Genomic DNA, 57671 nt, shown 5'->3' on the forward strand with positions numbered 1-57671 from the left:
TTTTTTATACTTATAAATTAAATGTTTACGAATGGCATAAGCCATTCGTACTGGTTTAATTATAAGCTTTCTATTTTAACTTTTTGCTCTAGTAGCTTAGTTTTAGCATCGGTAAATTCAGCTAGCTTAGCATTTTCTTTAGCGAGTACCGCTTCAGGTGCATTGTTAACAAACTTTTCGTTAGCCAGTTTGTTTTGCACTTGCGCTAGGCCTTTCTCTGCTTTTTCAAGTTGCTTGTTAATACGTGCAAGCTCAGCTTCGACATCAATTAAGCCCGCCATTGGGATCATAATTTCAAGGTTGCCAACATAAGAGGTTGCACACGCTGGGGCATCGTCTTTGTTTTCAAGCAGAGTAAATGCTTCAAGCTTAGCGAGTGACGCTAAAAACGATTCATTTTCGTTAATACGGCGCACATCGTCGCTCGATGCATTGGCTAGTAACACTGATAACGGCTTGCTTGGGCTGATATCCATTTCACCACGAATATTACGAATCGCTAAAATGAATTGCTTAACCCACTCTAAGTCATCCATCGCTTTAGCATCAACACTTGCTGCGTTATAAACAGGGAAACCTTGAACCATAATACTGGTACCCGCTGTTTCAAGGCCAGCAAGTGGTGCTACACGCTGCCAAATTGTTTCTGTAATGTAAGGCATCATTGGGTGCATTAAACGCAGTAAGCTTTCAAGTACCGTAATAAGTGTATGGCGTGTACCGCGTTGCTGTGCTTCATTGCCTTTAAATAGTACCGGCTTAGTTAGTTCTAAGTACCAATCACAGAACTGGTTCCAAGTGAATTCATATAATGTATTCGCTGCTAAATCAAAACGGTAGTTATCAAGGTGCTCGGTGTAGGTTTTAACCGTGGCTTCATATTGACCTAAAATCCAACGATCAGCTAACGAGTACTGCTTTTCGCTCTCGTTAAAGCCACAGTCTTGCTCTTCTGTGTTCATTAATACGTAACGGCTTGCGTTCCATAATTTGTTACAGAAGTTACGGTAACCTTCAAGGCGGTTCATATCCCAGTTGATATCACGACCGGTTGATGCCATTGCTGCTAAGGTAAAGCGTAGTGCATCGGTACCGTGTGCTTCAATACCGTTTGCAAATACTTTGCGGGTATCTTTTTCAATTTTAGCGGCAAGTTTAGGCTGCATCATGTTACCAGTACGCTTTTGTACTAAGTCTTCAAGGCCGATGCCGTCAATCATGTCTAGTGGGTCAAGTACGTTACCTTTTGACTTCGACATTTTATCGCCGTTATCGTCACGTATTAAGCCAGTTACATACACGGTTTTAAATGGAACTTGTGGTTTGCCGTTTTCATCTTTTATAAAGTGCAGCGTCATCATGATCATACGTGCAACCCAGAAGAAAATGATATCAAAACCAGTTACCAACACGTCAGATGGGTGAAAGGTTTTTAAATCATCGGTATTTTCTGGCCAACCTTGGGTTGAGAACGTCCACAGTGCTGATGAGAACCACGTATCAAGAACGTCTTCGTCTTGGCTTAGTGTTACGCTATCTGCAATATTATTATCGCGACGTACTTCAGCTTCATCACGACCAACGTATACGTTGCCTTCGCTGTCGTACCAAGCTGGAATACGGTGACCCCACCAAAGCTGGCGTGAAATACACCAATCTTGTACGTCATTCATCCACGAAAAGTACATGTTTTCGTATTGCTTAGGTACAAACTGAATGTCGCCGTTTTTAACTGCGTCTTTTGCAGGTTCAGCAAGTGGTGCAACACGCACATACCATTGGTCAGTAAGTAGTGGTTCAATTACCACACCAGAGCGATCTCCGTAAGGAACAGTTAGGCCATGGTCTTCAATTTTTTCAAGTAGGCCTAGCTCTTCAAATTCAGCAACAATCGCTTTACGTGCGTCAAAACGGTCAAGGCCATGTAACCGCTCAGGAATAGGCGCGTCAAATTCAAGTTCTTTGCCGTCAAAGGTGTAGGTTTCACCTTGAGTTAAAATCGCCGCGTCTTTATCGAAGATATTAATCATCGGCATCTGGTGGCGCTTGCCTACTTCGTTATCGTTAAAGTCGTGCGCAGGGGTTATTTTTACACAACCCGTCCCTTTGTCTTTATCGGCATGTTCATCGGCAACAATTTTAATACGACGATTAACGATTGGTAGTAAAATCTCTTTACCAATTAGGTCTTGGTAGCGCTCGTCATCGGGGTTTACGGCCACACCTGAGTCACCTAACATGGTTTCTGGGCGCGTAGTGGCTACAACAATGTAGTCTTTACCGTCTTGTGTTTTTACGCCATCAGCAAGTGGATAACGTAAGTTCCACATGTGGCCTTGTTTGTCTTTGTTTTCAACTTCAAGATCAGAAATCGCAGTGTGTAATTTTGGATCCCAGTTTACTAGGCGTTTACCACGGTAAATTAGGTTTTCTTTATGAAGGCGTACAAATACTTCTTTAACAGCTTCTGATAGGCTATCGTCCATAGTAAAACGTTCACGATCCCAATCAACAGAAGCACCAAGACGACGAAGTTGTTTAGTGATTGTGCCACCAGACTCGTTTTTCCATTCCCAAATTTTATCGATGAAAGCTTCACGGCCTAAATCGTGGCGTGTTTTCCCTTCTTCTGCCGCAAGCTTTCGCTCTACAAGCATTTGCGTGGCAATACCTGCGTGGTCAGTACCTACTTGCCATAATGTATTGTTACCTTGCATACGTTTAAAGCGCGTTAAGGTATCCATGATGGTATCTTGGAAAGCGTGGCCCATGTGTAAGCTACCCGTGACATTTGGCGGTGGGATCATAATTGAATATGGGGTGCCTTGGCCAGATGGCTTAAAGTAGCCTTTTTGTTCCCAGTCTTGATAGAGAGACTGTTCAATATCTTGCGGATTGTAGGTTTTATCCATTACACAGAACCTTAAATAAGTACTTAAATGAGTTAGTTAGCTTTGTACGCAGTGAGCGTTAGCGATTAATATCTTGCGTGGTGATATTGGCACCGAGTTGGCGTAGTTTTTTAAAACGCTCGCGAGCGGCTTGTTTGGCTACGGGCTCTACGGGTACAAAATCAAAAACTTGGTTAAACCGACGAATAAAATCCGGTAAGTGATTGGCCAAGTTAATTAATACTTTACGATTACCAACGGGTGGTGTTGTGCCAATTTCTACAGGTGCGCCGCCCTTAGGGCCTTCACCTTGTAAATTATGGGGCACAAAACTGTCGGCATCAAATGTCCAAATCGTTTCGTCAATGCTGTTGGCGGTTACTTCGCTATCTACAAAAATAAATACGCGTTGACCAAGCCGATACTGTTGCCCAGCTATTTGAGCTGCTAAAGCAAAGTGATCATCGGCTTTAGCTAATGACTCATCTTGTTGCTTTAAAATGAAAAACTGGGCATTCATGTTCATTGTATCGGGATTTCCCATGACATTGATTGTGCTGTTATTAAATACACACAAATTAAGAAGGGGATTTTGCCATATAACGGTGTTTGCTTCAATTAATACCCAATAAATAAGGCGCTTTAAAAGCGCCTTATTTTATACTCTACATTGGGCTGTAAAGCCTTTTACAGGTTTGTTAGTCTTGGCTTGCTTCGCTAATGCCAGCTCGGTTTAATAAATATTGCGTTAGCATAGGTACAGGGCGACCCGTGGCACCTTTTTTAGCACCACTTCGCCATGCTGTGCCGGCAATATCTAAATGAGCCCAGTTATACTTTTTAGTAAATTTAGATAAGAAGCAGGCCGCGGTAATAGTACCTGCAGCACGGCCACCTAAGTTAGTAAAGTCGGCAAATGGGCTCTCAAGTTGATCTTGATAATCATCCCATAATGGCAGTTGCCATGCACGGTCGCCGCTTTGCTCAGACGCTTTTAATAAATCATGCGCCAGTGGATTATGATTAGCTAATAACCCCGTAGCATGGGCACCTAAGGCAACAATACACGCACCGGTTAATGTTGCCACATCAATCACGGTTTCTGGTTCAAAACGCTCTACATAGGTCAGCGCATCACATAACACTAAACGGCCTTCGGCATCGGTGTTAAGTACTTCAACCGTTTGCCCTGACATAGTGGTTAAAATATCACCAGGGCGATAGGCATTTGAGCTTGGCATGTTTTCACAGCCGGCTAAAACGCCAATTACGTTTATAGGTAGCTGCATTTGTGCAAGCGAGCGCATAGCACCAATAACACCAGCAGCGCCACCCATGTCGTATTTCATTTCATCCATGCCTTCGCCTGGTTTTAATGAAATACCGCCTGAGTCAAAGGTTAAACCTTTACCAACTAACACAATAGGCGCTTGGTCATCGCCTGCGCCTTTGTAATTAATTATAGACATAACCGATTCGTTATCACTACCACGACCAACTGCTAGGTATGAGTTCATACCAAGTTCTGCCATTTTATCTTCGCCAATCAGCTCAACAGTGATGTTGTCAAAATTAGTCTCAAGTTCTTTGGCTTGCTCGCCGAGATACGCTGGATTACAAATATTAGGCGGCATATTGGCAACGTCTTTGCACAATTTGCTACCAGCAGCAATCGCTAGGCCATGCTCAATGGCACTTTCGCCTATAGTCAGTTCACGGCGAGTAGGGACGTTAAATACCATTTTACGCAGTGGGCGACGTGGGTCTACTTTCTTACTTTTTAGCTGATTAAAAGTGTATAAACAGTCTTGGGTTGTTTCCACCGCTTGACGTACTTTCCAATAGGTATCACGGCCTTTAACATGTTGCTCAGTTAAAAAGCATACCGCTTCCATCGAGCCTGTTTCGTTTAAGGTATTGATGGTTTTAGAAATAATTTGTTTATATTGTTTATCGTCTAGTTCGCGTTCTTTACCGCAGCCAACGAGTAAAATACGTTCGCTTAAAATATTAGGTACATGGTGTAATAGTAATACTTGCCCTGGCTTACCTTCTAAGTCGCCACGGCGTAATAAATTTGAGATATAACCATCGCTGATTTTATCAAGTTGTTCACCAATGGGGGATAACCTTCGTGGTTCGTATACACCAACAACAATACATGCACTGCGTTGTTTTTCTGGGCTACCACTTTTTACGTTGAATTCCATTGTCACTCCTGATTTTGAGTCATCTATAGAAGCTAAGTTGGGACTAAAAATGTGTTTTCTAGTCTTTTTACCTAAATTTTTAGGTCTAGCGCTAATATTAGTAGATTTTACTCGACTCTTACTGTGTATTTGAACTTTATATGCTTAAGGGTTACTAATGCAACATTATATCGTGATGTTAGGTAGGATAATTAATATTGATGGCTTATAATATGTGCTTAATACTCATTTAAAATGAGTGAATTAACTAGTTCACTCATTGTTTTTTATTACTATATTGAAATTCCATGTTTAACAGGGGCGAATGTTGCTAATTTTCCGTTATTTGACCACTGAGGTTTTAAAATCGCAGGTCGCCGTATTTTTAACTTTAATGACCATATTTTTGTCGCAAAAGTTTGTTGTTATTCTTGGTGATGCCTCAGAGGGGAGTATCCCAGCTAAACTCGTGTTTGCCATGATTGCGCTTAAGTTGCCGCAGTTAGCATCGTTAATTTTGCCACTGAGTTTATTTTTAGGAATTATTTTAGCTTATAGCCGTATTTACGCTGACAGTGAAATGACAGTACTTAAAGCCTGTGGCGTGAGTGAGTGGTATGTAGTGCGTATTACGCTAATCTCAAGTGTCATCTTAGCGTTACTGGCTGCCGTACTTACTTTATATATTGCTCCGTGGGCAAGCGAACAAGAGTACCAACTTAAAGAGCAAGCCAAGGCTGATGCTGGTTTATCTGCACTTCGAGCTGGACGTTTTCAACAAACCGGTAACGAAAAAGCCGTGGTGTTTATTCATAATATTGAAAATGGCGGCAAAGAGCTCAACAAAGTTTTTGTGGCACAACTACCCGATAGTGAAAAAAGTGACCTAGCGCGTTTAGTTTATGCAGAGCAGGGCGTTGTTATTGAAGCGCAAAATGGTGAACAGCAGTTAGTGCTCACTGATGGTAAACGTTACGAAACCGATGGCGAAGCGCCTTCACTTAATTTAACTGAGTTTGATGGCTACAGCGTACAAATTCGCGAGCAAGAAATAGAACACCAACGTCGTAAGTTAGAAGCCGTGCCAACTCGTGAGTTAATGTCTATTAACACTCCAGAAGCAATTGCACAGTGGCAATGGCGTTTGGCAATTCCGCTATCTATTCCATTATTAACTTTACTAGCAGTACCCCTGAGCGTTGTTAATCCACGCCAAGGTAAATTTGCTAAATTAGTGCCTGCTTTGAGCTTATATTTAGGGTATTTCATTTTACTTAACGCGGCTAAGTTTGCGGTAGAAGATGGGAAAATTCCGCCCTCTATTGGCCTATGGTGGATTCACTTAAGTGCATTATTTATAGGTAGTTTATTAATTATTAAAGGCCGCCCATTAGGTGTTTGGCTGAAGGCTGTCGTGACTAAACGGGAGCAACACATATGATGAAAACGCTTGATTGGTATTTAGGCCGTAGCATTATGCAAACGACTGGATTTGCACTAATGGTGTTGGTGGGGATCAGTACTTTAATAAAATTTATAGAGCAACTTAAATCGGTTGGCCGTGGTAGTTACGATATTATGACCGCCTTGCTATATACCATTTATAGTATGCCCGGCGATTTAGTGGTGTTTTTCCCAATGGCAGCACTTATTGGTGGCTTAACTGGGTTAGGCGCTTTAGCTTCTAATAGTGAGTTGGTAGTAATGCAAGCCGCGGGTATGTCGCGTTTACAAATCATTGGCTCGGTAATGAAAACCGCAATTTTTATGGCGCTGTGCGTAATGGCGCTAGGTGAGTGGGGGGCGCCCGCTGCTCAGCTGCACGCCAAAGAAATGCGTAACCAAGCTATTCATGGCGGGGATGTATTTAATGCACAAAAAGGCGTGTGGGCTAAAGATGGCAGTAACTTTATTAATATTGAAGATGTTGACCAAAATGGCATGCTGCGCGGCGTAAATATGTACCACTTTGATAAGTCGTTGCAACTTACACAAATTACTAAAGCAAAAGAAGCAGTAGGGCGTGATAATGGCTGGCTACTGCGCGATGTGAACAAAGTATTGATCAGTGAAGAGCTAATTACCACGGAGCAAGTTACTGAAGAGTTTTACTCATCTCAGCTGACCGGTGAAAAACTTGGCGTGGTTTCAGTAAAACCAGAGTCACTGTCATTTTCAGGGTTGTGGTCATATTTAGCTTATTTACAGCAAAATGAGCAAGATACAAGTACCTATGATTTAGCACTATGGCGTAAATTAATGCAGCCAGTGTCTATTGCTGTGATGTTGTTGGTTGCCTTATCGTTTATATTTGGTCCGCTACGAACCGTAACTATGGGGGCACGAATTATCATGGGAGTGGTAACGGGGATAGTGTTTCACTTAACTAATGAGATATTTGGCCCTGTGGTAATGGTATATCAAATCCCAGCCATTGTAGGCGCCGTTCTACCGAGCATTTTATTTACTGGGTTTGCAGCTTATTTGATGAATAAGCGGGTGTAGCTAGACTTAAAGCTTAAATAAAAAACGCGGCCTTTTTTAAAAGTGCCGCGTTTTTTATGCTTTAGCTTGAGGTTATACCAATTCAATAGATTAAGTATTAATCTAGTTCGCGATACACGCGTTTATTTTCTTCTTTGGTGAGCGTAACCACTTCGGTTTTTGATAAGTAATCTTGTAGTGATTTTTTATTTTTAAAATCAACTAAAACAACTAAATTTCCTAAACCAAGTAATGCGCTGATACTGCGGATAATAGCTTGTGGCCAGCTAATTAAACTTCCTTGGTTGGTTTGTACTTTTAATCGCCATGCTCGCATACCAATTGTTTGCCCACTTTTCGTCCAAAAATAACCAAAAAATACCAAGCCAACAAGCACCAGCAGCGAGCTACGAATACCAGAAAGTAATAGTGAATCTTGAATACGTGCAGATACATCTTCAGCGCCATTGAGGGCAATAACATCAAGGGAAATAAGTCCTTGGATAGCAAATAAATACAATACCACCGTTAGCATCGCAAAAGCGATAATAGCTAATGTGTCGTACACCAATGACGCAAAACGACGCCAAAACCCTGCTCGTGGAAACTCAGCCGACATAAATATACTCTCACTGTTAATGTGCGCGATAGTTTAGCAAATAAGCCGCTAAATACTACCTATTACGCTACGTGCTTAACCAGCTATTGGTTCAAATGTTAATGGTTGCCTAAATGTTAAGCGGTCGATCACGCTTAATACATAAAACGCTTGCCGCTTTGCTCATTGTTTGTATAATGCTAGGCAATGAGATGGAAGAGGGTACATAATCTTTCACTCTTAAGTGGTTTTTCTTTATCTTCTCGTGTTTAGAAGGTTAAAGAAAAATGATGCCAGCGTGATGAAATTGGTATACATGGGGGATTCAAAATCCCCTGCCGCAAGGCGTGCCGGTTCAAGTCCGGCCGCTGGTACCACTTTTTATAGCCCCTGCTAGATTTAGCAGGGGTTTTTTTATGCCTAAGATTTGAGTTGCCGGACTCGAGCGGCACGTGAGGTGCTGCTGTTATAAGTAAAAGTCCGGCAACTTAGTACCATTTTTTATAGCCCCGACTAAATTGGTTGGTTTTTTTTATGCCTTAAATTTGAATAGCATAAAGCCGCCAGAAATGAGAACACTTATTCCTTATGCTGTTCTTTGCTTCCATTAAGAATGTAATTAACCTAAGCTCAACTATAAAGTTTATTAAGAAGTGCCATTGTTAATGTTTGCAAGTTACCGTAGTCCAAACAGTTTATCTAAAAAAATGATGCGCGTTATTTTCTCTATCTACTTGTTTGTAACCTGCCTCATAACAAGCATGCAGTTTTTAACTGAATACTTAAAAACACAAGACTCAATCTCCGATGAATTAAAACAGTTGCAAGAAACAGTTCAAGGTCCCGTGTCGACGAGTTTGTGGCAATATGACCAAACTCAGTTGGATGTACTGGTTGATGGGCTTATTAAAATGCCGGTTATTGAGGGTGTTGATGTTTTTGACAAACATGGCAAAAGCATGATTTCTAAACGTTCTTACACTCAAGCCTCACTTCCCTTATCAATTTTTGAAACTAAATCTAAGTTGTATTGGACGCTTAATAGTACACGGGTGTTTCTTGGCACGTTGGTGCTCTATTCATCGTCTGAGGTGGTTTTAGATCGTGTTTTATTTGGTTTTTTCTTAATTGCCATTACGGCAATGATAAAATTATCGATTTTGTTTGGGTTATTTATTTGGGCTTTCGATCGTTACCTAGCCAGGCCTTTAAAAGAATTGATGCAACAAGTTAATGAGGTCCAATCAAGTAAAAATACACGTAAACGGATCAACCTTTCACATATTGAAAACAACGAGCTCAGCCAGCTCCAAGATCATATGAATACGATGCTCTTTAGTATGGAAAGGGATCGGGAGCGATTACTCGAGGATGAAAAATCTAAACGAGATTGGCTGGAAGAGGCCGTTACAAAACGTACAAAAGATCTACAAGTATTAAATGAAAAACTTAAAACGCTTGCAACAAGAGACTCTTTAACGGGTACTTTAAATCGGGGGAGTTTTTTTGATACAGCAAATCATTTGCTAGAACTTTCTCAGCGACAGAAATTACCCGCATCTTTTATTTTAATCGACTTAGATTACTTTAAAAACATTAACGATACGTATGGGCATTTTGTTGGTGATAAGGTGCTTATTCATTTTACTGACACAGTTCAAAGCATGATAAGAGAGTCTGACCTTATTGGTAGAGTGGGTGGAGAGGAGTTTGCACTATTTCTTCCAAACACAGGGCTTGATAACGCATTCAAACTCGCTAATAAAATAAGAAAGGCTGTTGTTGATTCAACCTTAGAAGTTGATGGTGAAACTGTAATGTATACTGTAAGCCTTGGCGTTGCCTCATCCGAGCTAAAAGACTGCTCAGTTATTGAGTTATTCAAAGTCGCTGATTTGAAGCTTTACTGCGCTAAAGACAAAGGACGTGATCGTGTTGAAAAATAAAATGTTTAAAGGTAAAAAAAGATCTCTCAAGTGCTGCTTATATCTTTATTGTTAGCATTGAGTATAGTTAACTTTAGTCATGCCAACACATTAAAAGTTTGCTACGACCAATGGCCTCCTATGACTATATTTCCGTCAGAGGACTTTCCTGCCCGCGGCTTTGTGATTGATATACTAGAGCAAATATATACATCAAAAGGCTATCAATTAGAGTATTACGAAGTGCCTTTGGCAAGGGGGCTCGATATGGTTGCGGATGGTCTTTGCGATATGTTGCCAGAATATTTATTTTCGCAAGACACCGAAGTGGGTTTCGAGTACGCCACAGAGGCAACATTTGCATATCCAACTGCTTTTGTTGTTAGGCAAGATGAATCCTGGCGCTATGATGGGATTCAATCTATACAAGGAAAGCGTGTTGCAACAGGGCCTGGGTGGGATTACAGCTCGGTAAGTGTTGATTATCAAAATTATATTGATGATCCAAATAATTCTGATTTAGTGGAAGTAATCGCGGGCTCTAGCGATGTGGTAGAACGGATTTTTCAGATGATTAAAGCGGGCAGAATCGATCTATATGCAGATAATATGCTGGTTTTACAGTACATGCTGAATCGATTTGATTGGAACAATGGATTAAAAATAGTGCGTCCAGGCTTAGAAAATAAATTGGTTGAAATACCTATTTTTTCAAATAAAATGCCCGCAGAAAGAAGGCAAACGCTAATAAATATATGGAACAGTGGCCGTTTATCTATCAAGGGAGATAAACAAAAAATGCTTCTTAAAAAGTATAATGTGGCTTTATAAGTGCATTTAAAATGCCCCAATAGCACGTGCTAAGAAAGTGAGATATTTAATTTGATTATGATCTTATACTTTTTTTCCCCGTAAATTAATTAGTATTAAATTACTTTGTACTGAGTTTTTTACTCGGATATTATATACCTCAACCTCTTGTTGCGAATAAAACATCATGACTCAACTAACCGCAAAACAGAATATTCAAGCCATTGTAAAAGCGATTAAGGCTGAAGAAGCATTACTGCGTAAAAAACACCCGCTATTAATGCATCAAAATACCTTAGGGATGGCTATTTTACTACTCTCTTTAAGTGCGTTAATCGGTGTTGGCGCGTTGTATTACTTTGCTATCATCCCCGCGTGGCTGTGTATTATTTTAGCGGCGATTGCCACCTCTATTTCCCATGAACTTGAGCACGACCTAATTCACAAACAGTATTTTAGTAACCAGCCATTTTTACATAATTTTATGATGCTAACCGTGTGGTTGATGCGTCCTAATACTATTAGCCCGTGGTACCGCCGCAAGATGCATTTACATCATCATAAAACCTCGGGGACTGAGCAAGATTTAGAAGAGCGATTGGTGGGTAATGGTATTAAAAATCATTTTTTACGCGCCTTGGTGATTGTTGATGGATTACTAGGTTTATTAATTAATGCAAAGCGCTTTAGTAAAGAAATTAAAGGTTTTAGCTTTTTTAAAGTATTTAACGCAGGTTTTCCGATTACTACCGCGTATTTCGCCATTTTATATAGCGTAATTGCGTTTCACTTAGTTAATTTGTTCACTCCATTGGCAGCTAATTCACCGGTATTATTGCTTGATGTAATGCATGTATTTGAATTTCTAATGGTGGTGCTGATTGTGCCTAATATTGTACGTTCGAGCTCCCTTAATTTTGTTACTTCAAGTATGCATTATTATGGCGGTGTGAATAATATGCTTGAACAAACTCACGTAATTACTAGCCGTTTGTTTATGCCATTTAATTTATTTTGTTTTAACTTTGGGCATACTCATACTATTCATCACTTTGTACCAAATCAGCCGTTTTACTTACGACAAATGATCAGTAAAAAAGTCCTTGAAGTGATGCGTCAACACGGCGTACGTTTTAATGATTTTGCCAGTATAAAACAAGCTAATTTGTATCAATCATAACGTTAATTTTTATCCAATTATTAATTGAGATATTGTTAATATTGCCTAGTTTTATGCTAGGCAATGCCTCTAGTAATATCAGGCAAAGTCCATGAAGCCGTCTCAAATATCTTGGGTCTACTGACCTTTGCGGGTTGAGATTCGTTCAAGCTAGGGCGATTCAATCGCGACACGAGGTTTGTAACCTAGTGGGCTCGATAACTGCTCCTGCGTTATTCTACTGGCTTACACCCCTGTAAAAATGAGTAAAAACCGAGCAAGGCTTCCGCGTCTTGCTCATGTCCCTTACCTATATCCATTTAGGCAATAAAGAGTAAATCGCCTCTTAGCATAGTCTTTGGAGCAGCTGAAAATTCAACCTTGAAAGATCATCAGACCTTAGTTAATTCATTGCTTAAATATATTTTAATTTAGTGTTCAATTGCTCCTACTCAGTGCTTCGCTATGTAATTTAATATCAATTTTTTAATTACTTATTTTTAAAGTTATGGCTTGCCTTATACTCGATTTTTTAACCTTATATTTTTAAGTTATGAATAAAGAAGCACGTTAATCGAATTGAAATATTTCTGTAATATTCAGGTGTTCTAATGCGTTCTGAAACAAAAACGTCATCAAAATGCCATATTTGGTAAGACAAAAACTGAGATTTAAACATGAGTGAATCAAAGCGCAATACGCTATTAATAAAAACGCTTAACTGGGCTGCTATCGCCTTTTTAGTTTATTTAGTCCTAGTAGCCGTTGGCACTGTCAGTGGTGGTTTTAAATTAGCGTCGGGCGGTACCGAGGGAGCGAAAGAAATTTTTGCATTCGCAACCAACCCGTTTATCGCATTATTATTAGGTGCTTTGGCAACGGCTTTAGTGCAATCGTCATCAACGGTTACCTCAGTAATAGTGGGCCTTGTTGCTGGCGGCTTACCGTTAAGTATTGCGATTCCAATGGTAATGGGCGCAAATATTGGTACGACTATTACTAACACCTTAGTGTCTATTGGTCATATTCGCTCTAAAGAAGAGTTCCAACGTGCATTTGCGGCATCAATGGTTCATGATTTCTTTAATTTATTTGCCGTTATTATATTTTTACCACTTGAGATAATGTTTGGTTTACTGCAAAAAATGTCTGCTGCGCTGTCGCACCTATTTATTGGTGATGCTGATTTATCATTAAAGAGCTACAACTTTATTAAACCACTTGTTAAACCAGCTGTGGGTGTAATAAAAGACGCATTTAGCTTCCTAGACACAAAAATTCTAGGTGCAGCGATGGTTATAGCAGGTATTTGTTTGATTTTATTTGCCGTAACTACACTAGGTAAACTACTTAAAAAAGCGTTAGTTGGCACTGCAAAAGATATACTGCATGGTGCAATTGGGCGCGGGCCTATCGCAGGTATCACATCAGGTGCGGCGGTAACTGTTATGGTTCAGTCGTCATCTACTACAACGAGTTTAATGATCCCACTTGCGGGAAGTGGTGTGTTTACTACACGTCAAATCTATCCATTTACGCTAGGCGCTAATATTGGTACAACCATTACTGCTCTATTAGCTGCCACATCAATTACAGGGCCTATGGCTGAAGTGGCGCTAACGATTGCGTTAGTACACGTTATGTTTAATGTATTTGCGGTTGCACTAATTTACGGAATTCCTGTACTACGTGAAATACCGATTAAGTTGGCTGAAAAGTTAGCCGAAATTGGTACAAATAATAAATCGGCTGCATTAGGCTATGTGTTAGGGTCGTTCTTTGTGGTGCCAGGTTTAATTGTACTGGCCGTTAGATAAACAAATAAATGAATAAAAAGAATGCGCTATATAGTTTATATAGCGCATTTTTTGTTTTACCACTGGTAACTTACAGACAACATGGCATTACGCGGTTTTCCTGGGAAGTAACGATCGCCAGTAAAGCTGGTGTAATCGGCGCGCTGTGCGTAAGCCGTGTTGGTTAGATTTATTATTCGCGCACTGAGTAATAATTGTGGGCTTATTTGCCATTGGCCGCGCAAGCTTAAAATATCGTGACCTTGATATTCATGTAAGTTTTCAGGGTCGGTAAAATAGCGACTCACATAGTGCCATTGCAGAGCAAGGTTAACACGCTCGTTGGCTTGCCAGTTAAAGTCGATATTAGCGACCTTTCGAGGTGCGGTATCAATATCGTTACCTTTAATATTAATACTGCCGATGATTTGCTCATTCGAGTATGTATGTTTGGCATAAGTGCCTGCAAAATTAACCGATAAGTGCTGATTAAAGCTGTGTGCTAACTCAAGTTCAATGCCACGATGTCGAGTTTGGCCGTCATTAACAGTAAAAAAGTCACTGTCGCGGTAGATGGTGTTGTGCTTGCTCATCGCATAAGCCGACAAACCGTATCGAGTATTGTTATACACCCCTTTAATACCTAACTCAGCATTATTTGCTATTTCTGCGTCTAAGTCGGCAGTACTTTGCTCGCGTTGTAATTGATAAAGCTCAGCTGCTTGGGGGGCTCTATAGCCTCTTGAAAAGTTAGCGTATAGTGTATTGTTTATATTAAGCTGATAGCTCACACCTAGTTTTGGCGAAAGATTACTAAAGCTATTTTTAGTGCTTTCGGGGCGGCTATAACGACAGCCGCCAAAACCACATTCACTGCCATCCTCTTTTGTACGCCCTGTAAGCATATTGTTTTGATAGTCATATTGCATATGCTCATAACGTACACCTGCGGTTATAAGCCAATTATTTAGCTGCCAATCAATAGCGGCAAATGGGGCATATAAGGTGGCATCAACTTGGTAATCGTAATGCTTACCTTGCGGTACTGTGGCCACTAAAAATGCAGAACCTTGAGTGGGGTTATCTTGGGTTTGTAAAAAATCGGCTTGTGTAAACTCACCATCAAAACCAAGCTTTAGGTTGGTATTGTCGTTCACATAATGCTGATAAAGCGATTGCAGACCAAACCCTGTTTGGCTATTCTTTTCAAGTGGCGTGCCGGGTAAAAAGTGTTTAAAAAAGTCCATGCTTTGGTCACGAATATAAGGGGTAACAACCAGTGTGTTCTCTCCTAATTGCCAGCTTGCTTTACTCCAAGCTCTAAGCGAGCGAGCTTTTCTAAAGGCGTCGGGATCAAAGTTTTGCTGTGCTATATCTTCATCTTTATAGCTTTGAAAACCGCTAATATAACCAGCAGTTTGTTGATCTAAATTAGTATACGTAAGCCCAGACACTAAGCTTAAGTTGCTGTTATTGTAGCGATGACGTACATTTATTTTTTGTTGCTTTACGCTTTCGTCATCTCGATAACCGCTATCATCTGTAAAACTGGCATTAATACCTACGCCTGAATTATCCATGGCATGGCCTGAACGTAATTTATAGCGAGCATAACCATAAGAGCCGTAATCAAAGCCTAGTAAACCACTATCTTGGGTAGTATCAGGGGTGATAACGTTAATTACACCATGCACTGCATTAGAACCATAAAGTGCAGAACCTGGGCCTTTTAATACTTCAATACGCTCTGCCATTTCGCTATGCGCTTCAAATAGTTCATTAATATTACAAAAGCCCGCTGCACGAAGAGCTATGCCATCTTCTGCGGTTAAAACACCACCACAAGCGCCCGTTCCAGAAAGTACTTGCGAGCGCAGAGCCGGTAAATACTCTTGGCCATTTCCACGTTGCACATTGGCACCTGCAACGCGTTGCAGCGCTTCTTCTACGTGGGTAGGAGCTATAAGCTCAAGCTGTGATTCACTTAATACACTTATCACCAGTGGTAATGGCGTGGAAAGCGCTTCACTACGTGATGCTGTGGTGGTGATACGTTCAATTGATTGCGCGGTATCTTCAGCACACGCACTATTAATTAAACCTAACTGACTGCATAACAATAACGGGGGTAAATAGTAATATTTCATAAATTCCAGCACATCGGCAATTTGATAAGTTTAGGGTAGGGGATTTTGTGAATTGGTTAAAGCACACTCAACCTATAAACCCGATAAGTAATCGATAAAACAATACAAAAAATGCCGGGAAAAACTAAAGTGAGCACTGAGTAATGTTTAAATAGTAATACACCTACCACTCCGCCGGCTAAAAACCCGACAATAATTAAGACAAAGACCAAGCATTTTCTATTGTCAAAAGCTTCTCCTTTTAGGGCTTTACCAAACATCAAACCCAGATCGGTAAAAATACCGGTTAAGTGAGTAGTTCGCACAACTGCGCCGCTGTAGTTAGTGGCTAAAGCATTTTGTAAGCCGCAGGCCGCAGAAGCAAGTGTAAGTGCGTAAGGGTAAGAATATTGAAGTAGCTGTGCGCTTAACAGCAGTAAAATACCCTCAATAAATAAGAGCGTATCGTAATGGCGGCCTAGCTTAAGTGAACCGCCTGAAAGCATTAAGCCTGTTAATGCCGAGCCAAATATAAAACTCAGTACAATCGCAATTAAAAACAACGCCGCCTGGATGTTGGTAGTAAGTTCAATAGCTAATGAAGTCACCGACCCCGAAACGTGAGAGATTGCTTGTTGTTCGAACCCTAATAAACCTACTGCATTTACCATACCGGCAATAAAAGCGAGGGTAAACGCACCATATTCGACCCACTTAGGTAGTTTTGTAAACATCCTTTTAGCTCCGGTTTCAGTGTATAGATTAATCATACACTTAATTAAACCCAACAAATAAAAAAGAGGTTATATTTTTAACATAACAACCAAGTGATGATCGCTAAATTTAACTTTTGCGTATTAACCGAATTTGGAATGAATATGTTTAATCGAGAACAGCAATCGCGGATTATCGAAATGGCATGGGAAGATAGAACGCCATTTGAAGCCATTGAAAACCTTTATGGGCTAAATTACTCTCAGTTAGTTAATTTTATGCGGGAGCATATCTCTAGCGGCTCATTTAAAGTATGGCGTAAGCGCCATGCTGGGCGTAAAACTAAACACCTGAAGCTGCGCGATCCCGCGATTATGCGCAGTCATTGTAAAACTCAGTACAAGCAACGCTAATTTGTCTCGTTTCATGTAATGTTCAGGCTTAGCCGTCAATACTCTTCAGTAATGATCACACTGGAGAATTGCCATGAAAACACTAATCAGTATTTTATTAATGGTTTTTACGCTAACGGCAACAAACGCATTTGCTGTACCACACAAAGACAAACATACAGACAAGCATGCGAATAAACATGCAAACAAGCATCACTGGAAAAAGCATAAATATAATCAATACCATGATAGAAAATGGATTTCTAAAAAACAGGCCAAGCAATTAATTCGCCAAGGATGGACTCCACCAGGGTGGCATAGGCCTTATTATCAAGGTGATATCCTTGGGCATGACATTTATAAGCGTGCTAGAGTAATAGATAGAGAAAGAGGCACAGTGCGAATTGAAGTTGATCGCACTATTATACATTTAGTGCACGACACTCGTGAAATACTCTCTATTTTACAGCGCTATTAGGATTTATAAATGCTCATTGTATTGGTCATAATTACTGGCTTGTTGTTATTAATAACGTTATTACCTCTGTCATACAGTCAGCATTATTTGGTACGTAGCTGTGACTTTGTGCGCTTGCAGGTGTGCTACCTAGCAAGCGCTATCGTTATAGCGGCTCTGATAGGTATGTGGCAAAGCGACTATATTACATACCCGTTATTAGCCACTGTCGCTTTAGTTATTTTAGCGCTTCAAGCTAAGTGGATTTATCCCTACACCTGGTTCGCTAAAAAAGAAGTATTAACCGCACCAAAAAGCAGTGATCACAGTATCAGAATTTTATCCGCTAATGTGCTTATGTCGAATCGACACAGTGAGCAGTTAATTAACTTAGTCGATAAATATCAGCCAGACTTACTTATCACCTTAGAAAGCGATAGTTGGTGGCAAGATAAGTTGTCTGTGCTTAAAAAGCACTACCCTCATCAAGTACATTGCCCTAAAGATAATCGCTACGGCATGCATGTATTTAGTAAATTTAACATACTCGATGCACAAATTTGTGCACTTATAGAAGATGATATTCCTTCTATACATATTTTGTTTGAAAACCACCAAGGGTTAAAAATGCAGGGGCACTTTATTCATCCCGCCCCACCGAGCCCTACAGAAAAAGACTCATCACGACCGCGCGACAGTGAGCTAATAATGGTAGCAAAAGCAATTAAAGACTCAACTCGCCCGACCATAGTCGCAGGCGATTTAAATGATGTTGCTTGGTCGCGCAGTACTCGTTTATTTATGCAAATTAGTGGCTTTTTAGACCCACGTAAAGGCCGTGGTTTTTTTAATACTTTTCATGCTAATTACTTTTTTATGCGTTGGCCGCTTGATCATTTATTTCACTCAAAAGGCTTTAGTGTAAAACGAATAAAGCGCCTTGCTAAATATGGCTCTGATCATTTTGCCTTACTTACCGAATTGGTATTTGAAGATGCTAATCAGCAATCCCTAGAAACAAAACCAAGCGAGCAAAAGCAGCAAGATATACAAGAACTGGCAATGAGCAAAGCAGATAAACGCAAAGTACCAATGTTTGAGAATAGCTAGGTATAGTAAAGGTGTTAGGTTAAAGGTTTTAGGCTAAAGAAAGTAAAATATGAGTTGTTGCTTAGGTTTTTTATCTTATTTATATTAAGAAAAATATGTTAAATAATTTATTATTTTATTCGTTTAAATTTCTAATAATCTAAATTAAACACCTGAGTAGTTATGAATAATATTTTTTCGACAAATATCCCTAATAGAGAAATTATGGGTAAGGCAATAGAGTTTAATGATGCTGCTCATGCTTTATATGTTAGAAAGCATCCAGGCTCTCCATTTATTACATGCGCATCTTTTTCTGTAGAGTTGTATATTAAAAGTCTAAGTGCAAAAACTTATTATGATGGTAGAGATAGTTTTGGTAATTACAAAGATCTTTATTCAAAATCTGATATTAATGGCCATAGGCTAACAAAACTCTTTGAGAAAGTTCCAGAAAATTTACAAAATGGTTTACGACTTTGTTATTTGGACTCTGACTATCCTAGTGATTTTAAGTCACTAGATTTAGTTTTAGAGCATATTGATTCAAGTTTTGTTGACTTTAGGTACTCTTTTGAAAAGAAAAAATATTCATTGAACATGACAGCATTATTAAAAGTATCGGATATTTTTCATAGGTATGTATATCAGCTATATGAAAAATTAGATTAATACTCTCTTAAATAAACTCATTTAATACATTTTGGTAGTGCTTTTAAGTTTGCGGCATTTTCTACAGCGAGCCATTCAGTTGAGTGTTAAAAATTCATCAGACAAAAAACACCGCGCTTGCTACAAGCGCGGTGTTTAATTTTACTAACCTGATACCTGATACCTGATACCTGATACCTGATACCTGATACCTGATACCTGATACCTGATACCTGATACCTGATACTAGCTGTGAATCATAATGCTTTTAACATTCACAAATTCGCGAATCCCAAAGCCACCATGCTCTCGGCCATAACCACTGTCTTTAACACCGCCAAATGGTAGGTTTGGTTGTGCCAAACCATAGCCATTAATATTAATCATGCCGGTATCAAAATACTTTTTGGCCAGTTCAATGGCTTTCTTCTCATCTTTTGAAAATATACCACCGCCTAGTCCATAGCGTGAATCATTAGCAATACGCATAGCGTCGTCGTTATCTTTGGCTTTCATCAAAGATGCGACAGGGCCAAATAGCTCGTCGTCATAAGCAGGCATACCCGGTGTAAGGTTTTCGAGCACAGTTGGTGGATAGTAATAACCCGTTTGTTGCGGTATTTCGCCGCCTACAATTACTTTTGCACCCGCATTGACAGAGTCTTGCACTTGCTGGTGAATTTTGTCGCGTAAATCTTCGCGTGCCATAGGGCCCAGTTCTGTATCTTCATCCATTGGGTTGCCCATTTTTATGGCCTTAAACTGCTGACTTAGTGCTTCCTTAAAGTCATTGTAGAGTGAATCGACCACCACAAAGCGCTTGGCTGCAACACAGGTTTGGCCGTTGTTGATAATGCGTCCTTGTAAACATGCTTTGACTGCAAGGGCTAAGTCCGCGTCATCAAGTACAACAAAAGCATCGTTGCTACCCAGCTCTAGCACGGTTTTTTTAACATGCTTGGCAGCTTGCTCTGCCACTTTTTTACCAGTGCCATCACTTCCAGTAAAGGTTACGCCACTAATAGCTGAGTGTGAAATAAGGGCGCTGGCAGTTTTACCATCAACTAGTAAGTTGCTAAAGCAGTGTTCAGGAAAGCCTGCTTGTAGAAATAGTGTTTCAATTTTCTCAGCCATACCAAATACATTACCAGCATGTTTTAATACCGTGGTATTACCTGCCATAATGTTTGCGGCACTGTATCTAATAACTTGATAAAGTGGGAAGTTCCACGGCTGAATACCCAACAGCACGCCGATAGGGCGATAGCTTATTATTGCACGACCGCCTTGCATGTCGCGCTCCTCGTCACTAAGCATGTCTGCGCCATGTTCCGCGGTATAACGACAAATGTCAGCACAAAGCTGTACTTCTTGGAAACCCTGCTCATAGACTTTACCCATTTCTTCGGTCATCAGTTTTGCTAAGGCTTCTTTTTGACTTTCAAACAAAGAGGCTAATTTATTTAGATATTGTGCGCGCTCGGTAAACGAGGTTAATCGCCATGTTAAGTATGTTTCATGAGATTTTTCGATCACTTGTTCTGCTTGAGCTTGAGAAAGCAGCGTATAGCTATTAATGACTTGCTCGGTTGCGGGATTGATCGTATCAACTGTGTTACTCATTTTACCTCCTAACAAATTATGTAATAGGGTAGCTGCAAAACCAAAGCCAGTTAGTTTTTTGATATTAAAAAAGTTATAACTATTTGTTAGTAATAGTTTTTACATTAAATATGACTAAAATCTAGATGTTGTTTGCTTGCTGTTTTTGCTATGGTTCTGTAAATACTGCAAGTTGTTGAAAAAGTTACAGGGAGAGTTCAGATGAAGCCATCATTGTTTAATACCGCTTTACCGATAATTCAGGCACCTATGGCCGGTGTTCAAAACGAGCAGCTTGCTCTTGCTGTAAGTGAGGCTGGAGGGTTAGGCTCTTTGCCTTGCGCTATGTTATCGCCAGCACAATTAGTTGAGCAGCTAGAAATACTTAGCCACAAAACAACGAAGCCGTTTAATCTTAACTTTTTTTGTCATACAGTTGCTGACTACACATCCGCGCAACAACAGTGCTGGCATGCATTACTTGCCGCTTACTTTACAGAGTATAAAATTGACCCGCAAAGCTTAACTGCAGGGGCTTCTCGTCAACCTATAAATCAATCGATTGTTGATATAATTGCACCTTATAAGCCAGCAGTTGTGAGTTTTCATTTTGGTTTACCTGAGCAAGCTATTGTGGCGCAAATAAAAAGCTGGGGTACTAAAGTAATTTCAACGGCCACTACCTTAGATGAAGCTATTTGGCTTAGTAAAAATGGTGCTGATGCCATAATTGCACAGGGTTTAGAAGCTGGGGGGCACCGAGGCCATTTTTTATCTATGGATTTAAGCTTGCAACAAAATACTGAGCAGTTAGTTAAACATTGTGTTGAGCATATATCACTGCCTATTATTGCTGCTGGTGGCATTGCTTCGGCCGGTGATGTACAGCGATTTAAAGCGTTAGGAGCCAGTGCAGTCCAAGTAGGGAGTGCTTATTTACTATGCAAGGAGGCAACAACATCGGCTTTGCATCAACAGGCTATTTTAGATCAGCAACAAGATGAGACCACACTGACCACATTGTTCTCTGGTAGGGCCGCTCGGGGTATTCAAAATCGAGTAATGCAAGAATTAGGTGCTATGCCAAATGGGGTTCCTGCGTTTCCACACGCCAGCAGTGCAATAACGGCATTAAGAAGTCGCGCTGAAAAAAGTGCTAAAAGTGATTTTTCGCCTTTGTGGTGTGGCCAAAAATATATTCCTAGGGTGGGTGTGTCAGCGGCTGATATTACGCATGCTTTAATGAAAAAATGGTAATTTTTAATGTCTGATAATCCACTTTTATCGCTTGGCGATAGTTATGAAGCGCTAGTAAACAAGTTTAAAGTGCAATTAGCTGGGAAGTATCCTCAGCAACGAATAGCGCCCAATACCGTATTAGTGCAACAAGGCGATGTACAAGGTTATGGGTATTTAATTGTTCAGGGGGTTTTAGGCGCTATTCATGACGATATAGACGGCGTACAAAAGTGTAAAGAGTTTTATTTTAAAGATGAATTTGCATTGCTGTTTGCCAATTGGATGACCTCAACGCCTGCGTTTTATCAATTAAAAGTGATTAACGAAGCAAGTGTAATTAAAGTACCACTAACACTATTTGAGCAAGCACAGTATCAACTGATTAAGCAGCAGCTTATTGCACAGCAACTTATTTTTAAAGAAGCTAAAGAGGCATTTTTATTACTAAATAGCCCCGAGCAGCGTTACTGTTATTTACTCAAACATAAACCCCATTGGTTGGCGCAGCTAAGCTTGAGCCAAGTGGCAATGTATATAGGTATTTCAGCTATTTCGTTATCACGAATTCGTAAGCGACTTAACTTAAGTTAAGTGCTGTTTTTATAAAGCACTATACACTCCCCATTTTTAAGCCTTAATGCCTTGGAGTGTTATGTTTATAATTGCCCAATCGTTGGTTGCAGTTGCCACTTTACTCGACTTAGCTTCATTTCAGTTTAAGTCCCGACGAATTATTTTAAGCTGTTTATTTACCTCAGTGTTATTAACCTCTGTACACTTTTTTATATTGGGTTTTAACAGTGCCGGCTGCTTAATGTTTATTGCCGCGGTGCGTTATTTTTACTGTATTTACTTTAAGCATACTTGGGCTATGTTTGGGTTTATGACAGTAAGCTGCTTAGCCGTTTATTTTACTTGGCAAGATTGGTTTAGCGCCTTTGCATTGGTGGCGACATTAATACAAACCATTGCTTCATTTCAAAATCGAGACTTGCACTTAAGGTTATGTATGGTGGTGGGAACCTCTTTTTGGATAACACATAATATTTTTGCCGGCTCACCAGTGGCAATACTCATGGAAAGCCTGTTTTTAAGTAGTAATTTGCTAGGACTATACCGCTTTTATGTGGTTAAAAAAACGCTGAGCGAACCGCAAACGCAGCCCTAAACACTTAGGTAAAAAATTGTGCCGCAATGGCTTTTAGTAGGTAAGTTTCGCGAATTATCGAAAGCCCTTGCTTGTCACTGTTTGCAAGTGTGCGTTCGTTATGGGCTATCGCCTGGAAAATATCAACCCATTTGGCCTGCATGCCATTTTGTTGTTCATAGTGTTCTAGCTGCGCTTGACCGAGTTGCTCATCAATTTGGCAGAGGTAGCAATATGATTGTATATGAATAATATCAAAGTCATCTTTATACCAAGGACGGTATTCCTCATAAAGCCCAAACTCACTGCAGATTTTTATATTTTGTGCGCCAGTTTCTTCACTCAGTTCTCTGATCAATCCCTGCTCTATGCTTTCATGTGGGTCAATCCCACCGCCAGGTAAACTAAAGTCGTCGTAGCGCTGAGTATACATAAGTAAAATGTGTTGTTGCTTAAATGCAATTGCGCGAGCGGTTGGGCGAGAAAATTGACGACCTTGCTCAATATTGATTGAGGGATGAATGTAGGTTTTTAATAAGCGCATAACAACTCCTGTAATAAAAATAAATTATATCAGTTGGTTGTATTAATTTCTTTAATAGGGATTTAATAAGCCGCATAAAATAGCGCTATTTCAGCGTCTATACAGCTATTTTTAATTAAACTGGCGGATTAAAAAATAAAGTAGCCGCGCTTTGTACCCTAATTATGTATATCTTTCATTTATATAAAAGGGTAAGTAGAATGGTAAAAAAGCATAGGGATTATTCATGTTAAATATACTTTTAGTCGATGACGACGTCGAATTCAGTGATGTTATTTGCCATATTGTTGAGTTTCTTGGCCACAACATTAATACAGCAACTAGTTTAAAAGAAGCGCACCAGTGGTTTGAAAATAATACTTTCGATCATGTGCTGCTTGATTTTATGCTGCCAGATGGCAGTGGCTTGCATTTATTAGATCATTTAAAAATGATTGGCCAATCGCCTAAAGTCACTCTTATTTCGGGGCACCCTTCAGTTAAAGGAATTTTAGCTGACATGTGTGAGCCTAATGTGTCGCATTTATTAAAGCCGCTGCAACGTGAAGATTTAGAATTAGTATTAAACGGCCCGAAAAAAACAGTTAAAAAGGCAAAAAGTGCCGCCATTACTCATCATTTTGATACGCTTATTGGCGAGTCTGCACCCATGCAACAGCTTTATACTATGATAGAGCGCGTAGCTAAAACCAATGCTAATGTCATGCTTATGGGTGAAAGCGGGGTAGGTAAAGAGGTGGTAGCGCAAGCCATTCATAATGCTAGTAAATGCGAAGGTCCACTGGTGGCGAGTAACTGTGGGGCACTCTCTAAAGAACTAATTGGCAGTGAATTATTTGGCCATGAAAAAGGCGCATTTACTGGTGCCATTGCCCGTAAAGACGGCGTGTTTGAACAAGCCGACGGTGGCACGTTATTTCTTGATGAAGTCACCGAAATGCCGATTGATATGCAGCCTAATTTACTGCGTGTACTCGAAACTAAAAAAGTAACCCGAGTTGGTGGAAATCGTGAGTTACCAGTAAATTGCCGTGTTATTTCAGCCACTAACCGCTCACTCACCGATTTAGCGCAGAACAATATATTACGTGAAGATATTTACTTTAGGCTCGCTGTTTTTCCTATTGATATACCGCCACTACGAGATCGAAAAGAAGATATTGCGTTACTTGCTAAATCGTTTTTAGGGCAGTTAAACGATGAAAACGGTACAGCGTTTGCTTGGGCTAATGAGCAGCTTAAAGAGCTTGAAACCTACGACTGGCCGGGCAACGTACGTGAACTTCGCCATGCCATTCACCGCGCTTTTATTATGAGCGACCCGCAAACCAGCACAATTAGTTTACCTGATAACTTAGAGTCGCCTTTTTCAAGGGTTAATACTCAACCTGAGGACAAGCAGGTATCAGCAGGGCAAACTATTGAAGAAGTTGAAAAAGAACTTATTCATGCCACGCTCGATAAAGTACAAGGGAATAAAACATTAGCAGCACAAATGCTGGGTATTAGCACTAAAACCTTATATAACCGTTTAAATGCTTATGGTGGTATTGGCGAGTATAAATAACCAGCATGTAAATTTAATCACAACAAAACGAGGACTTTAATGGCATCACCACAACAGGCAAAACCTTTGAATGAGCTGGTACACGACGCGCGTGCGCCGCTAAATCGTATTTCGATGAATGCCGAGCTGATTAAGCTAGTACTTGAAAACGATATGCCAAAAGATAAAGCGCTCGCCGCACTGGATAAAATAATTGCTAATTGCCAAGCGTGCAGTGACAGTTTACAGCTTATTTCAGAGTCGAAGTAACCCTAAATAATTCAGGATGATAAATGATTAAACGCAAACAGCAAGGCAAAGCAAATGTAGTATGGGCGTTATTTATCTCTATAGTGTTGTGTATTATTGTTGGTAATGCTTTTTTAGCCATTAATACTATTCAAGGGTTATCGCGTACCCAGCAAAGTTTAGACAACACTAATATGTTAAGCACGGCGATAGAGCAGCTACACCTTTCGGTAGTGCAAGCCGAGTCGGGACAGCGAGGGTATCTATTAACCCAAGCCGATGACTATTTAGTGCCGTATTACGATGCCATCGCACAAATAGAGTCTCAAACTAATCATGTGAGCGACTTACACTCAGAAATTGATGGCCAAGCGCAGCGTATTGCACAGTTGTTACTATTGGTTGAAGCTAAAATAGTTGAGCTTAAAAAAACAGTTAAATTAGCATTAAATGATAAAGAGCAGCGCGCCTTACTAATACTTAATTCACATGAAGGACGCGACTTATATAGAGAAATTCGTGAGCGAGTTAATGATATTCAAGAGCGCGAACTACTGTTTAAAGTCAGTCACTTTTCGAAATTAGCGCAAATTAAAAAAGAAGCAAAGATCACTTTTGGTATTACTGCAGTTACCAGCGCATTATTGATTTTGGGTATGTTTTTATTGGCGAGGCTGAATTTAAAAAATGCGGCCGTGTATCGCGCCGAGCTGGAAATGCAAAATGAAACCTTAGCGAGTAAAGTAACTGAACGTACCCAAGAGCTTACCTTGTATTCTGATGAATTAAGTCGCAGTAACCGAGAGTTAGAAGAGTTTGCCTTTGTTGCCAGTCATGACTTGCAAGAGCCGCTAAGGAAAATTCAAGCATTTAGCGACCGGCTTGAGAGCATGTTTAAAGACGAGTTAGGCGAAAAAGGTACAGACTACATTGCCCGCATGAAAAATGCCGCGCAAAGAATGTCTAATTTAATTAATGATTTATTAGAGTTTTCTCGAGTAACCACCCGAGGTAAAGATTTTACCGATACCGATTTAAACAGCATTTTGAATGATATAAAAAGTGATTTAGAAATAGCGATTAATGAGTGTAATGCACAAATTGTCACGGCTAATATGCCCGTTATTCAGGCTGATCCGAGTCAAATGCATCAGCTGTTTTTAAACTTAATTTCAAATGCGGTGAAGTTTAGAGGGCCTAACGTAGACCCTGTTATTAATATTGACTTTGAACGAGTGAGCGAGTTTAGTGAAGATCATAACAGTGAAATAAGTTGGCATGTAATTACAGTCAGGGATAACGGTATCGGTTTCTCAGATGAGTATGCGGATAAAATATTTGTACCATTTCAGCGCTTACATGGTCGCTCACAATACAAAGGGACGGGTATAGGTTTGTCTGTTTGCCGTCGAATTGTAGAGCGTCACGGTGGCTCTATTGCCGCGATAAGTACCCTAGGTGAAGGGGCAACTTTCATCATTAAATTACCCGTGGATGCAGAGTTATTCACATTAAAAGGAGAGGCATAATATGCCATTAACAACCGTAAAACCGATTACCATTTTAATGGCAGATGATGATGAAGATGATCGTTTGTTAACCCAAGACGCGCTTGCAGAAAGTCGCGTTTTAAATGAATTACACTTTGTTGAAGACGGTGTAGAGCTTTTAGAGTACTTAGAGCGCAAAGGCAAGTTTGAAGATAAAAGCATCTCGCCAAGACCAGGCTTAATTTTACTTGATTTAAACATGCCGAGAATGGATGGCCGCGAAGCACTTCAAGCTATTAAAGCGCATCCTAATTTAAAAGGCATCCCAGTGGTAATTTTAACCACCTCTAAGCAAGAAGAAGACATGGTTAAAGGCTATAACCTAGGCGCTGCGTCTTACATAACTAAGCCTGTTACGTTTGATGGCTTAGTTGAGTTGATGAAAACACTGGGTAAATACTGGGTTGAGTTTGTAGAGCTACCAAGCACGTTTAACGATTAAGCATATTATTAAAACAGGAGAGGCTATGTTAGCAAAGGCAACGAAACTGCTATTGGTTGAAGACGATGAAGATGATTATATTTTAACTCGTGACTATTTAGAGCAGCTCAGTTCCCATGTGTTTGACATAGAGTGGATAACTTCTCCTGAGCAGGCGGTGGAAGTGTTGAGTAAAAATCAACATGATATTTGCTTGCTTGATTATCGCTTAGGGGCATCTGATGGCTTAAGTGTGCTAAAACAAGCGCTTAAAAATGGTTTCTGTGGGCCTATTATTATGCTTACTGGGCAATCTAACGATGCCCTCGATTCAGCTGCGCTTGATGCTGGAGCCGTTGATTACTTAGTTAAAAGTGAAATGAGTGGTAGCCGATTTGCCCGCTCTATTCGTTATGCATTAGCACGTCGAGATGTGGAAGATGAGCGAGTGGAGCGTTTAAAAGCGGAGGCTGAAAACCGCTCAAAAGATCGCTTTTTAGCACATTTAAGCCACGAATTGCGCACACCGCTATCTTCTATTTTAGGCTATACCGAGTTGTTGATGCTTAGTGACTTTAACAAGCAGGCTGAAAACGAGCTAGGTGTGATTTATCGTAATGGTAAACACTTATTAAGCTTACTAAATGACGTTTTGGACTTATCTAAAATTGCTGTTGATAAGCTTGAACTCAGTTTGTCAGAGGTTAATCTTGATAGCCTAATGGCCGACGTATTTACGTTAATGCGCGTATCAGCGCTGGATAAAGGTTTATCACTAAAATTTGAATCACTGGAGCCTTTGCCACTAGTCGTTCGTATCGATGCTACTCGGCTTAGACAAATTCTTATTAACCTGATTAATAATGCGATTAAATTTACCGAGCAAGGCGAAATTGTGGTTAACGCATGGACTGATATGGTCGCTGAGCGTGAAATGCTATTTTTTAGTATTAAAGACTCAGGCTTAGGTATTGCTCCAGAAAAACAAGCCCTCATCTTTAAGCCTTTCGAGCAGATAGCCGATGTAGAGTCACGCTCAGTAGGTGGTGCAGGTTTAGGTTTAGCTATTTGTTCTGAACTGCTTAGTCGTATGCAGGGGGATATTTCATTAGACTCTCATGTTGGTGAAGGCTCAACGTTTACCATTTCCTTATACCCTGGTGATATCAGACAGGTAGAGCGCAATTTATTAAAACTTGATTTAACCCCCAATATGCAGCAAAAAGTAGCGCCCTGCCAAGTGAGCGGCAAAGTATTGGTGGTTGATGATTTACGCGATTTACGCGTGCTAGTTGGTCACTTAATTGGTTCGGCAGGCGCTGAGGTAGATTATGCTGATAATGGTAAGCAAGCACTCGACAAAGTAAAGAAACAACTAGCAGACGGGCACACTACTTACGATATTATATTTTTAGATATCCATATGCCGGTAATGGGCGGAAAAGAAGCTGCTATTGAGCTTAGAAAGCTAGGATTTAAAGGTGCAATCATAGCCTTAACCGCAGCAACTATGAAAGGCATTCATAACGAACTCAATGCGTTAGGGTTTGACGATATGATTGCCAAACCTGTGGATTCCCACTTGCTCTATCAATGTTTAGAATTAAGGCTTGGACAAAAAGATCAACCGGTTTCGCCGGTTCAGCCAATACCCAAACCGAGTAACGACAAAAAGTGCTTTCTATTAGTAGAAGACGATGCCGATGCCGCGCAAATTACCCAGTTATTATTAGAAAGCTTGGATGTAGATACCGATATAGCAACAAGTGTCAAAGACTGTAAAGCAATGCTTGAACATAACAGTAATTACGATAAAGTATTGCTCGATATGCATTTGCCAGATGGAACTGGTTTAGAGCTAGCAGGGTTTATTAAACAGCATTACCCTGACATTGAACGCGTCATTATTAGTGGTATGGAGCCTGATGCTGTGCATATCAGGCAACTAGAAATAGAGCAGGTATTGTTAAAACCAATAAATTTAGCATTACTCAACCAGCTTGTTTAACACCCCTATTAGCTTGATGTTAAAGGTTTAACCACAGATTGGCGTATAACTAACTCGGGCTCAAATAACGTTTGAATGGGGTGTACGCTTTTTTGATAAACATGACTCAGTACCCACTGCGCTGCCACTTTACCCATCTCATCGATAGGATAGTTTATAGTGCTCAACGGAGGGTACACGTGACGGGTAAAAAACACGTTATCGTAGCCGATAATAGAAAGCTGCGAAGGCAGTTGTATACCATGCTCTCTAGCACTCACCATGGCACCGGTTGCCATTTCGTCATTGGCACATACTAGGGCGGTAAATGCGGGGTTATTTTTATAAAGTGTAGCGAAGCCTTCGTAGCCACTTTCTTCGACAAAGTCACCTTCAAATAAATTACTTTTATCAAATTCAATGGCGTATTCAGCAAGTGCTTGTTTATGTCCGTTTAAGCGCTCTTGAGCATCTTTTTTCCACAGTGGACCGCTAATATAGGCAATCTCTTTATGGCCCGACTCAAGAATGTATTTAGTGGCTAAATAGCCACCTTTAGTATTATCAAGAATAATACAGCGATCGGCGAGCTCTTCAATGTAGCGGTTAAGCAAAACAAACGGAGTTTTGCCTTTACTTAACTTTATTAAGTATTCATCACTAATAGCTTCAACATGTAAAATAAGTGCGTCGCAATTGCGGCTAATTAAAAATTCGATGCCTTGTTGCTCTCGCTCTGCGTCACTGTGTCCTGCAGTAATAATAACGTGTTTACCTTGGTTTCTTAAGGTGTTCTCTATACCGCTCATCATTGGCCCATAAAATGGACCTTTAAGCTCTGAAACTAACAAGCCCGCGCTATTAGAGCAATTAGAAGCCAGTGATTGCGCAATAGAATTAGGACGGTAGCCTAGCTCTTCCATGGCTAAGGTAACCTTTTTTCTGGTTGCATCACTTACGTTTGCATTGTTGTTCATTACTCTTGAAACAGTGGCAAGTGACACCCCTGCAAGCTTTGACACTTCATAAATGGTGGCCATACTATTCCTTGCTACAAATTGCTTTTTTGTGTTAAATCGGCAGTGATTTTTTTAATGGTTTTATTATCTAGGCTGTATTTACTCATTATTAAAGCCACAAGTACACTGCCAATCGCAGGGTAGAGTGTGAATGAGGTTAAAATACCGTTTTTAGTTGCCTCGCTTAATTCGACATTGGCTTGATATTGATAATAAGCAAGTAACCAACCGGCAATCGCTCCGCCTAATGCAAGCCCCAATTTAATAAAAAATACGATGCTTGCGTAAACTAAACCGGTGAGTCGACGGCCATTCTGCCAGACTCCGTAATCAATAGCATCAGCCATTTTTGCCCATAATAAAGGCGTTGCCATTTGAGTGAAAAAACACCATAAAAAATACACTAAAAAAGCCAGTAAAACGTGTTCATTAGGGACAAAAAAAGCAAGGCAGCTCAATATGGCGGAAATATATTGCAGATAAACATAAGCCGCTTTTTTATCAAAGCGTTTACTTAAAGGTTGTGCGCAAGCGCAGCCTAAAATATTACCAATCATACCTAAGGTTACAAATTCGGTGATTAAATCTTCTTTGCCAAGCACATACTTTACATAGTAAATAGCTAGTGTCGTGCGCAGCACCATACTTGTCAATAATACCAGTGCAGCCATACATAAGATTTTAAACGGCTGATTTTGCCATAAAACGTGGAGTTGTGTTTTTAAAGATAATTTATGCGGCGGATTGATCACCCGCTCTTTGGTGTAACGAAAACAAATTAGAAATAACACCACGCCTAGGCAGCTCATAACCAGCATGGTGAGTTGATAGCCCAATTCGTTATTACCATCGCCAAACCATTTTACTAAAGGCAAGGTACAGCTAGTAACCAATAAACCACCCAGCATGCCAAATACAAATCGGTATGACTGAATGGAAACGCGTTCGTTAGGATTTCGACTTAATACACCGCCAAGTGCCGAATAAGGAATATTAATTGCGGTATAAACCAACATTAGTAGGGTGTAGGTAACGAACGCGTAAATAATTTTGTTGCCGTCATCAAGCGCAGGAGTAGTAAAGGTGATCACGCTGATAACAGCAAAAGGGATAGCAAGCCAAAGTAGGTAGGGTCGGTAGCTGCCGTATTTAGTATGAGTGGCGTCAGTTAGGGCGCCCATTATTGGATCTGTTACTGCATCAATAACTCTGACTACTAAAAAAAGGGTACCAACAACCGCAGGCGAAATACCAAATATATCAGTGTAGAAAAAAGTTAAAAACAGCATCACGGTTTGAAAAATAATATTACTGGCCGTGTCACCTAGGCCATAAGCTATTTTTTCTTTTTTACTCAGCATAAAAGCCACTCGTTATTATTTTTGGCGCTGTTTAAGAAAATCACGATACGCAATTGCGCTTTGTTTTAATGTACGTTGTTGAGTTTGGTAATCAACATAGACTAGCCCAAAGCGCTTTTCATAACCATAGGCCCATTCAAAATTATCCATTAAGCTCCATGCAAAGTAGCCTTGCACATTCACGCCTTGCTCAACTGCATTATGAACGGCATTAATGTGGCTATGGTAGTAATCGATACGTTGTATGTCATCTATTTTACCGTCTATTAATACATCGGCCATCGCTGCGCCGTTCTCTGTTATATATACTTTAGGTAAAGTGTAACGATCATTTAATGAAAGTAGTAATTCACACAATCCCTGTGGGTAAACTTCCCAGCCCATATCGGTGGTGGCAACATTCTTTAGAGGAACTTCGCTAAACCAATGATCTGGCGTATTTTTGTAATGAATACGAGTATAGTAATTAACCCCTAAAAAATCGACTTTTTGACTAATAATTGCCATATCTTCGTCGCCAATATGGGGTTTTACATCACTGGTAAGCTGATTAATTATCTTAGGGTAGCAGCCCTTTAATATAGCCTTAATATACCACTGGTTATGGTAATCATCGGCAAGCTCAGCAGCGCGTTTATCATTTATGGTGAGTGGGTAGGCAGGGCTAAAATTAAGCACTATACCGGCTTCTATCGTAGGGCAATTTTTACGTATCACCTGCATCGCGAGTCCATGGGCAAGCAGAAGGTGGTGCGCCGCTTGGCGTCCTGCTTTTTGACTTTTTATGCCTGGTGCGTGTACTCCTATCTCATAGCCTAAGTAGGCACTACAAAAAGGTTCGTTTAAGGTCGCATAAGAATCAACTAAGCCCTCTAGTTGCTGAGTGACTATATGAGTGTAATGAGCAAATTGGTAAGCTGTATCGCGGTTGAGCCAGCCACCACTGTCTTCTAAATGTTGTGGCAAGTCCCAATGATATAAAGTGACATAGGTTTTAATATTGCGCGCTTTTAGAGCTTGCAGTAGCGATTTGTAAAACGCCATACCTTGAATATTCAAGCTGCCATCTTGGTGTAAAACGCGCGGCCAAGAAATTGAAAGTCGATAAGCGTCTACAGCTAAATCAGCAATCATTTTTACATCTTGTTGCCAATATTCTATGTGTTCACACGCTTGGTTGCCGTTACTATTATCAGCAATGGTATTTGGCTGGTTACAAAAAGTATCCCAAATACAAGGAAGACGCGTATCGTAACCTCCCTCTATTTGAAAGGAGGCCGTGGCAACCCCAAAAATAAAGGGTGATTTTAAAAGGGCTGACGTGCCTGGCAACGAAATGGTTTTAAACACAATGAGATACGTCCTTACATTTGCAGTAATAATAAACTTAAAGTAATTAGCTAAGCAAAAATAATTGCCTAACATTGCGTGTAAGCGCTTACAATAATTTTGTAAATAAATTGATAAATTTTATTTGTATGTTATAAATGTAAGCGCTTACATTTGGTGTTGCAACTATTATCTGCATTTTAAGTTTTATTAAACGCAATAAAATAGAGGTAACAATCTGATAGTTATAAATAATTAGAGATTATACTATGGCACATATCACACAGCCACTATCGGCAACGGAAAACAGCCAAAAACCAGGGTCCACACACACCTTTGCGTTAACATCGCTTACGACCTTGTTTTTTATGTGGGGTTTTCTTACTTGCTTGAACGATATTTTAATTCCGTATTTAAAGGGGATGTTCTCCCTTAACTACACCCAAGCAATGTTGGTGCAATTTTGTTTTTTTGGTGCCTACTTTGTTATGTCAATCCCTGCGGGGAAACTGGTCAGTAAAATAGGTTATCAATTTGGTATTGTTGTCGGTTTAGTTGTCGCAGCAATTGGTTGTGCATTATTTTACCCTGCTGCAGAAGCTCATGTATACGAGCTATTTTTATTAGCTTTGTTTGTTCTTGCTTCAGGGATCACCATTTTACAAGTTTCTGCTAACCCATATGTAAGTGTACTAGGGCCTGCAAAAACAGCCTCTTCGCGCTTAACCATGACCCAAGCCTTTAACTCTTTAGGCACAACGGTTGCGCCTTTATTTGGTAGTTGGTTGATTTTGTCTGAAATTAGCCAAGCAACAGCCGAACAAGTTAAATTTCCTTATTTAATGCTCAGTGCAAGCCTATTAGCATTGGCGATTATTTTTGCCTTTTTAAAGTTACCTAAACTAGGTAAAGCGATTGACAGTGAAGCTGAAAACCAAGGCGACACTGAGTTTGTTGATTTAGGCAGCGTATGGAAATATCGCCACCTTATTTTAGGCGCGATTGGTATTTTTGTTTATGTAGGGGCTGAAGTGGCCATAGGCAGCTTTTTAGTCGGCTTTTTAACCTTAGATCATATTGCAGGCTTACCAGAGCAGCAAGCAGCACATTACATTAGTTATTATTTTGCAGGTGCAATGATAGGGCGCTTTGCTGGCGCCGCGATTATGCAAAAATTAAATGCAGCCAAAGTATTAGCTTGTCACGGTATTTTAGCAGGCTTACTTGTGTTAATTGCTATGACGGGTCAAGGGTCACTGGCTATGTGGGCTATTTTATTAGTTGGATTATGTAACTCTATTATGTTTCCTACTATTTTTAGTTTAGCACTACAGGGGCTTGGTAAATACACGTCACAGGGTTCGGGTATTTTGTGTTTAGCGATTGTTGGCGGTGCGATTATTCCGTTATTACAAGGTATGCTGGCTGATAATATAGGTGTGCAATTAGCCCTTATTCTACCCATTGGCTGCTATTTATATATTACTTATTTCGCGCTGTTTGGTGCAAAAAAAACAACGTCAACTCCTCTTTGAGTTTTAGGTGAATGCTATGATTATTAAACGCACTTTTTCAATTACTGCGCTGATGCTAGCAGCAATAACCAGCAGCGGTTGCTCGCAACCCTCTGATAGTGTCAGTGATACAACAAACCAAAAAGAAATTTGGCCAACAATTACAACGGGGATTAAAAGCGATGCTCAAATGGAGCAAAAAATCGCTGATATGCTCAGTACTATGACGCTAGAGCAGAAAATAGCGCAAATGATCCAACCTGAAATTCGTAACATCACGGTTGAAGATATGCGTAAGTATGGCTTTGGCTCTTACTTAAATGGCGGTGGTTCGTTTCCAAACAATAACAAGCATGCTACGCCTGAAGATTGGGTTGATTTGGCAGAAAAAATGTACCAAGCATCTATTGATGACTCTCTAGATGGCAGTACCATTCCTACAATGTGGGGCACCGATGCGGTACATGGACACAACAATGTTATTGGCGCGACTTTATTCCCGCATAATATTGGTTTAGGTGCAGCAAATAATCCTGCACTTATTGAAAAAATAGCCGCTGCTACCGCACGAGAAGTAATGGTTACCGGTATAGATTGGGTATTTGCACCTACTGTTGCTGTGGTGCGTGATGACCGTTGGGGTCGCACTTACGAAGGGTACTCTGAGGACCCTGAAATTGTGAAAGCGTACTCTGCCTCTATTGTTAAAGGGTTACAAGGCGCTGTAGATGGCGATTTTTTGTCAGACACGCGAGTAGTGAGTACCGTTAAGCACTTTTTAGGTGATGGTGGTACTGTAAACGGCGACGATCAAGGTAATAACATCGCTTCTGAAGAAGAGTTATTTGCGCTTCATGCCCAAGGCTATGTAGGTGGTTTGAGTGCCGGTGCGCAAACGGTTATGGCTTCGTTTAACAGTTGGCATGGCGATAAAATTCACGGCAGTAAATATTTATTAACCGATGTATTGAAAGAAAAAATGGGCTTTGATGGCTTTGTTGTTGGCGATTGGAATGGTCATGGACAAGTTAAAGGCTGCTCAAATAGCAACTGTGCTCAAGCTGCAAACGCAGGTTTAGATGTATACATGGCACCAGATGAGTGGAAACCATTGTTTGGCAATTTAATTAGCCAAGTTAACAGCGGTGAGATCCCACTAAGCAGAATTAACGACGCGGTAACGCGTATCCTACGCGTTAAAATGCGCGCGGGTTTATTCGATAAACCAAGCCCTGCGAAACGTCCTCTTTCTGGTAAAACTGAAATTATTGGTAGTCACGATCACCGTGCTGTGGCCAAACAAGCAGTACGTGAATCTTTAGTGTTACTTAAAAATAAGCAGCAGTTATTACCATTATCGCCCAAGGCAAACGTATTAGTAGCAGGAATAGGTGCTGATAATATCGGGATGCAGTCAGGTGGCTGGAGTGTTACGTGGCAAGGTACAGGCAATACCAACAATGACTTCCCAGGCGGCACTTCAATTTATGCAGGTATTAAAAACACGCTCGAGCAAGCTGGTGGTAGTGTTGCACTAAGTGTTGATGGAGAGTATAAAGCGCGCCCAGATGTAGCCATTGTTGTATTTGGTGAGCAACCTTATGCAGAGGGCAATGGGGATGTTGATAACCTTGAGTACCAGCGCGGTAATAAAAGTGATTTAGCCTTACTGCGAAAGTTTAAAGATGCGGGAATTCCAGTTGTATCATTATTTATAAGCGGTCGCCCAATGTGGGTTAATGCTGAGCTAAATGCCAGTGATGCGTTTGTTGCTATTTGGCTTCCAGGCAGTGAAGGTGATGCAATTAGTGATGTATTGTTTAAAAATGCAGACGGTTCAATTAACCACGACTTTAAAGGAAAGTTATCGTTTTCATGGCCGAATAACCCAATCGACAATGAAAACCGCAACGATGAAGGTTATAGCCCATTACTCCCTTATGGTTTTGGCTTAACCTACGGTGATAGCAATGTAATTAAAGATGACTTGGTAGAGCAAACTCAACAGACTGAACAATTGGACGACTTAGTGTTGTTTGAACGTGCTATAAAAGCACCATGGTCGTTGGTATTAAAAAGTGGCGAGCAACAAAAAACGGTGGCAAGTAGCCGTGAGTCATTAGGTGCTGTGAGCATTCAAACATTTGACAAAGATGTGCAAGAAGATGCGCGAGCTATCCGTTTTAATGGTCAAGCGCTGGCTGGGGTTAATTTAGCCGCGGCATTCCCATCTGACTTACGCTCATACGTTGAGAGTAATGGCCAGCTGCAAATGCAAATTAAAGTAGACAAAGCGGCATCAAGCCCGCTGTGGGTTGCTATGGGTTGTGGTGAAAACTGCCAGGGTAAGTTTGATATTACCGATAACCTTGAGCAATCAGGTCAATGGCAAACATTAAACATCAACTTAAGTTGTTTTGCAGAGCAGGGTGTTGACTTGGCACAAGTATTTTCGCCTTGGCAGTTAAGCACGCAAGGTGATTGGCATGTATCTATAGCTAAACTAGCTATTACAACAAATGCTGCCGAGCAAGGTAGTGTTACTTGTAAGTAGTCAATAATCTATTGATAAGCAGGTACAGAGAGTACCTGCTTATTATTTTAAACATGTAGTACAAAAACCTGCCAAATTAGTCCCTCCTTACTTTTATTCCATTCTATGTGATTGATTATATTCAGCTCCGTAGTTGTCACAAAAATATGATAAAACTGCATTCGCTTTTACGTTAATAATTTGAGAGTATGCCAAAATATTAAATGCGTTATGTAATTAACAGGTGAAAGGATGAATCAAATAAAGCTCGCTTCTCAGCGTTTACAACCTTCAAAAATAGTTTGTGTGGGGCGCAATTACAGTGCACATATTGCTGAGCTAAACAATGAACACCCTGAGCAAATGGTGATTTTTAATAAGCCTAATAGCGCGATCACCGATACCTTACTTACTACTCATAACGGGGATACGTTACATTATGAAACTGAATTATGTTTTGTGATTAAAAATAAGCAGCTTGCAGGAGTAGGGATTGGGCTCGATTTGACTAAGCGAGCTTTGCAAAGCAGTTTAAAAGAAAAGGGCTTGCCGTGGGAGCGAGCTAAAGCATTTGATGGCTCAGTATTATTTAGTGATTTTATTGAGTTAACGCCAGAAATGTCATCATTTATATTTGAATTGCATATTGATGGTAAAGCAGTTCAGCATGGTGATACCCAGCTAATGTTGCACCAACCTGCGCAAATACTGGCTGAAGTAAGTGAGTTTATGGGTTTAGAAGAGGGCGATATTATTATGACCGGCACCCCTGCTGGCGTAGGGATGGTGGGCGCGGGTCGAGAGTTTAAAGTTGCTCTTTATTCTGACTCTGGTCAGCGGTGCTTATTGGAGCATCATTGGTATGTGAGTCAACGTTAATTATGTATTGATAGTATTGTTTATCAAAATTATCGATATGTTCACTTAACCAATACCGCTGGCTTAGCTGATGCTCAGCTGATTCTAGTATGGTACTTTCTAATGCTGCATTAATCTTCTTAATTGCCTGATTAGCAAAATCATTGGGCGCATTAGTCGCACAGCCTATAGCGCCTTTAACTAACGAATTCGTATTTTGAGCTATAGGTATGCTAACGATTTTTATGGGGTGTTGTTGCTGGTTAAAGTAACTAGCCATAAAAGGGTAATCGAGCGAGTAATCTAAAAAACCATGTCTTAATCTATCGATCACAACGCCACTTTCATTGTCACTACTTAAGCTTAAAGAGACGTTATGGTGGCTCAAAGCGTTTTCAATAATTATATTTATGTGTGGCGAAAACCGTCGCGCTGCGGCTTGTCCATAGGTAAAGTTTTCATCGCTAAGCAAGCTAATTAAATTTATAGGATTACCATGTGTTTTGGTAAGTGTTCGTGCTTTTTGGTTAGTGGTAATAATACTAAACTCTGGGTAGATGGAGGTAGGGCGTGAGTAAGTATAGACTTGGTTGGCGTTTTTTTTGTGAATTACGCATGGGAAGCAGACATTTTTGCCTTCTCTGATATATTTATTAATTCGTTTTTGTGGCACAACTAACCGAGTATGTTTTACATCCTTAATACTGCTAATGAGTTGCTCAGTTAAATTGTCACACAAACCCGTTTGAGCACTTTCTGAGTTTAAGTGAAAAGGCGGAGTGTTGCTCTGTAGCCACAAAATTTCAGTGAGCTGATTTTTAGATTGGCTAATACTGTTATTCGAGAATATTAAAAAAAGCAGGCAGAAATAACGAGCTGTATGCATAAAAAAGGCTGATAATTCTTTATTAAATGGCTGTTTGTTATTATACCTGAATGTCCAAAAAATAAACATAAAGAACAGCAAAGAATCAATTTCATTGAAGCGTAGTTATGCCAATAAGCAATAATACTTAATCATTTTACGGGGCTAAACGTGTCACTACCTGCGTTAAAAATTCTCATTTAGAACAACTAAATAGCAATTTTTTGCCTAGCTATCAACACGTTTTTCCAGCCTCAAAATAGACCACTTAATTAAGCGAATTGGTATTATTCTTTGCTGTTTTTGATTACCTGCGAGGTTACAAACCTCGCGCCGTGATTAAATCGCCCTATGTAGAACAAGTTTCAATATGCAAAGGCCAACAGACCCTAGTAAGGCATTGGGTTATTTCTGAATATGGTATCAATCGCTAATAATACATCGTCGCTAAGGGTTAGCTCAAATGCATCAATGTCTTCTTTTAATTGCGCCATAGTAGTGGCACCAATAATAGATGATGTCACTCCATCTACTTGATTACACCACGCTAGCGCTAATTGTGCCGGTGTTATGTTGTGCTCATAGGCAAGTTCAACATACTCCTTAGTGGCTTGTTGTGATTGTGGTGTATCACGAAAAATACCGTTGCGCTGCATAAATGTCCAACGTGAGCCTTCAGGGCGCGCTCCATTGAGGTACTTACCAGTTAATAGCCCAGCCGCCAGAGGCGACCAAGGTAAGTAAGCAATATCTTCATGCACACATTGCTCTATTAAATAAGGCCAATCTTTCGCATGCGCTAAACTAAACTCATTTTGAATAGACACCATTTTTGGCAAGTTGTGCTCTTTAGCTAAATTTAAAAATTGGCTAATTCCCCATGGTGTATCATCAGAAAGCCCACAATGCTTAATTTTACCTGCTTTAACACACGCATCTAAACCCTCTAAAATATCCAGCATATCTGCGGTGTGTTGTTTTGCATCGACCTCGGTAAACTTGAGCATACCTGGCCATTGCCTTGCAAAATGTGGGGTGCGGCGGTTTGGCCAATGTAATTGGTATAAGTCAATATAGTCGGTTTGTAAGCGCTTTAGAGACTGATCAACGGCATCAATAACAGCTTGGCGAGTAATATCACCGCCATCACGGATCCATGAAAGTCCATTACCGGCAATTTTAGTTGCAATAACAATGTCTTTTCGTTTTTGTGGATTACGAGCGACCCAATCCCCTATAATTTCCTCTGTTTTACCATAGGTATCGGGCGTGGGCGGAACTGCGTACATTTCTGCTGTATCAATAAAGTTAACACCACGTTCAAGGGCATAGGCTATTTGCTCATCAGCATCGCGCTGGGTATTTTGTACTCCCCAGGTCATGCTACCTAAACAGACTCTCGAAACACTAACACCACTACTACCTAATTGACTATATTGCATTACTAATCCTAATTATTCGTTTTCAGAGTTTGCTTTTAAAGCCGATAACAAAGGTTCTGTGATCGTCGCTTTTTGCCCTGTTTTAAAGTCAAACATCACCACTTTCGACATGCCTGTGGTGGTTATCGCATTTTGCGCATGACTAAATACACTGTAATTCATTACAAACCGGTCAGATTTTATATCACTAATAGTAATACCTACGCTTAATGTGTCAGGAAACGTCACAGGGCGTTTGTAGCGAATGTTATTTTCACTGATCACAGGGCCTGTGGCTTTAGCATTGATAGTATCAAATAAATTTAATTTATTTAAAAAATCGATTCTGGCTATTTCAAAATAACGAAGGTAAACACAGTTATTAACATGCTGTAGGGCATCCATATCGCCCCACGCTACAGTAATATCGGTATGAATAGGATGTTGTTGTTTAAACGTTTCCATGTATTAATAGCTCTTAGTTTTAAAGTATTTAGATTAGCAACATGGTCGGATGAGCTCAAGGGAATTATAGCGGGCAAAAAATTCGAGAGTTAAAATTGTACCTCTTTGAATTCATGACTATAGTAACTATTAACACACAAGGAGAGAACTATGCAGAATATAATTAATTGGTTATTGGCATGCACTGTTTTTATAGCTTCGTTCACTTGTTACGCTATGGGTAATGAGGCAGGAGCAATTATTTTGATTTTATTAGGCTTCTGTTTAGAAGTACTATTTTGGATGTATTGTTTTAATAAGCCCAAAAAAAATAGGCGCTCTTTTTAGATAACAACATGCTTGCTAATTAATAGCGATTCCACAATAATGGCTGTATAAATAAACAGTTGTTATTGTGTGATGAAAAAGTTTATTCATATAGACATGGACTGCTTCTATGCAGCCGTTGAAATGCGCGACAACCCTAAGCTTGCAAGCGTACCGCTGGCCATTGGCGGTAATAGTCGCCGAGGAGTGCTCTCTACCGCTAATTATATTGCCAGAGAATATGGTGTGCGTTCTGCTATGTCTAACTATCATGCCAAACAGCTTTGCCCCGATTTAGTTATTGTGCCCGGAAGAATGGCGGTTTATAAACAAGTATCAACTCAAATCCGCGCTATATTTAACCGCTATACTGACCTTGTTGAACCTCTTTCACTTGATGAAGCATACCTAGATGTGACCGACAGTACTGCATTTAAAGGCAGTGCAACGTTAATTGCTGAGCAGATCCGCACCGATATTTTTAATACCACAGGGCTGACCGCCTCTGCGGGGATTGCGCCAATTAAATTTATAGCCAAAATTGCTAGTGATGAAAATAAGCCCAATGGCCAATTTGTGGTATTGCCTGAACAGGTTGACTTGTTTTTAGCCCAATTACCACTAGGTAAAATTCCAGGCGTGGGTAAAGTAACCTTGGAGAAGCTTAATTTAAAAGGATTATACACGGGCCAAGATGTCCGAGAAAAAGGCGCTAATTGGATGCAGCAACATGTGGGGAATTTTGGTGTATCGTTATATCAAAAATGTATGGGGGATCATATAGGGCGGGTTTCAACTGAGCGGGTTCGTAAGTCATTGAGCGTGGAGCATACTTATGAATACAACAAAAACAGCCTTGATGAGTGCCTTGAACAATTACCGCAACTGTTAGATGAGCTCACTGTTAGGCTAAATAAGCAGCAGTTGCAAAATAAAATTAATAAGTTAAGTGTTAAAGTTAAATTTGCTAATTTTGTTGTGACCTCAGCAGATCAAGCGAATCATCAATTAAACACCGCTATTTTTAAAGAGTTACTCGCCAAAGCTTATCAACGTGGATTACAGCAACCCGTGCGCTTATTAGGAATTGGCGTTGGTATTAAAAATCAACCAGAGCATAATTTACAGCTCAGTATTCTTGATGTGTAAAACTTGTAACACCAAGTTGCCAGTAAATATGCAGAATATCGCAGTTCACTGGTTATAAATTGCTAAATAAATAATAATAGGGACTACGTTTTCTAACAGGATCTTTTTTTTATGGCATATCCAAAAGCAGTGCTGGCTCAGCCAGTAAGTGCAAGCCTAGATTGTACATCACACGATGCACTTATTATTATCAGTGATGACTTTTCTCATTTACCAAATACGCCTCTGCGTGATGCAATTTTAAATCAAGCCCAAGTAGACTCACGTATAGGCAATCAAGTTACCTTATTAGTTATTGCCGGTAAACGTGTGGTATTAGCACCAACTGGCCCTTTAAATAGAGACTATGACGATGTACGTCGTTATTTTGATGCGGCTAAATTAGCCATCAATGAAGCAAAAGCGTCGGGCAGTGTAAGCCCCGCGATTTACTTACCCGCTTTAAATATCGATAGTCGTTATCAACACGCTCTAGAAGTGGCCTATTTAGGCGCATGCCAAGCATTATGGCAGCCTTTGGAAGCGCGTGAATTTCATGGTCAAGGTATTGAACCCATTACTCAAATCGGTTTAATTGATGCCAATGAACAAACGATTAAAGCAGTCAATGCGTTAGCCGCTGGTCAATATGCTGCACGTGATTTATGTGGTACCGAGCCTGAGCGTATGGCACCACCACGCTTTGCTGATTACTGTAGTGAGCTATTTAACAATAGCGCAGTGAGCGTTGATGTAATTGACGATTTAGCTGCCATTGATAAACACTATCCGATGCTAAGCACTGTTGCTCGTGCGTCTTATGCGGTAGAGCGTCATCACCCTCGTGTAGTTAAACTTGAATATGTACCAGAGGGCGAAGTAACGCGCACACTGATGTTTGTTGGTAAAGGCTTAGTCTATGACACTGGCGGTGCAGATTTAAAAGTGGGCGGCTATATGGCGGGCATGAGCCGTGATAAAGGCGGTGCGGCTTCTGTTGCTGGATTTATGAAAGCAGTTGCTGATTACCAGCCTAAAGGCGTCAAAGTGATTGCCTTTTTAGCGGTGGTACGTAACTCAATTGGTTCAGATTGTTTTGTTCCTGATGAAATCATTACCAGCCGTGAAGGTGTACGAGTGCGCATTGGTAACACTGATGCCGAAGGGCGTCTAGCGATGGGGGATTTACTTAGCGAAATGAAAGATTTGGCTAAAAACGAAATAAACCCAACGCTGTTTACTGTGGCTACTTTAACAGGGCATGCTGCACGCGCGATGGGGCCATATGGTGCTTATGTAGAAAATGGGCCAGCATGTAGTGCTAATATTTCACGTCAATTAGCTGATTGTGGTGATTTATGGGCTGACGGTGCAGAAGTATCCCGTTCACGTCGTGAAGATTATGACTTTATAAAGCCACGTACTTTAGCCGATGACGTACTCTCTAGTAATAATGCAGCTTCTGCTGTTACAGCACGCGGACACCAATTTCCTATGGCATTTTTAGCTGTTGTAGGCGGGTTAGATAAGCATGGTAATGAGTCTACTTTACCACTTCCTTATGTGCATATGGATATTGCAGGTAGTGGCGTTGAAGGCGGTGACTGGCAACATGGCAAACCAACGGCAGCATCAGTAAGCAGTTTATTTGCCCACTACTGTTTATAATTCTCTATATAAATATGTCTAAAAAGCCCTGAAAATCAGGGCTTTTTAATTGAGTTAACTAAGCTTAAAGCGCGATACCACGCTTGATAACTCAACACTACTTTGTTTCAGTTTGTCGCTAGCACGGGTTAAATCATTGGTGTTACCCAGTGATTGCTCCGTTGATTGCGAGAGGTCGTTAATTCTTAAGTTCACCTCATCTGCGGCCGATGTTTGCTGCTCTGTTGCTCTTGCAATTTGGCCGTTCATATCGGTGATCACCGATACCAATCTGTCTATTTCATCAAGCGAGGTATTGGCAGCAGAAGCTTGCTCAACGGTTGAGATAGAAATTTCTTGGCTAGATTTTACCGCTTCAACCGCAGCTTTAGCGCCTTCTTGCAGTTTAGCTATCATGGCTTGAATTTCATCGGTACTTTTACCTGTTCGGCTGGCCAGCGTTCTCACTTCATCGGCTACAACGGCAAAGCCTCTACCATGCTCACCTGCTCGCGCTGCTTCAATTGCAGCATTTAACGCCAGTAGATTAGTTTGTTCTGCAATACTGCGAATTACATCAAGTACCGAGCCAATGTTATTACTTTCTTGAGCAAGATCAGCGGTAACTTTACTTACGGTTTCTATGTTAGTAGAAAGGGCTTCAATAGCTGTAATTGTTTTCGACACCACGTTTTTACCACTTGATGCATTACTTGCCGCTTCATTTGCGGCTTGTTCGGCGGCTTCGGCATTACGGCTTACATCATGAATTTGATGGGTCATTTGCTCCATAGCTGCAGCCACTTGAGTTGAGCTGTCGTTTTGTAACTCGATAAATGATTGGCTGGTTTTACTCGAGTCATCGACGGTATGAGCATGGTCGTTTACATCGTTTGCATTTTTGGCGACCAGTACTAAAGACTCTCTAATTTTAGAGACAAATAAGTTAAATGATTGCGAAAGTTGAGATATTTCATCATTACCATTTTCGTTCAGAGTACGGGTTAAATCTCCCTCACCTTGAGAGATGTCTTTCATCATCTGGGCGGCTAAACGGGTAGGGGTTAAAATACTACGACCAATAAAGTAACTAAATAACACCACCACAATAATCATAATAACTACATTAATAATGATAATAGTGCGCTGCTGCGAAAAGGCACTGTCTATAGTATCAAGGTACACGCCTGAGCCGATTATCCATTGCCATTGATCAAAACCTTTCACAAACGCAATTTTGTCTACGGGGTTGTCGTTACCTGGTTTTGGCCATTTATAAGGCACATAACCTTCGCCGGATTTTTTAACAACGCTAACCATCTCAACAAATAGCGGGGTTCCATCAGGGTCTTTGTTATTAGTTAAATCTTTTCCCTCAAGAGCTGGTTTAATTGGGTGCATTACCATGGCAGGCTGATAATCGTTTATCCAAAAATAGTTCGTATCATCGTAGCGCAATGAGCGGATTGAGGCGATTGCTTGAGATTGTGCCTGTTGGCGAGTGAGTGTTTGGTTTTGTTCAAGAGCTGCATAGTGCTTAATAGTGCTATATGCAGTTTCTACCACATTTTTAGTTTTAAGGTATTGCTCTTTTTTGAGCGCTTGGTATTGATTACTCAAACTCGAAATACTCAATACAATTAAACCCAATATTACAATCCCTACTAAAATGGCTAGACGTTGAAATATAGTAAAACGACGGAGGTTTGGCATAAATATGTTCCTGTATCAGAGCATTATTTTTCTTCAATAAGCATAGTTAAAATATAGGCTAAGAGAGCTTTATTTTCATAATATTGTATTTCTTATATTTCGTTTTAGCGGTTAGTTTAAATACAATAACAGTTGGACGCTGAAGCTTAGACTTTTAGTTACCCGTGCTTAAGATGGATTTAATTATTGTGTGTTGACGTTTTAATATATCTTATTAGCATAAAAAAAGGCTGATACTTGTATCAGCCTTTAGTCGAATGATTAACCTAACGTTAGTTAGTTAGTTTGTATTAAAGTTACGGTTAAAGAAGTTAGTAATAGTTTGATGTAAGTGAGTCTGCACTTGTTTACCGCGAAGGCTATGCTTTGAGCCTGGGTAAGTCATCATTTCAAACTGTTGATTGTTATCTTGCAGCTGTTTAAACAATTTAGTTGCATGAGTAAACAACACGTTGTCATCGGCCATACCATGGTAAATCATTAATGGGCCTTTCAGGCCTTCAGCATATGGGAAAACAGCACTGTCGGTATAACCTTGCGCATTCGTATCAGGGTGACCCAAATAGCGCTCGGTGTAGTGAGTGTCGTACAAGGCCCAGTCAGTTACTGGTGCGCCTGAAACACCAGCACTAAAGTAGTCGCCTGCTTTAAACATGGTCATTAGCGCCATATAACCACCATAGCTGTGGCCGTATATACCAATGCGTGCAGGGTCTACGTAGTCAAGGGTACGTAAAAACTCAACGCCTTTAATCTGATCAGCTACTTCAACAACACCTAACTTTTTATATATTGCATCTTCAAACTTTTTACCACGATTGTAAGAGCCACGGTTATCTAGTTGAAAAATAACATAACCTTGTTGCGCCATATATTGAAAATATAAGTTTTTACTACGCCAGCTATTAGTGACTCGTTGAGCATGAGGGCCGCCGTACACGTTAACAATAACCGGATGCTTTTTACCTTTAGCCATGTTTGCTGGTTTAAATAAACGGTAATGCATAACTTGGCCGTCTTCAGCGGTAATGGTGCCGTACTCAGGCTGTGCTAAATCAGTCAAAAAGGGAGTGAGTGGATGTGAGTCATCTAGTTTGTTTTCTTCAAGCCACGTAATAAATTCACCATTAATTTTGCGTAGTGCTGCTGAATTTGGTTTGTTGACCGATGAGCTGGTATCAATGAAGGTTTTATTATCTTTTGCCAGTACGACATTGTGATATTGGCCTTTTTCAGTAATACGTTTAATTGCTCCTTTTTTAAATAAAGGCGCGCTGTATAAATGGCTCTCTAGCGCAGTATCTTTGCGTGCTGCAAAGTAAACCATACCATTTTTTTCATCTACCCCTTTTAAGCTATCAACAACCCAGTCACCAGCGGTTATTTGACGAATAAGTTGGCCATTATTTCGATACAAATAAAGGTGCTTAAAGCCATCACGCTCTGAAGCCCACACAAAATGCTTTTTGTCTTTTAAGAACTCAAGGTCAAAATGTAGGTTTATCCAGGTATCGCTTTTTTCAGTTAATGCGACGGTTTGCTGTTTTGTTTTACTGTTGTAAAAGCGTAACTCTAAATTGTGCTGAGAGCGATTTTGCCACTGGTAAGACAGGGTGTTACTGTCGTTTAGCCATTTAGCACGTGCGATATAAATGTCTTTATCTTTACCTAAATCAATCCAGTCAACAGCTTGGTCATTAAGTTTCACAACACCAAGTTGAATTTCAACATTGTTGGTGCCAGTAAATGGGTAGCGCTGATTAAATAGCTTTACTTCATCTGCATAAATTTCGTTACGAATCGCTTCCTGAACAGGGCTTTCATCAACGCGAGTAAAGGCGATTTTAGATTCATCATTTGCCCACCAATAACCGGTCATGCGACTCATTTCTTCTTGCGCCACAAATTCGGCCATGCCATTTTTAATAACGCCACCGCCATCTTTACTTAACTGAATTTCTTTGCCAGATGCCAGTTCTAGTGCATAGAGGTTTTGCTCGCGAATAAACGATACAAAATTCCCTTTTGGAGAAAAGCGCGCATCGGTTTCAAATGCTTCAGTGTTAGTTAGTTTTTTACTATTTTTTGTGTTTAAGTCGAAATAATAAAGGTCGCCATTTAGAGGAAATAGCAGTGCTTTACCATCTTTTGACCATTTATATTCAAGAATACCTTTACCAAAAATACGTTGGCGTTCACGACGTGCTTTTTCTTCATCTGATAGGTTTTCTGGGCCTGAAAATAACTGCGCTGAATCAACAAGTAATCGATTGGTATTGTCTTTTAAATTATATTCCCATAAATCGTAGCGGTTATAGTCATCTGTTTTACCTTGTAAGTAGGTGACACGGCTGCCGTCGGGAGAAAATTTAAGTTGTACTGGAGACTTTCCCGCTAAGCTAGGATCATCAAATATACGCTCAAGCGTTAGCGGCTTTGCTTGGACGCTTAATGCGCCCGCCATCAGGGGGATTGCCAGTGAGAGGTGTTTTAGTTTTTTTAACACAGGATTGCCTTTACTTACATAAAATTATCCCCGATGGTAAAGCACAAGCGTGTGCAACTGCAACTAAATGCTATAAAGTGTGTAGTAAAATAACTAAGGATATCAACATGAGTGAAACCCCTTTTATCTTAGCCCCAGAGCTACAAAAAGATTGTATTGAGCTGGCTGATTGGCCATTGTGTAAAGTATTGTTATTGAATGACAGTCAATATCCATGGTTTGTATTAGTCCCAAGGGTTGCAGGCTTAAAAGAGATTGTTGATTTAACCGAGCAGCAACAAATTACTTATTTACAAGAGTCGGCTAAGCTCAGTCATCTATTAATTGAGGTGTTTAATCCTGATAAGTTAAATGTTGCCGCGCTAGGTAATATGGTGCCGCAATTACACATTCATCATATAGCGCGCTTCAAAACAGATATTGCATGGCCTGCGCCTGTATGGGGCAAGTTTCCGAGTATCCCTTATACTAATGAGCAGATAGAGCAATTAAAAACGTATTTTTAAAATTAGAATGAGTTACTTTGAGGGGATAGTATGAAATTAATAAAACAACTTTGTGCCAGTATATTTATGGCAGCTATTGCTGTTTCAACCGTAATAGCGAGTGAGCAGCCAGTCGCTATAGATGTGGTAAATAACGCCAACATTAAAAACTTTGCAGCGCATAACAACGTGGTTTTTTCAGCAGCGCAACCGACTGATGAGCAGTTTAAGCAACTATCGCAAGCTAAGGTGAAGCACGTTATTAATTTACGTGCAGCAGATGAGCAAGACTGGGATGAAGGGGCATTAGTAAACTCTTTAGGAATGAATTACCACGCAATTGAGATCGCAGGTGCACAAGATGTTAACATCGATAATGCAAAACGATTAGCTAGCCTTTTAGAAGAACTTAAAGGTGAATCAGTGGTTGTTCATTGTGCGAGCAGTAATCGTGTTGGTGCGCTAATGGCTATTTCAGCCCATCAACAAGGCGCTGATATTGAGTCTGCAATTGAAACAGGCAAGCAGTGGGGAATGGCAAGCCTAGAGCCGGTTGTTCGCAAAGTGATGAGTGATAAATAATCAGACAATAAAAAAGCGTTACAGTGTAACGCTTTTTTTATGTGAACTAATTTAGCTCATATTAATTAAGGCCAAGCACATCTTTGCCTTGTTTGAAGGTCACATCTACAGGGATGTTCGCTTTGCTTAACTTTTCTAAATCTTTAGCAAGCTCCGCTTTAATATCGCCATGAGTGGCAATAAGTTGATCTACTTTTTCGTAATCACCATCACCTTGCAGGGTTAAAATAAGGCGTGATAACTTTGCCATAGCATCGCCCATTTTATCCATGTTGATGCTGTAAAGTCCGTCTTCACTTTTAGAGAAGGCACCTTCTTGAGCAAAAAAGTTAAAGCGGATCATATTTGCTTTACCATGCGCACTTGAAGCACCAAAGCGCACTGAGCGGAAAATACCCGCCATAAAAGTGGTGTAGTAATCTTCTAATGTACCTTCGGTGATTTCACCTTTTTTAAGTAACTGTTCAACCATGTATAAACCAAGAATATCGGCTTTGCCTTCTTCTAAAGCGCTAGCGTGCTCTTGAAGTGATTGGCGAACAGTACCTTTACCCGTTAGGGTGTTTTTAATCCCTAAACCGTGAGCCACTTCATGGAACATGGTGTTAGCAAAGAATGCATCAAAGGTAATGTGTTTGCGTTGCTCAGGTACAATTAACTGCTCTGAGATAGGCACTAAAATTTTATCAAACTTCGCACGCATTGCGTTTTTAAGCTGTAAACGACGTGTGCCTTTTTCTAGTTGTACCTGTTCATCATTGGGTAAGTTAATCGCAATGGTTTTACTGCCTGCATTTGAATGCCCAGCATAGTACACAACATCGTAGGCATTTAGATCAGCATCTGAGCCAGGTACTTCTTGCTTATACTTGCTATCTACAGGTAAACCTTTTTGTAGTTCAGGTAAAAACGCTGCAAATTTAGCTAGGCGCTCGCTCCATTTTAAATCTTTAATAAGAACATATGATTCATAAGCTGCGCGGTAACCAAATAATTGATCTTCGTAGTTTTCAATCGGGCCAATAACCACATCGATAGGGTTATTTTTCATATCCATCCACGCAAAGTCAGAGGCTTGAAAATCATCATTTTGGATTGCGTCAGCTCGTAAGTTTAGGTAGTTGGCGAATTCTTTGTCGTCGGCTAGTTTGCTAGCCTCTCGAAGTAACTCAGCAGCTTGAGCAAGCTCTACTGCATACTCTTCTGAATAAGGTGTGCTGTATAAATTACCTAATTCATCACGCTTAATCAGTGAGTAAAGGCCTGTTTTATCTTTTACATCAGCGTTATTAAGCTCTTCTTTGGTGATGTCTGCTGGGTAAAAGCCTGCACCAAGCGGCTTTTCTTTATTGCCTGATAAGAATACTTCATCGCCGTTTAAGCGATCCCATGGGCCGTAGTTAATATCGGCAAACTGACGTACTTTTTCATCATCTAATTGTGCTAAAAAGTCTTGTTTATTTTTACCAAATGCTTGCTTCCAGAATAAATCATCCATAATTTTTGAAGCATCAATAAGCTTAGCAACCATGGCTTTTTGATTGTCAGATAAGTGCGATAAATCACTTTGTAAACTAAAGTCGGTGTAAATGTCTAAGCGTTGACGGTCAATATTAACAAGTGTTGGGCCTGAAGGCGCTGTTGAAGCCGCTGGCGTAGAGTTTTGTGCTGTGTTGCTTGAAGAAGGTGCTTGCTCTGAGCAGGCACTAAGAAAAACAGCGCCAGAGAGCAATATCGCTTGGCTAATTTTATTTAAGTTCATTATTTTGCCTATTTAAAAGTCAATTTTATAGCTGGTGTACTGTAAGTTAAGGTACTGAAAGCGTGTTAATCTGCCTTAGCATGTTCGCATTAAAGCAAAACACACTAGTAAATAGCAAGTATTAGACGTTAGAGCGCATAAATCAGGGGAGGAGGTGTAAATAATTGAATAATTATCTACACGTTTCTTTACTTTGGGTATATGTTTAGTACTACATTAGCATTGAAATAATTAATAATATAAGACCTGCCGTAAAGCGTAGTAGGTCATAAAGCAAAGGGATATTTTATGTCTACAGAAAATGCCTTACTCACTATTTTGGTTGACAGAATTAACAACGACACACTGGTGTTACCTACATTACCTGAAGTGGCGATTAAGGTTCGTCAAGCCGCTGACAACCCAGATGTAAACTTGATGCAAATGTCAGATGCAATAGCGCATGACCCTGCATTGTCTGCACGTATGATTAAAGTAGCAAATAGTGCCATTATGGGTCGTGCTGTAAAGGTGTCTAATTTACATCAAGCAGTGACACGTATAGGGCTCAGACAAATAAAAAATATAGCCACGGCAATGGCAATGGAGCAGCTGTTTGTATCCAACAATGAGCTAATAAAGGGCTATATGGGCAAAGCGTGGCATAAAACGCTGCATGTTGCTTCGCATTCTATTTCACTGATGGAATTTTACTTAAAAAGAAATACCCATACCTCGCTTAACCGTGATGCCATTACTTTAGCTTCATTGGTTTATAATATTGGGGTATTACCAATTTTGACTGAGGCTGAGCGACACCCTGAAGTATTTGCTAATCCGAGCTTTTTAGCCCATGCAATTCAACGCTTAAGCGGTAAAATTGGCGGCTCAATTATGAAAGCATGGGAATTCCCAGATGTGTTTGTAGAAGTTGCACAACATTGGGCCGATGTTAACTATCGCTCGACTGAGGTTAGCTATATCGATTTTATTCGTATCGGCGCAATCCTTGAAGGCACCTTACAGGTATCAGATAAATCTGCGGCGCTACAAACCTACATTGATAAAGGCATTATTCCTTCTTTAGAGATGTTAGAGAGTGAAGAGTATCTGCATTTGGTTGAAGACGTAAAAGAAATGTTCAGCTAAAATTTTGAATAATAAAAAGCACGATTAGTATCGTGCTTTTTATATGTGATGCTATTTAATAAAGCTTTTACGCTAAATCGTCGGCATCACCTAAGCCTTGAGTAAGCTCTTCAAGAAGCTGCTTTATTTCCTCAGATGCAAGAATGAAATCTGCGTCTAGCTTAACCGCCATATCTTCTTTTGGAATATCTGCATTTTCTTCTTTAAGTGTTTCACTGTAGCTTAAACGTTTAATTGAACCATCGTTTTGTAGCATAAACTTAACGCGCTCTTGCCAATCAAGGGCAAGCTTAGTCACGCGTTTACCACTTTCAAGGTGCGATTTCACTTCGTCACACGATAAGTCATGGCCTTTAAGCTTAACTTGGGCACCACTGTCATCCGCTTCTTCAAGTTCAGCATCTGAGCCAATCGCAAAGCCCTCAGGTGTACTAAAGTTAGTAAGCCAGTCAGTTAAAAATACATCTAAATCATAGTTAGCAAACGCAGGAACAACCGGTAACGTGCCTAACGATTTACGTAATAACGCCAAAAGTTCTTCAGCTTTATTAAAGCTTGCACTATTAACTACAACCCAACCATTTTCTTGGTCTATGAACGCAAACTGTAGGCTCGACTTTTTAAATGCTTGTGGCAGTAGCGTGTGTAAGATGTTTTCTTTTAATTCATCTTTTTCTTTTTTCTTTACAGGGCGATTTTCTTCGGCTTCAATCTGATCTACTTTTTCAGCGACAAGCTCATTTATTACAGACGCGGGTAACACTTTCTCTTCACGCTTGGCACACACTAAAATACTTTTTTGTGAAAAGTGAGACAGCGTTTCACCATGCTTACCAAATGCTTTTGTCCAGCCAAATGTTGCCAACTCTTGGCCAGTGCAGGGACGAAATAGATCTTGTTCTAACGCCTTATCAAAGTCTTCTTGAGTGTACGAAACGTCTTGTTTAAAGCGATAGCATATAAGGTTACTAAACCACATAGGGAAATGATCCATTTAAAAAATTTGTGCAATCATAGCAATAAAAGCCGCTTCTAGAAACGGCTGATTTTACTTAGTCGAGTTTAAAAAGTGGCAGGGGGGATGACATGTTTTTAGGGAACGAAATTCGGTAATGTAATCCTTGGTTAGGTTCGCTACTGACTTCAATTTTGCCATTGAGTGTTTGTTTTACAAGGTTAAAAATAATGTGAGCACCTAAGCCACTGCCACCTTCATCACGTTTTGTGGTAAAGAATGGGTCAAATAAACGCTTAAGTTGAGCTGGTTTCAAACCGATACCATTATCTTGGTAATTAATAACTAAGTCGTTTTCATCGGTGTTTACATCTATGGTAATTTGGCCGCTGTTTATATTTTCAAAGCCATGCACTAATGAATTCATAATTAAGTTAGTAAATATTTGGCTGATCACCCCTGCTGGTAAATTAATAATTAAATCATCCGGGCAATGTAGGCGAATGCTATGGGATGTTTTTTTAATCTGTGGATGTAAAGAACGTATAACTTCATTGATGTAATCCTTAAAGTTAATGGTTCTTAACGCCTCACTGGCTTGATCTACTGCAATTTGTTTAAAGCTGGTGATCAAGTCTGATGCACGCTCTAAATTGTGAGAGAGTAGTTGAGCGCTTTGTGCTGCATCATTAATAAACCCTTCCAATGCAGAGGAAGACAGTGATTTATTCTTAAATGCGGTTTCTATTTCAGTTAAGCGCTCTTGCAAAAATGAAGTAGCAGTTACGCCAATACCAATAGGGGTATTAATTTCATGAGTGATACCTGCTACTAAACCGCCTAATACCGCCATTTTTTCTGAGCCAACCAGTTGCTCTTGCGCAAAGCTTAGTTCATCGAGCGAGTTCTGTAGCTGAGTTTGCTTACTTAGCAGTTCTTGCTCAGTTTGTTTTCGTAAGTCAACTTCTTCAGTTAATACCGCTTTTTGGCGCTCGAGTTCATATTTTTGTTGCTGTAAATCGATCATTGCTTGGCTTAAGTTTGATGTTTTACGCGCAACATCTTGTTCAAGCTGCAAATTTTGTTGATCTAGTTTTTGATTACTTTCGATTAGGTCATGCTGAGTTTGTTTTAACTCTTTTTTATACTCAACAACTTTAGAAATCAGATTGTTAAAAGAGCGCTCCATTACCTTTAGCTCGTTATTTTCATCGGTAACGACTTTAACGTGCTGGCCATCGAGCTCTTCTAATTCAAGGTATTCAATTTGCTCAGTGAGTTGTGTGAGCGGCTCGGTTAGTAGCTTTCTAAATGCGATCAAAAATAAGATGATTAAAAAGGTGGTTTTAATCATGGCGTTGCCAATTAAAAAGTAAATAGAGAGCATAATGCGGCTGAAAATTACGTCCCGGCTAGAAAATAAAGTCACATCGCCCACTTGGGTGGCACGGCCTGAAAACTCAAAAATAAGCGGAAATGTATAGCCAAATAAACCAGCCTTGGTGTCTTCTACAATCACATCTTCTTGAACAAGCTGCTGGCTGTATAGGTTGTGAATGTTTAACGCTCGGCCTAGTTGCGAAATAATAGCGCCATTATCATCACGAATAATAACCCCTTCAACCATAGGAATATCAAGCAACCCCTCTGCAGTTGTGGTGGTTTGCTTTATATTTAGCTCCCAAATTGCTCGGGTTAGACTTCTACCAAATGTTTTTTGTAGTGTGCCGAGCTCATCGCGTATGTAATCTTTGGTATTAACATACTCTGCGAAGATTTGTCCGCAGGTCACCACAAAAGTCAGTATAAAATAAACTGATAAAACCCGTGTGAGTAACTTTGTTGAAAGACTTTTTTGCGGCATGAGGGACTTGTATTTCCTTTAATTATTCAGCTATTGGTGTACGCTTATAAACATTAGTTAATAAATCATTAAAAATAAACATATATTTTATTATATTGTTATTTTGCGCTCTTAAATAAGCATTACCCTGTAAACTTAACAATTGTACTCCTATCCAAGTGTAGTGTGTTTAGCTAGTTTGTTTGTAAATTAGGAGGGGGATTTTGCTAATTTGTATTGTGCACTCATGCATTTTATTGATAACGTTAATAAAAGCTATAGTAAATAACCTGCTCGCTACTTATATTGGTTATATTTTTGACTTTTTACTGACTGAGCAAGTAAATTAATTTTAAAGTGGGTTTAGGTGTTTTATATGAGTTTAATTAAATAGTCATTATGGTGCGTTTTTCTATTTTAGTCTGTGATGACTCAACCGTTGCCCGTAAGCAAGTGATCCGTTGTTTAAACGAGTGCATTGATGCCGATATTCAACAGGCTACAAACGGTAAAGAGGCCTTGGAGCAATTGCATCATGGGCAGTTTGATCTTGTGTGTCTTGATTTAACCATGCCTGAGGTTGATGGCATTGCAGTGCTTGAGCAAGTTAAAGCAAATAAAATAGAATCTTATGTATTGGTAATTTCTGCTGACATTCAACAAAAAATGCGAGAGCGAGTAGCGCAACTTGGCGCAATCGATTTTATTCATAAACCGATTAATAAAACACAACTTAACGAAGTTTTGCATAAGTTTGGCATTTATTAATAAAATTCATGATGAAAAAGACTGTTTTATCTTCTAATTTAGGGTTGACAGAATAGCCTTTGTTAAGGCAGTCTTAAGCTTATGAAAACATTTAGTCTTGTAACGACCATTATTATTACAACCACCATTCTTACTGGATAGTGGCATAGGTCGGTGCAACAAATTTAAAGGCCTGTGTTCACTTAGAACACAGGCCTTTTTTCGTTTTATGGAATGAGGAAACATAAAAAATGCGCGTTTTAAAATTTGGCGGCTCATCGCTCGCTGACTTTGCCTGCTTAGAGCAAGTCGCTGTTCTAGCTAAGGCACAATTAAAGGATGAAATGTTACTGGTGCTTTCAGCGCCTGGTGGCATGACAGATTCACTTGTTGCTCTAGCTAGTGCTGCAGAGCAGGGGCAGGATTTCAATCTGTTATGGGATGCACTTGTTACCCGCTGCAATGCCTTAAAAACGGCAGTAGAAGAAAAGCAAGGAGCAGTTCAAAACTGGCCTGACTTTGACGAATTGAAAAATAAGCTGGATGGAGTTGCACTAATTAAGTGTTGCCCAGATAAGATCAGGGCTTTTATTATTAGCTTTGGTGAGCGTGTTAGCGTATCGCTAATGCAAAGCCTATTAGCCGATCAGAACGCGCATTATCTACAAGCAACAGATTGTATTGTTTCAACCGGCGGATACATAGATGCTGAAGCGGATTTAGCCGCCAGTAAAGTACGCTTTCAAGCGGTACTAAAAGAATCGCCTGCGACGGTTTATATTATGCCAGGCTTTACTGCCAGTAATGATAAAGGGGAACTCACAACGCTTGGTCGCAATGGCTCTGACTATTCAGCGGCAATTGCTGCAGCGTGTTTAGAGGCGCAAGTGTGCCAAATATGGACTGACGTTGATGGGGTATACAGTGCCGATCCGCGTTATATCAAAAAAGCCACTAAGGTTGATTTTCTATCTTACAAAGAGGCAATGGAGCTTTCTTACTTTGGCGCTAAAGTGTTGCACCCTAAAACTATCCTACCGTGTGCAAAAGCTGGAGTGCCATGCGAAATTAAAAACACTCATAACCCAGATGCACAAGGCTCACTAATTAGTAACGATACGGTATCTGATGAACCAGTAAAAGCACTCTCAAGCCTACAAAACTTAGCTATGCTGACCGTTTCGGGCCCTGGTATGAAGGGCAAGGTGGGCATGGCATCGAAAGTATTTAATGCATTAGCGCATGATAACGTGTCAATCGTACTGATCACTCAATCATCATGTGAATTTAGCATTAGCTTTTGTGTGCATGAAAGCGATTTAAATCTAGCGTTAAGTGCGTTGCAAGTAGCCTTTGACTTAGAGTCAAAAGCTGGGCTCATTGAGCCTGTAAATGTGCAACGTAATTTAGCAATAGTAACGCTAGTGGGCGATAACATGCGCGCTCACAAAGGCTTAGCGGCTAAGTTTTTTGCATCGCTAGCTCAAGCACAAGTAAACATTGTTGCCATAGCGCAAGACTCAACTGAAAGCGCAATTTCTGCTGTTATTGACGGTGAGTTATGTAATGACGCGGTTAAAATTTGTCATGAAAACTTTTTCACTCATGTTCCTTCAATTGATGTGTTTTTATTGGGCTGTGGCTTAGTAGGTCAAGAGCTAATTAACCAACTTGAGCGTCAACAAGCATGGCTTGAAAAGCGTAATATTAAATTAAATCTATATGGTGTGGCTAACTCTCGCCAATTACACCTTGATGGTGAAGGCATTGCGTTTGATGATTGGCAGCAAAAGTTAGCGCAATCAGAGCAAGCATTCGATTTAAAATTAGTTGAACAGTTTGTTAAGCAAAATCACCTGGTTAACCCTGTGCTAGTTGATTGTACTTCATCAGATGCCTTGGCTGCCCAATACGTCGACTTTTTAAATGCTGGGTTCC

Annotated in this window: 47 protein-coding genes and 1 tRNA gene (1 of these 48 running past the window's edge); 29 read left to right on the plus strand and 19 right to left on the minus strand. The window is 40.1% G+C overall.

Annotated elements, in window-relative coordinates; all coding sequences use genetic code 11:
• Window positions 1-59 precede the first annotated feature (59 nt).
• From P20439_RS10815 to pepA, 3 genes are all read right to left on the minus strand, one after another.
• Window positions 60-2912: a valine--tRNA ligase gene (locus P20439_RS10815; RefSeq protein WP_008466813.1), complete on the minus strand. Its 2853-nt coding sequence runs from the start codon at window positions 2910-2912 to the stop codon at window positions 60-62.
• A gap of 58 nt (window positions 2913-2970) precedes the next feature.
• Window positions 2971-3417 carry a DNA polymerase III subunit chi gene (locus P20439_RS10820; RefSeq protein WP_008466814.1) on the minus strand — a complete coding sequence of 149 codons (447 nt, stop codon included), beginning with the start codon at window positions 3415-3417 and terminating at the stop codon, window positions 2971-2973.
• A gap of 172 nt (window positions 3418-3589) precedes the next feature.
• A complete protein-coding gene (pepA, locus tag P20439_RS10825; RefSeq protein WP_008466815.1) occupies window positions 3590-5101 on the minus strand; it encodes a leucyl aminopeptidase in 1512 nt (503 codons plus the stop codon).
• Between the two features lie 307 nt (window positions 5102-5408).
• Between pepA and lptF the strand changes: the two genes are divergently transcribed.
• Together lptF and lptG are read left to right on the plus strand one after the other, a co-directional pair.
• Window positions 5409-6521: an LPS export ABC transporter permease LptF gene (gene lptF / locus P20439_RS10830; protein ID WP_036933683.1), complete on the plus strand. Its 1113-nt coding sequence runs from the start codon at window positions 5409-5411 to the stop codon at window positions 6519-6521.
• Window positions 6518-7585: an LPS export ABC transporter permease LptG gene (gene lptG, locus P20439_RS10835; protein ID WP_008466816.1), complete on the plus strand. Its 1068-nt coding sequence runs from the start codon at window positions 6518-6520 to the stop codon at window positions 7583-7585. Before lptF ends, lptG begins: the two co-directional genes overlap by 4 nt.
• Before the next feature lie 97 nt (window positions 7586-7682).
• Here lptG and P20439_RS10840 read toward each other — a convergent pair whose 3' ends face one another.
• Window positions 7683-8183, minus strand: coding sequence for an RDD family protein (locus P20439_RS10840; RefSeq protein ID WP_008466817.1), 501 nt, complete (start codon window positions 8181-8183; stop codon window positions 7683-7685).
• A gap of 271 nt (window positions 8184-8454) precedes the next feature.
• On the opposite strand from P20439_RS10840, the gene P20439_RS10845 reads away from it, so the two are divergent.
• The 5 genes from P20439_RS10845 (at window position 8455) to P20439_RS10865 (ending at window position 13873) form a co-directional block, all read left to right on the plus strand.
• Window positions 8455-8539, plus strand: a tRNA-Leu gene (locus P20439_RS10845).
• 288 nt (window positions 8540-8827) lie between these two features.
• Complete coding sequence (locus tag P20439_RS10850; protein WP_008466818.1) at window positions 8828-10108, plus strand: diguanylate cyclase; 1281 nt, start codon at window positions 8828-8830, stop codon at window positions 10106-10108.
• A gap of 120 nt (window positions 10109-10228) precedes the next feature.
• Complete coding sequence (locus P20439_RS10855; RefSeq protein ID WP_008466819.1) at window positions 10229-10918, plus strand: ABC transporter substrate-binding protein; 690 nt, start codon at window positions 10229-10231, stop codon at window positions 10916-10918.
• A 166-nt stretch (window positions 10919-11084) separates the two neighbouring features.
• Window positions 11085-12077, plus strand: a complete 993-nt coding sequence (locus P20439_RS10860; RefSeq protein WP_008114297.1) for a fatty acid desaturase — start codon at window positions 11085-11087, stop codon at window positions 12075-12077.
• A 656-nt stretch (window positions 12078-12733) separates the two neighbouring features.
• Window positions 12734-13873, plus strand: a complete 1140-nt coding sequence (locus P20439_RS10865) for a Na/Pi symporter (protein ID WP_008466820.1) — start codon at window positions 12734-12736, stop codon at window positions 13871-13873.
• Between the two features lie 56 nt (window positions 13874-13929).
• Here P20439_RS10865 and P20439_RS10870 read toward each other — a convergent pair whose 3' ends face one another.
• Together P20439_RS10870 and P20439_RS10875 are read right to left on the minus strand one after the other, a co-directional pair.
• Window positions 13930-15999, minus strand: a complete 2070-nt coding sequence (locus tag P20439_RS10870; protein ID WP_008466821.1) for a TonB-dependent receptor — start codon at window positions 15997-15999, stop codon at window positions 13930-13932.
• A 56-nt stretch (window positions 16000-16055) separates the two neighbouring features.
• Window positions 16056-16712 carry a YoaK family protein gene (locus P20439_RS10875; RefSeq protein ID WP_008114292.1) on the minus strand — a complete coding sequence of 219 codons (657 nt, stop codon included), beginning with the start codon at window positions 16710-16712 and terminating at the stop codon, window positions 16056-16058.
• A 144-nt stretch (window positions 16713-16856) separates the two neighbouring features.
• Between P20439_RS10875 and P20439_RS10880 the strand changes: the two genes are divergently transcribed.
• From P20439_RS10880 to P20439_RS10895, 4 genes are all read left to right on the plus strand, one after another.
• Complete coding sequence (locus P20439_RS10880; protein WP_008114290.1) at window positions 16857-17105, plus strand: TIGR03643 family protein; 249 nt, start codon at window positions 16857-16859, stop codon at window positions 17103-17105.
• A gap of 73 nt (window positions 17106-17178) precedes the next feature.
• The gene (locus P20439_RS10885; protein ID WP_008114288.1) at window positions 17179-17562 is read left to right on the plus strand and encodes a hypothetical protein; all 384 of its coding nucleotides are present in this window, start codon (window positions 17179-17181) and stop codon (window positions 17560-17562) included.
• Between the two features lie 9 nt (window positions 17563-17571).
• Window positions 17572-18651 carry an endonuclease/exonuclease/phosphatase family protein gene (locus tag P20439_RS10890; protein ID WP_008114285.1) on the plus strand — a complete coding sequence of 360 codons (1080 nt, stop codon included), beginning with the start codon at window positions 17572-17574 and terminating at the stop codon, window positions 18649-18651.
• Between the two features lie 162 nt (window positions 18652-18813).
• A complete protein-coding gene (locus P20439_RS10895; protein ID WP_138956971.1) occupies window positions 18814-19302 on the plus strand; it encodes a hypothetical protein in 489 nt (162 codons plus the stop codon).
• Between the two features lie 225 nt (window positions 19303-19527).
• Here P20439_RS10895 and P20439_RS10900 read toward each other — a convergent pair whose 3' ends face one another.
• A complete protein-coding gene (locus P20439_RS10900; RefSeq protein ID WP_008466824.1) occupies window positions 19528-20904 on the minus strand; it encodes an NAD-dependent succinate-semialdehyde dehydrogenase in 1377 nt (458 codons plus the stop codon).
• A 201-nt stretch (window positions 20905-21105) separates the two neighbouring features.
• Between P20439_RS10900 and P20439_RS10905 the strand changes: the two genes are divergently transcribed.
• The 3 genes from P20439_RS10905 to P20439_RS10915 all read left to right on the plus strand — a co-directional run bounded on the left by P20439_RS10905 (window position 21106) and on the right by P20439_RS10915 (window position 23290).
• A complete protein-coding gene (locus tag P20439_RS10905) occupies window positions 21106-22140 on the plus strand; it encodes a nitronate monooxygenase family protein (RefSeq protein WP_008111959.1) in 1035 nt (344 codons plus the stop codon).
• A gap of 6 nt (window positions 22141-22146) precedes the next feature.
• A complete protein-coding gene (locus P20439_RS10910; RefSeq protein ID WP_008111961.1) occupies window positions 22147-22713 on the plus strand; it encodes a Crp/Fnr family transcriptional regulator in 567 nt (188 codons plus the stop codon).
• Window positions 22714-22774: 61 nt separating this feature from the next.
• Window positions 22775-23290 carry a YgjV family protein gene (locus P20439_RS10915; RefSeq protein ID WP_008111963.1) on the plus strand — a complete coding sequence of 172 codons (516 nt, stop codon included), beginning with the start codon at window positions 22775-22777 and terminating at the stop codon, window positions 23288-23290.
• Window positions 23291-23294: 4 nt separating this feature from the next.
• Here P20439_RS10915 and P20439_RS10920 read toward each other — a convergent pair whose 3' ends face one another.
• On the minus strand, window positions 23295-23813 hold the full coding sequence (locus tag P20439_RS10920; RefSeq protein ID WP_008111964.1) for an NUDIX hydrolase: 519 nt from the start codon (window positions 23811-23813) through the stop codon (window positions 23295-23297).
• Window positions 23814-24039: 226 nt separating this feature from the next.
• Between P20439_RS10920 and P20439_RS10925 the strand changes: the two genes are divergently transcribed.
• The 5 genes from P20439_RS10925 to P20439_RS10945 are packed head-to-tail and all read left to right on the plus strand — an operon-like array spanning window position 24040 to window position 29587.
• Complete coding sequence (locus tag P20439_RS10925; RefSeq protein ID WP_008111967.1) at window positions 24040-25380, plus strand: sigma-54 dependent transcriptional regulator; 1341 nt, start codon at window positions 24040-24042, stop codon at window positions 25378-25380.
• A 39-nt stretch (window positions 25381-25419) separates the two neighbouring features.
• Complete coding sequence (locus tag P20439_RS10930; RefSeq protein WP_008111968.1) at window positions 25420-25629, plus strand: hypothetical protein; 210 nt, start codon at window positions 25420-25422, stop codon at window positions 25627-25629.
• Window positions 25630-25652: 23 nt separating this feature from the next.
• The gene (locus P20439_RS10935; RefSeq protein WP_008111970.1) at window positions 25653-27137 is read left to right on the plus strand and encodes an ATP-binding protein; all 1485 of its coding nucleotides are present in this window, start codon (window positions 25653-25655) and stop codon (window positions 27135-27137) included.
• A gap of 1 nt (window position 27138) precedes the next feature.
• Window positions 27139-27600 (plus strand): response regulator, encoded by a 462-nt coding sequence (locus P20439_RS10940; RefSeq protein WP_008111973.1) that lies wholly within the window; start codon window positions 27139-27141, stop codon window positions 27598-27600.
• Window positions 27601-27625: 25 nt separating this feature from the next.
• Window positions 27626-29587, plus strand: coding sequence for a response regulator (locus P20439_RS10945; RefSeq protein WP_008111974.1), 1962 nt, complete (start codon window positions 27626-27628; stop codon window positions 29585-29587).
• A gap of 8 nt (window positions 29588-29595) precedes the next feature.
• Here the strand turns inward: P20439_RS10945 and P20439_RS10950 are convergent, their stop codons facing one another.
• Genes P20439_RS10950 through P20439_RS10960 form a run of 3 tightly spaced genes read right to left on the minus strand, consistent with a single transcriptional unit; the run spans window position 29596 to window position 33296 of the window.
• Window positions 29596-30606, minus strand: coding sequence for a LacI family DNA-binding transcriptional regulator (locus P20439_RS10950; RefSeq protein WP_008111976.1), 1011 nt, complete (start codon window positions 30604-30606; stop codon window positions 29596-29598).
• A gap of 11 nt (window positions 30607-30617) precedes the next feature.
• Window positions 30618-31946, minus strand: a complete 1329-nt coding sequence (locus tag P20439_RS10955; protein WP_008111977.1) for a glycoside-pentoside-hexuronide (GPH):cation symporter — start codon at window positions 31944-31946, stop codon at window positions 30618-30620.
• Window positions 31947-31961: 15 nt separating this feature from the next.
• On the minus strand, window positions 31962-33296 hold the full coding sequence (locus P20439_RS10960; protein WP_008111978.1) for a GH1 family beta-glucosidase: 1335 nt from the start codon (window positions 33294-33296) through the stop codon (window positions 31962-31964).
• 248 nt (window positions 33297-33544) lie between these two features.
• Here P20439_RS10960 and P20439_RS10965 point away from each other — a divergent pair, with 248 nt between their 5' ends.
• From P20439_RS10965 to P20439_RS10975, 3 genes are all read left to right on the plus strand, one after another.
• Window positions 33545-34810, plus strand: coding sequence for a sugar MFS transporter (locus tag P20439_RS10965; protein ID WP_008111979.1), 1266 nt, complete (start codon window positions 33545-33547; stop codon window positions 34808-34810).
• Between the two features lie 16 nt (window positions 34811-34826).
• Window positions 34827-37343, plus strand: coding sequence for an exo 1,3/1,4-beta-D-glucan glucohydrolase (locus P20439_RS10970; RefSeq protein WP_008111980.1), 2517 nt, complete (start codon window positions 34827-34829; stop codon window positions 37341-37343).
• 231 nt (window positions 37344-37574) lie between these two features.
• Window positions 37575-38201, plus strand: coding sequence for a fumarylacetoacetate hydrolase family protein (locus P20439_RS10975; protein ID WP_008466829.1), 627 nt, complete (start codon window positions 37575-37577; stop codon window positions 38199-38201).
• Here the strand turns inward: P20439_RS10975 and P20439_RS10980 are convergent.
• The 3 genes from P20439_RS10980 to P20439_RS10990 form a co-directional block, all read right to left on the minus strand.
• Entirely contained in the window at window positions 38128-39066 is a 939-nt protein-coding gene (locus P20439_RS10980) for an ABC transporter substrate-binding protein (RefSeq protein ID WP_036933686.1), read from the minus strand. The two genes, P20439_RS10975 and P20439_RS10980, sit on opposite strands and share 74 nt — an antisense overlap.
• A gap of 368 nt (window positions 39067-39434) precedes the next feature.
• On the minus strand, window positions 39435-40487 hold the full coding sequence (locus P20439_RS10985; RefSeq protein ID WP_008111982.1) for an aldo/keto reductase: 1053 nt from the start codon (window positions 40485-40487) through the stop codon (window positions 39435-39437).
• A gap of 12 nt (window positions 40488-40499) precedes the next feature.
• A complete protein-coding gene (locus tag P20439_RS10990) occupies window positions 40500-40931 on the minus strand; it encodes a thioesterase family protein (RefSeq protein ID WP_008111983.1) in 432 nt (143 codons plus the stop codon).
• A 399-nt stretch (window positions 40932-41330) separates the two neighbouring features.
• Between P20439_RS10990 and dinB the strand changes: the two genes are divergently transcribed.
• Together dinB and P20439_RS11000 are read left to right on the plus strand one after the other, a co-directional pair.
• Complete coding sequence (gene dinB, locus P20439_RS10995; RefSeq protein WP_008111984.1) at window positions 41331-42386, plus strand: DNA polymerase IV; 1056 nt, start codon at window positions 41331-41333, stop codon at window positions 42384-42386.
• A 111-nt stretch (window positions 42387-42497) separates the two neighbouring features.
• Complete coding sequence (locus tag P20439_RS11000; RefSeq protein ID WP_008466832.1) at window positions 42498-44033, plus strand: leucyl aminopeptidase family protein; 1536 nt, start codon at window positions 42498-42500, stop codon at window positions 44031-44033.
• A 54-nt stretch (window positions 44034-44087) separates the two neighbouring features.
• Here P20439_RS11000 and P20439_RS11005 read toward each other — a convergent pair whose 3' ends face one another.
• Together P20439_RS11005 and P20439_RS11010 are read right to left on the minus strand one after the other, a co-directional pair.
• The gene (locus tag P20439_RS11005) at window positions 44088-45725 is read right to left on the minus strand and encodes a methyl-accepting chemotaxis protein (RefSeq protein ID WP_008111986.1); all 1638 of its coding nucleotides are present in this window, start codon (window positions 45723-45725) and stop codon (window positions 44088-44090) included.
• A 280-nt stretch (window positions 45726-46005) separates the two neighbouring features.
• Entirely contained in the window at window positions 46006-48231 is a 2226-nt protein-coding gene (locus tag P20439_RS11010; protein WP_008111987.1) for a S9 family peptidase, read from the minus strand.
• Between the two features lie 107 nt (window positions 48232-48338).
• On the opposite strand from P20439_RS11010, the gene P20439_RS11015 reads away from it, so the two are divergent.
• Together P20439_RS11015 and P20439_RS11020 are read left to right on the plus strand one after the other, a co-directional pair.
• A complete protein-coding gene (locus P20439_RS11015) occupies window positions 48339-48737 on the plus strand; it encodes an HIT domain-containing protein (protein ID WP_008111988.1) in 399 nt (132 codons plus the stop codon).
• A 30-nt stretch (window positions 48738-48767) separates the two neighbouring features.
• Window positions 48768-49298, plus strand: coding sequence for a hypothetical protein (locus P20439_RS11020; RefSeq protein ID WP_008111989.1), 531 nt, complete (start codon window positions 48768-48770; stop codon window positions 49296-49298).
• A 61-nt stretch (window positions 49299-49359) separates the two neighbouring features.
• Here P20439_RS11020 and P20439_RS11025 read toward each other — a convergent pair whose 3' ends face one another.
• Window positions 49360-51060, minus strand: a complete 1701-nt coding sequence (locus P20439_RS11025; protein WP_008111990.1) for an NUDIX hydrolase — start codon at window positions 51058-51060, stop codon at window positions 49360-49362.
• 288 nt (window positions 51061-51348) lie between these two features.
• On the opposite strand from P20439_RS11025, the gene P20439_RS11030 reads away from it, so the two are divergent.
• Window positions 51349-52188, plus strand: coding sequence for an HDOD domain-containing protein (locus P20439_RS11030; protein WP_008111992.1), 840 nt, complete (start codon window positions 51349-51351; stop codon window positions 52186-52188).
• A gap of 67 nt (window positions 52189-52255) precedes the next feature.
• On the opposite strand, the gene rdgC is transcribed toward P20439_RS11030, so the two are convergent.
• Both rdgC and P20439_RS11040 read right to left on the minus strand, forming a co-directional pair.
• Complete coding sequence (gene rdgC, locus P20439_RS11035; protein WP_008111993.1) at window positions 52256-53167, minus strand: recombination-associated protein RdgC; 912 nt, start codon at window positions 53165-53167, stop codon at window positions 52256-52258.
• 73 nt (window positions 53168-53240) lie between these two features.
• Window positions 53241-55007, minus strand: coding sequence for a sensor histidine kinase (locus P20439_RS11040; protein ID WP_008111996.1), 1767 nt, complete (start codon window positions 55005-55007; stop codon window positions 53241-53243).
• Between the two features lie 378 nt (window positions 55008-55385).
• Between P20439_RS11040 and P20439_RS11045 the strand changes: the two genes are divergently transcribed.
• Together P20439_RS11045 and thrA are read left to right on the plus strand one after the other, a co-directional pair.
• Complete coding sequence (locus P20439_RS11045; protein WP_008112003.1) at window positions 55386-55754, plus strand: response regulator; 369 nt, start codon at window positions 55386-55388, stop codon at window positions 55752-55754.
• 230 nt (window positions 55755-55984) lie between these two features.
• On the plus strand, window positions 55985-57671 hold the 5' portion of the coding sequence (gene thrA / locus P20439_RS11050; RefSeq protein ID WP_008466836.1) for a bifunctional aspartate kinase/homoserine dehydrogenase I. It continues 731 nt past the right edge of the window; only the first 1687 of its 2418 coding nucleotides appear in the window; the start codon lies at window positions 55985-55987; its stop codon lies off the right edge, out of view.

The organism is Pseudoalteromonas sp. BSi20439 (genome assembly GCF_000241165.1).
Lineage (GTDB): Bacteria > Pseudomonadota > Gammaproteobacteria > Enterobacterales > Alteromonadaceae > Pseudoalteromonas.

What these genes read in the sequence shown, in the direction of transcription:
- P20439_RS10815 (WP_008466813.1), bottom strand. Translation starts at nt 2,912, where the DNA reads ATGGATAAAACCTACAATCCGCAAGATATTGAACAGTCTCTCTATCAA.
- P20439_RS10820 (WP_008466814.1), bottom strand. Translation starts at nt 3,417, where the DNA reads ATGAACATGAATGCCCAGTTTTTCATTTTAAAGCAACAAGATGAGTCA.
- pepA (WP_008466815.1), bottom strand. Translation starts at nt 5,101, where the DNA reads ATGGAATTCAACGTAAAAAGTGGTAGCCCAGAAAAACAACGCAGTGCA.
- lptG (WP_008466816.1), top strand. Translation starts at nt 6,518, where the DNA reads ATGATGAAAACGCTTGATTGGTATTTAGGCCGTAGCATTATGCAAACG.
- P20439_RS10840 (WP_008466817.1), bottom strand. Translation starts at nt 8,183, where the DNA reads ATGTCGGCTGAGTTTCCACGAGCAGGGTTTTGGCGTCGTTTTGCGTCA.
- P20439_RS10850 (WP_008466818.1), top strand. Translation starts at nt 8,828, where the DNA reads ATGTTTGCAAGTTACCGTAGTCCAAACAGTTTATCTAAAAAAATGATG.
- P20439_RS10855 (WP_008466819.1), top strand. Translation starts at nt 10,229, where the DNA reads ATGACTATATTTCCGTCAGAGGACTTTCCTGCCCGCGGCTTTGTGATT.
- P20439_RS10860 (WP_008114297.1), top strand. Translation starts at nt 11,085, where the DNA reads ATGACTCAACTAACCGCAAAACAGAATATTCAAGCCATTGTAAAAGCG.
- P20439_RS10865 (WP_008466820.1), top strand. Translation starts at nt 12,734, where the DNA reads ATGAGTGAATCAAAGCGCAATACGCTATTAATAAAAACGCTTAACTGG.
- P20439_RS10870 (WP_008466821.1), bottom strand. Translation starts at nt 15,999, where the DNA reads ATGAAATATTACTATTTACCCCCGTTATTGTTATGCAGTCAGTTAGGT.
- P20439_RS10875 (WP_008114292.1), bottom strand. Translation starts at nt 16,712, where the DNA reads ATGTTTACAAAACTACCTAAGTGGGTCGAATATGGTGCGTTTACCCTC.
- P20439_RS10880 (WP_008114290.1), top strand. Translation starts at nt 16,857, where the DNA reads ATGTTTAATCGAGAACAGCAATCGCGGATTATCGAAATGGCATGGGAA.
- P20439_RS10885 (WP_008114288.1), top strand. Translation starts at nt 17,179, where the DNA reads ATGAAAACACTAATCAGTATTTTATTAATGGTTTTTACGCTAACGGCA.
- P20439_RS10890 (WP_008114285.1), top strand. Translation starts at nt 17,572, where the DNA reads ATGCTCATTGTATTGGTCATAATTACTGGCTTGTTGTTATTAATAACG.
- P20439_RS10895 (WP_138956971.1), top strand. Translation starts at nt 18,814, where the DNA reads ATGAATAATATTTTTTCGACAAATATCCCTAATAGAGAAATTATGGGT.
- P20439_RS10900 (WP_008466824.1), bottom strand. Translation starts at nt 20,904, where the DNA reads ATGAGTAACACAGTTGATACGATCAATCCCGCAACCGAGCAAGTCATT.
- P20439_RS10905 (WP_008111959.1), top strand. Translation starts at nt 21,106, where the DNA reads ATGAAGCCATCATTGTTTAATACCGCTTTACCGATAATTCAGGCACCT.
- P20439_RS10910 (WP_008111961.1), top strand. Translation starts at nt 22,147, where the DNA reads ATGTCTGATAATCCACTTTTATCGCTTGGCGATAGTTATGAAGCGCTA.
- P20439_RS10915 (WP_008111963.1), top strand. Translation starts at nt 22,775, where the DNA reads ATGTTTATAATTGCCCAATCGTTGGTTGCAGTTGCCACTTTACTCGAC.
- P20439_RS10920 (WP_008111964.1), bottom strand. Translation starts at nt 23,813, where the DNA reads ATGCGCTTATTAAAAACCTACATTCATCCCTCAATCAATATTGAGCAA.
- P20439_RS10925 (WP_008111967.1), top strand. Translation starts at nt 24,040, where the DNA reads ATGTTAAATATACTTTTAGTCGATGACGACGTCGAATTCAGTGATGTT.
- P20439_RS10930 (WP_008111968.1), top strand. Translation starts at nt 25,420, where the DNA reads ATGGCATCACCACAACAGGCAAAACCTTTGAATGAGCTGGTACACGAC.
- P20439_RS10935 (WP_008111970.1), top strand. Translation starts at nt 25,653, where the DNA reads ATGATTAAACGCAAACAGCAAGGCAAAGCAAATGTAGTATGGGCGTTA.
- P20439_RS10940 (WP_008111973.1), top strand. Translation starts at nt 27,139, where the DNA reads ATGCCATTAACAACCGTAAAACCGATTACCATTTTAATGGCAGATGAT.
- P20439_RS10945 (WP_008111974.1), top strand. Translation starts at nt 27,626, where the DNA reads ATGTTAGCAAAGGCAACGAAACTGCTATTGGTTGAAGACGATGAAGAT.
- P20439_RS10950 (WP_008111976.1), bottom strand. Translation starts at nt 30,606, where the DNA reads ATGGCCACCATTTATGAAGTGTCAAAGCTTGCAGGGGTGTCACTTGCC.
- P20439_RS10955 (WP_008111977.1), bottom strand. Translation starts at nt 31,946, where the DNA reads ATGCTGAGTAAAAAAGAAAAAATAGCTTATGGCCTAGGTGACACGGCC.
- P20439_RS10965 (WP_008111979.1), top strand. Translation starts at nt 33,545, where the DNA reads ATGGCACATATCACACAGCCACTATCGGCAACGGAAAACAGCCAAAAA.
- P20439_RS10970 (WP_008111980.1), top strand. Translation starts at nt 34,827, where the DNA reads ATGATTATTAAACGCACTTTTTCAATTACTGCGCTGATGCTAGCAGCA.
- P20439_RS10975 (WP_008466829.1), top strand. Translation starts at nt 37,575, where the DNA reads ATGAATCAAATAAAGCTCGCTTCTCAGCGTTTACAACCTTCAAAAATA.
- P20439_RS10980 (WP_036933686.1), bottom strand. Translation starts at nt 39,066, where the DNA reads ATGCATACAGCTCGTTATTTCTGCCTGCTTTTTTTAATATTCTCGAAT.
- P20439_RS10985 (WP_008111982.1), bottom strand. Translation starts at nt 40,487, where the DNA reads ATGCAATATAGTCAATTAGGTAGTAGTGGTGTTAGTGTTTCGAGAGTC.
- P20439_RS10990 (WP_008111983.1), bottom strand. Translation starts at nt 40,931, where the DNA reads ATGGAAACGTTTAAACAACAACATCCTATTCATACCGATATTACTGTA.
- dinB (WP_008111984.1), top strand. Translation starts at nt 41,331, where the DNA reads ATGAAAAAGTTTATTCATATAGACATGGACTGCTTCTATGCAGCCGTT.
- P20439_RS11000 (WP_008466832.1), top strand. Translation starts at nt 42,498, where the DNA reads ATGGCATATCCAAAAGCAGTGCTGGCTCAGCCAGTAAGTGCAAGCCTA.
- P20439_RS11005 (WP_008111986.1), bottom strand. Translation starts at nt 45,725, where the DNA reads ATGCCAAACCTCCGTCGTTTTACTATATTTCAACGTCTAGCCATTTTA.
- P20439_RS11015 (WP_008111988.1), top strand. Translation starts at nt 48,339, where the DNA reads ATGAGTGAAACCCCTTTTATCTTAGCCCCAGAGCTACAAAAAGATTGT.
- P20439_RS11020 (WP_008111989.1), top strand. Translation starts at nt 48,768, where the DNA reads ATGAAATTAATAAAACAACTTTGTGCCAGTATATTTATGGCAGCTATT.
- P20439_RS11025 (WP_008111990.1), bottom strand. Translation starts at nt 51,060, where the DNA reads ATGAACTTAAATAAAATTAGCCAAGCGATATTGCTCTCTGGCGCTGTT.
- P20439_RS11030 (WP_008111992.1), top strand. Translation starts at nt 51,349, where the DNA reads ATGTCTACAGAAAATGCCTTACTCACTATTTTGGTTGACAGAATTAAC.
- rdgC (WP_008111993.1), bottom strand. Translation starts at nt 53,167, where the DNA reads ATGTGGTTTAGTAACCTTATATGCTATCGCTTTAAACAAGACGTTTCG.
- P20439_RS11040 (WP_008111996.1), bottom strand. Translation starts at nt 55,007, where the DNA reads ATGCCGCAAAAAAGTCTTTCAACAAAGTTACTCACACGGGTTTTATCA.
- P20439_RS11045 (WP_008112003.1), top strand. Translation starts at nt 55,386, where the DNA reads ATGGTGCGTTTTTCTATTTTAGTCTGTGATGACTCAACCGTTGCCCGT.